Origin of the sequence: Acidithiobacillus albertensis, from assembly GCF_001931655.1 — a bacterium.
GTDB classification, from domain to species: Bacteria; Pseudomonadota; Gammaproteobacteria; order Acidithiobacillales; family Acidithiobacillaceae; genus Acidithiobacillus; species Acidithiobacillus thiooxidans.
This window is the reverse complement of record NZ_MOAD01000001.1, coordinates 1,935,505-1,992,075: the sequence shown is the minus strand read 5'-3', so window position 1 is coordinate 1,992,075 and position 56,571 is coordinate 1,935,505. Positions and strand designations below refer to the sequence as shown.

Sequence of the window (56,571 nt, the reverse complement as noted above, 5' to 3'; positions counted from 1 at the left end):
TAATGGTTTCCTCGTGTGATGGTCAATTACTCTCAATTTGGTTTCCTCATACAACGGTCAATTACTCGGTGTGTGCCTCAGATGTGCCCCCTTTAATAAGGGAACTCACCTGTGTGCTGGCCGGGAAACCATCGCTTGAGCAGCAAAGAATCCGGTGACCAGCCGGGCGGCCAGAGCACATCTGAGGCACCGCCGAGTGGATAATTTTGTATCCACAGGATGGTATAGACTCGCCAATGATGGGATAAACCGTACACCATTCCTATGGGCATATATATAGTCCAATAGTTCCAAGTTATCAACATTATTTCGAAATATTTTTACCAATTTTAATTTGACTTTATAAAGCACAAAATACAATATGTGAATATATTTAGGTTTCCATGAAAAACCACATTTAAAATTCCAGCTTGCGCAATGCGAATCACAAGTGATTCAGGCGACGCTTCAGTTCCTTGATGACCGGCGCGCTGTTCATCCGCAGTTCCAGATTGTCGGGCTGGCCCAGTACCCTCGACACAGCAAGGCATAAATCCCGATGGCCCATCAACGCCACATCAACAGGTAGTAAGGAACCATCCAGCGCACTCTGTGCCATCGTTTTCCGCTTCTGCCGATACCGCCTTGCTTTTTCGGTAGGGGTCAGTACATGGTCAGCATGTAGCCTTGGGCGGCCTGCTTTGCGTTTCTGGGTAGGCGCATCAACTTCAGGCTGGACCAAAGAGGGCTGTTCCATAACCGGTGCAGGCGGGTATGTGGATTCTGGCTGGCGTGCAGGTTCCGGTTGACGTACAGATTCCGGCGGTCTTACTGGATGGTCACGTTCTGGTTGGGTTGGTACCGGCTGTTCCGGCTTGCGCAGGGGTTCCCGCGTTACAGGTTTCAAGTTGAGTTCATCCAAACCCAGTCCTGCCAATAGGGATTTTTTCATGACATCCATCCTCACAAATCTCATCACGGCTTATTCCGTCATGATTGGTATAGCCGAACCATATGGGGTATAGCTTTATTGGGTGATGGCCAACTATTTTGAGGTGACTTGATTGGGTAGCGGCATACTATTTAGGCACGGCCTTATTAGGTGGTGCTCTACTATTCTGGTGAGGCTTAATTGAGTGATGGTTTACTATTCTTGCGCGGCCTTATTAAGTGATGGCCACTATTCAGGTACGGCTTTAATTGGGTGGTGGCCGACTATTTATTAAGGATGGCACAACCAAATGAATTGGTTCCAGTAGATGAAAAATGGTTGGTTAGCGTTACTATATATTTAGTGATTATTGTTTTAATGGGATAAGGTGAACGCCAGATAAAGTAACGCATCAAAAGCTGTAGCTTTTTATTGGTGGGATTGTCCATAAGTACAACGGGAACCACCAAAAGGGTTTATCCCGCGACAGGGCTAGTATCACGTTCCTTGAGTTTCGGGCTAGCCTTAAAAACCACCACCCGTCTGGCCGTAATGACATGGGGTACGCCGTTCTTGGGATTCCGCCCCGGTCGGGCAGCCTTTTCCCGTAACGTGAAATTCCCGAAGCCGGACAACTTCACGTCTTCACCAGAGGCCAGTGTTTCCCGTATCGTATCAAACAAACTATTCACCAGTTCCAAGCTGGTTAGACGGGTCAGCCCCATTTCATCCATCAAAAAATAAGCCATTTCTGCTTTTGTAACGGTCATAGTTCTTTCATCACCTTATTCAATGCGCGTTGTGCCGAGGCCAGTTCTTTCAACAGATAGTCGTGGGCGTTTATGTGTATCTGGCAATCCTGAATCACTTCCCGATAGGCATCCCGAAAATCGAGCATCATCGTCTTGCGCCGGTCCTTCTTGGTCTGAATGAAATTTTCGTCATAGTAGACCAGAAGGTCTTCCGCAAAATAACTGACCACCAGCATGGCAGCATTGGTGGCATATTCCGCCATGAAGTCCGGTCCAAAGCTGTTTGAAGAAAGAATAAATTCATCCGTTGGAAGCATTTTATCCAGCTTGCGCATGACCTTGTGCGTGGTTTTGGTCCGTTGAACCAGCCAATCCACGGCTTCCTGATCTGTCAGTTCAGGGTATCTCTGCGCGTCATAGATCAGCACATTGGCCGCTTCCGTCAGGACATTCATGCCATGAATGGTCTGCAGAAACTGGGCGCAAGGGGCAGCCAAATCATCCGCAGTGGGTTCCTGACCCGTATGTGCAAGGTACAGGCTACCCGCCTGAATAATGGCGTCGAGCACATCTACTGGTTGGCTATCAATGTCTTGCAGCAACAGAGCCGGACCATAGGCGGTCAGGCGTTTACGTTTCTTGCGCGAGGGTCTAGCGGACTTACCGCCTGCGGGGAATGTGTGAACATTACTCATTGCGGGAATCTATCACGATGCGGCTTCCCAGAAAATCCTGATGCTGAAAAACATGTACCATAATCCAATTAAACCCTATTTCTGAGGTGTCTATGTGTGGCCGTTATGCTTTGGAACCCCGCAAGCTGGACCGGATCATCAAGGCTTTGTCTTTGCCTCTACCGGGCTTCGAGGCACACTTTAATATCAGCCCCGGCCAGAATGTGCCGATTATCCGGGATGTCGGTGCTGGCCCTGAATGGATTACAGCGCGATGGGGGCTGATTCCGCATTGGGCCAAAGAAGCCAAGGCCACCTACAGCACTTTCAACGCCAGAGTCGAAACCGCCAGCCAGAAGCCCACTTTTCGGGATTCATGGAAGCATCGGCGCTGCGTCATACCTGCCACGGGGTTCTATGAGTGGCAAACTAGTGTATCCGGCAAAAAACAGCCGTGGTATCTGGATAGAGTAGATGGTCAAGCGCTGGCTTTTGCCGGTTTATGGGACCACTGGACCGATGGGGATTCTACGCTGGATAGTTGCACTATTCTGGTAGGCCCACCAGAACCTGCCGTTTCCGGTATCCATGATCGCAGCCCTGTCCTGATGGGGGATGCGGCATTGTCTTTATGGATCAGTCCGGCCTTGAAGGTGGCTGACATTCCCAAGGTGTTTGCCTTACCACATGCCGAATTAAAAGCGCAGCGGGTGGAAAGGGTGGCGGATGATGGGCTGCATCTGCTGATGAACTGACGATAAGGGATTTCCATGATATAACCACCCAACCAACAACAAGCATCAGATACCTGCTCAACAATATCCTCAATGAGAACGAACAGATGAGAACAAAAGAAAACACTTTGGTTAGTGTCGTGCTTCCAACGTTTAACAGGGGGCACATAATTGAATTATCAATTAGAAGTGTTCTGGCACAAACATACAATAATCTTGAGATAATTGTAATTGATGACGCATCTACAGATGATACAGAAAAGAAAATAGAGGAACTAAACGATTCAAGAATTAAATATATCAAATTGAAAGAAAATGTGGGTGCTTCCGCTGCAAGAAATCTAGGAATCAGCTTGGCAAAAGGAAATTTGGTTGCATTCCAAGATAGCGATGTAATTTGGCTTCCAAGAAAACTTGAATATCAAATAAGTTCATATTTCGATATGCTTAGGCATAACGAGAATGTAGTTGGTTGTTATTGCAGACATATAAAAATATCTAATAAAAAGATAGCTGATGTTATCCCGTCAATTTATACCACGGCAGATCAGAACGGACAATACCACAGTGCACTAATGCACCGTAATTTTATTGATACACCAACATTAATGGTGAAAAAATGTGCACTTCAAAATGTGGGTGGATTTGATATAAGCTTATCAACAGATGAAGACTGGGATTTAGCATTGAAACTTACCAAATTTAATAGATTAGCCTTAACAGATGAGATTTTGGTATATTCTTTAACATCACCAGATGGCGTCAACACCAACCCAAGATCAAAAAACATTTTAAAAATAATCCAAAACAATGCGGATTCTTTTAATAAAAATAAAAAATGTTATTCTCTACAACTAAGAACTGCTGCTATAGATTATTTAATGAGAAACAACATATCAGAAGCCGTAAAACTAGCGAAGAGATCATTAATGATCAGGCCATCGGTGAAATCACTACTGATTTTTCTTGCGCCAAATATTTATATTCAGTTAAAGAAAATTAAATAACAAACATGCTGATGCCATATTTTTTCTTGATAAACACTGCTAACGCAATGTTTACAATAATCATACTAATTCCAGTAGACAAAGCGGCACCAACGTATCCATAATCAGGGATCAGCATCAGATTTAGGAAAACATTAAATACAGATTCTATCATCAACCCTATGAATAAAACTTTACTTTTCTGAGTCATACTTAGAAATGGACCTACTGCACCTACAGAGGCATTGAAGAGCCGAGCCACAACCAGAATAACCATGACTTGGCCCGCTTCTATATATGAAGTACCAAAAGTAATTTGTAGTATAAGGCTTCTCATTGGGATCAATATGATAGAAATAGATAAAGCCAAAACAAATGCAATTCGACTTATAGACTTGCATTTTATTTTTAAATCATCCGTGTTTCCTGAAAAATAAGCTTTCGACAACAATGGCTGATAAACAACGGCGAGAGAACCTAAGCCAATTACAAGCACCGAAGCCATCTTCACGCCAACCTGATAAATGGCGGTATAATCAGACCCTTTAATTATACCCAAGAGTACCATATCAATTTGCGAATTTATTGAAAATGCAAGACCAGCCCCTAACAATGGGAAAGCTTCAGAAAGCCAAAATTTCCAGGGCATTTCCAAAACATTAGCTCTGCATTTCAAATTAATTATAGATCGCAACTGAATCGATTGAATAACAATAGACAATATTGTGGTCACCGTTAAAATAATCAATACAATTGAGGTGTCTAGCTTTATATTGATTATCAAAATAACAAAAATTGATAAAAGAAACAATAAAGAACTAATTAAAACAACTTTTGCAGAGCGTAAAGACTCTGACATGCCGTTTTGGACCGATATCAATAAATTATTTATTTGCACCACAAAAAGAAGAAAAATTGATATTAAAATTAGACCGCTTGAAGCTTTGATCTTAATTATAGAAAAAGAACCATCCATCAGAACAAAGAAAGCACATCCAACTAAAACTGTGCCTATTGTCAGCATAATAAAAGCTGCTATGATAATTTTTTTTATTTCTGAATTTAATTTATTACTGTAAAATCTTGCAACCTCTCTGATTAGCAAAGTAGGCATTCCAAAAGAAGCTATAACGCTCGTTAGGCCAACTAACGATAGAATATATACATACAGACCATATGCAGGGGCGTTTAAATTACGTGCTAAAATTACGAACGAAAAAAGGTTTGTTGCTGTGGTGCCAATGGAAAATAAAAATTGGTATGAAATCTTTTTTGTTTCATCTTTTAAGAGACCTTTTATTGACATAATCCTAGAAACCTATATGCTTCAAAAGCATTCTAAATGAATTTTAACTATAAGGTTTACTTATGAGGCCAAAAGTATTTACTATAATTCTTAACTGGAACGGACATCATGATACCATGACCTGTCTCAATTCAATAAAAAAATCTACATACACTAACAATCAGGTAGTTGTAATTGATAATGGTTCCTCAGATGAGTCCATCAAAGCTATTGAGCATTTTGATGATTTCTATATTTTGATTAAAACTGGGGTTAATCTCGGTTTCTCTGGTGGGTGTAACGTTGGCATTAAATATGCCCTAGAACAACATGCTGAATATATCTGGCTGCTAAACAATGATACGGAAGTAGATTCTAATGCATTGCATGAGATGGTCAGTAAAGCAGAGTCTGATACTAGAATAGGGGTTGTCGGCAGCGTCATTCATGACATGGGCACAATCAATCACATACAGGCTTGGGGTGGTGGTTGGGTGAGCAAACTAACGGGACGAGCTGGACATTATTTTACTGTAAACGATGAACCTCACATTGATTATATTACGGGGACCAGCATGCTTTTAAGGGCCTCTGCAGTGAATGATGTCGGATTATTTGATGAAAAGTCCTTTTTTATGTATTGGGAAGATGTCGATTTATGCTGTCGCCTTCGTAAAGCAGGATGGAAACTGGCTGTTGCGAATAATTCTAAAATATTTCATAAAAAGTCAGCATCTGTAGGCAACAACAGTCCACTTCTGGATTATTATTACAATACATCAGCCATTAGATTTTATCTTAAAAATTATAAAAATCCATTTATTCCGATTTTATTTGGAACTTCAGGAAGGCTGCTCAAACGATTATTGAGTCGAGATAAAAATCGGATTGTAAGTACCTTGAAAGGAAGTTGGGTCGGACTTACCAAGCGTTAATTCTCGTACTCGAAAGAAAGAGCTCATAAGGCGATTGATGATTCACTGCTCATACCATATTGAAGAAAAATCGTTTCTGAAATATCAGGCACTTTCCCAGTCGAGAATCCATCGTAGAAATGATCACGATACTTTCTGTGAGTGGTGTGGAAAATTTTACCAAAAAAGTCCTCAAACTCTACATAAATAACCAGAGAACTAGATCTTACAACATCTGTCGCCCGTAAATTACTGGTATTGCCTAGTAAGGGTAACGGGACAGAGTAACCATACTTGCTAGTAACAAAAAAGCTTCCATGCGCGTCAATAGGTCCGTAATTACAACGAAACTCGTCTTTTTCTGGAAATCGCCTCAGAATCACAGACACATTCTTTGCGGGACCAAGTCCAACATTTTCTAAAGTACCATTTATAGATAATACCGGACCTACTGAGGCATTCAGGTAAGGCTCAAGATCGCCAAAAATATCATCACAAATATGGCCCATCCTAAGACTAGTCGGTTTTATATAACACAAAGGACGTAGATTTTCTTGATGGTGGCGCTCTTCGCTTTCAACAAGCGTTTTATTACTCTCGACTAATTCATGTGTTTCCGCCACGAGTTGCGCGTTTTGTTTAAGTGCATTCTCGGTAGATTTTGCCATCCTATAGGTGAAGTAAGCCAACACGCCAGTGAAAATTGCCAGCAATACCGTCACCCCCGGTAATAACCACGTCTGCAACAAATTTGTATGGTTGCTCACAGCACTTCCACCACCATCACCGTCCCATAGGCCGTGACCTCATTCATGGCCTGCCCCTGTCCGGCATCAAACTCACCAGAATCGAAGCGCATCCCCAGTACCGCATTGGCCCCAAGCGAACGGGCATGTTCAGCCAGTTGTTCCAGAGCATCATCGCGGGTTTGGGCAATCATTTTGAGATAACCACCCTGTTTTCCGCCAAAGACGGCACGGATACCACCCAGAAGATTGCCGACGATATTGCGGGACCGGACACCCGTACCGTAGACCGGCCCGATGACCCGAACCACCCGCATACCGGGGCAGTCGTTGATGGTGAGGATGAGGACATTATTTTCCACCATCATTTCCTTCATCGTTCATCACACGTCCAGCGCCACCCCGACCTTGCGTCAATTTGTTAAAGCGTTCCCTTTTGGCCGCACATCTTACGCAGCGAACAGCCTGTACCGCCTGTATCCGTTCGGGGGGAATGATATCGGCACAATCCAAACAATAGCGATTCCCCTGTGCGTCTTCGTCAGGTTCTTCGTGGGGCACCAAGGCGTCACGCTGTCTCGCCAAGGCGTCCATCAGGTGTTCTTCCGTATTCTTTGCGCCTACATCTGCCTCATCAGCCAAACGTTCCCCCTGAATCATGGTCGACCTTTATCGAATGAGAATGGGCGGTTTTACTGAAAATCGTGTTTACCCAACTTTGGGTCGTCGTCCCCGTCTGGCTTTTCCGTGCTCTTCCAGTAAGGCTTCACCACGCACCGAGAGGTCGGCTGCATCAGCGGAATCCGCCAGCACCTTCTCAATGGCCGCAATGTAGTGCCGATGGTCCCATTCAGGGGCGATGACCTTCACTGCCCGCCCAAAGCGTTTTTCAATCTCAAGGTTGCCTTTCCGCACGGTAGGGGTTTGCATGATCTTTTTCTTGGCGGACTCAATCTTGGCGAGCGCGGCCCTCTGACGTTCAAGAATTTCCGCCTGCTTCTTTTCCAAATCCGCCAGCCGTTGCTCTGCGGTACGACGAATACGTTTTTTCACTTCTGTCATGGCCTATTCCTCTAAATGTTCACTTTGTCTGCAAATTCTTTACCTGCCTTAAACTTTACACTCTTTTTAGCAGGAATATCGATTTCCTGTCCAGTCGCCGGATTGCGGCCTTTACGGGCGGGTTTTTCCACGACCTCAAAAGTACAGAAACCCGTAAAGACAATCTTTCCGGCTGACGGCAATTCCGCTTCCAGCGTATGCCGAAAAGCCTGAAAAAACTTCTCGGCATCTGTTTTGGACATTTCGCCGTGACGTGACAGGGCGGATATAAATTCGGATTTGTTCATGGATACCATCCTTTGGATGTAATGAGTAATGGTAATTTAAGCGATAAAAGCCCAGTCTGCAATTCGTGGTTTTTACACAGGCACAAGACTTTTTCAAGAGGATAAACTACAAACCCCTCACAGCATCCAGTGTTCGGAATGCACAGCTTCCGAACTCGGAATGCCGTCCGTCAGGAACGGACGGCATCCACTAATACTTTGCCCGAAATATGCGTGTAACGCTTCATCATTTGCGTCGATTTATGGCCCGTAATGGCCTGCACGGTCATGATGGTTTATCCATCACCCCAACAGTTTTGCCAAATCTTCCGCTTTCAAATGCGTGTACCGCTTCAGCATTTGCAAGGTTTTATGGCCGGTGATGGCGGCAACCTGCATTTCGCGTAAGCCTTTCTCAAAAAAGCGGCTGGTGGCTTCGTGGCGTAAGTCATGAAAGCGCAAGTCATCGATTTCCGCGCGTTTGCAGGCTCTAGCAAAAGCTTGATGGATGCCTTCATAGGTTGTGCCAAATACCCGCCCATCCATGGATCGTGGCAAGTCCTGCAAAACCTGAATGGCTCTACTGGAAAGTGGAACAGTTCTAGCCTCGCCGTTCTTGGTTTTGGGCAGGTGTGCGGTACGCTTGTTTAGATCAACGTCTGACCATTGCAGGCCATCGCTCACTCTAACTTTAACCTTGTGACCGTCAGTGTCTTTTATATACTTCCAACTTTCTAGTATTTCACCGGCGCGCATCGCGGTTTCAATGGCGAAAATGACGACGGGTTGCAGCCAAGCATTTTGTGCATTGGTGCAAGCATCCAGTAGCCTTTTTTCTTCATCATCCACTAGGCGACGATCTCTTGCAGCAGGTAATGCAGGCTTCTTTACAAGTGCAGTAGGGATGCCACCCGGAAGAGCAATACCCCATTCCATAGCCGCCATTTTCAATGCGCGTTGCAACAAACCTAACTCATGTTTTATGGATTGCGTACCGATCAAGCGCCCCGTCTTTTCGCTGATTGTGGATAGGCGTTTGTCTCTATATTTTGCAATTATGGAAGAATTGATCGCAGCAAGCGAATATTTGCCTAATCCAGCCTGTAATGCCTTGATTCTGGATAGTTCTTTGTGTCCACCCTTGAGATTTGGCAGCACTTCATCTGCATATCTGGACAGTAGATCATGTACGGTAGTCTGTTCGGATTCCGTGCGCTGAACAAAAACCCCTCGCATCATTTCAGATTCTGTAACGGTTGCCCATTCTTTGGCTTCAGCTTTGGTCCTGAATGTTTTGACTTGTAGCGGGAAACCTTTGCGCTTGATCTGGGCTTGCCAGCCTATTGTGATGCCATCCCGATCTTCTCGTGAACGAATGGTTGCCATATTTGCCGCCTCAGTTTTTGACTAAGTATGGCGCTAGGGTGGCATAAATTCATTTTCGCATCAACTTAAAATAGTAACTTACTGTTTTATATGGTGCGCCTGAAGGGACTCGAACCCCTGACCTACGGCTTAGAAGGCCGTTGCTCTATCCAGTTGAGCTACAGGCGCATGAACGAACAACGGATGTTTGTACAAGCCGATATATTGTAAAGTAGGCATCGTGATCAGGGAAGGGCGTAGATCTGCATTGAAGTAAACCAAACGTAACTCGTGGAGTGGCCAATGGACAAAAGCCTTATTCTGGAAAGCCGCTTTTCGCCCCAGGGCGATCAGCCGGAGGCGATTCGTCAGCTGGTCCAGGGGCTGACGGACGGAGAATTTTTCCAGACGCTTCTGGGGGTAACCGGTTCCGGGAAGACCTTTACAGTTGCCAATGTCATTGCCACGACCCAGCGCCCAGCCATTATCATGGCCCCCAACAAGACTCTGGCGGCGCAGCTCTATGCAGAAATGCGCAGTTTTTTTCCGCATAACGCCGTCGAGTATTTTGTCAGTTATTACGATTATTATCAGCCGGAGGCCTATGTCCCGTCTTCGGATACTTTTATTGAAAAAGATGCTTCCATTAATGACCATATTGAGCAGATGCGCCTTTCCGCGACGAAAGCTCTGCTCGAAAGGCCTGACGTCATTATTGTGGCGACGGTCTCCGCCATATACGGACTGGGTGATCCCGCTTCATACCATGGCATGATTTTGCATTTGCGCGAGTCCGATTTCATGGATCAGCGTGCGATTCTTCAGCGGCTGGCAGAAATGCAGTACACCCGTAACCAATTGGAACTGAAACGCGGTAACTTTCGGGTTAACGGTGATGTGATTGATATCTGGCCCGCAGAAAGTGAAGACGAAGCCGTGCGGGTGGAATTATTCGGGGAGGAAATTGAACGGGTTTCGCTTTTTGATCCGCTCACGGGGAAAACCATTGTGCGTTTGCCGCGCTATACCATTTATCCCAAAAGCCATTATGTAACCCCCAGAGAGAAAATTCTGGAAGCGCTGGACAGTATCAAGGATGAATTGCGGCAGCGTCTTGAAGATCTCCGCAAGGCCAACAAACTGGTAGAAGCCCAACGTCTGGAGCAACGCACCCGTTTTGATTTGGAGATGATGGCAGAGTTGGGATATTGCTCGGGTATCGAAAATTATTCCCGTTATTTATCGGGAAGAAGCGCCGGGCAGGCACCGCCTACCTTGATGGATTACCTGCCACCCAATGCTTTACTGTTTATTGATGAATCTCACGTCACCGTGCCCCAGTTCGGGGGGATGTACAAGGGGGATCGCTCCCGCAAGGAAACTCTGGTGGAATATGGCTTTCGTCTGCCTTCTGCGCTGGATAATAGACCCCTGATGTTTCCTGAGTTTGAAGCACTCATGCCCCAGACCATCATGATTTCGGCAACTCCCGGACCCTATGAAATGGAGCACTCCGGGCAGATTGTCGAGCAGGTGGTGCGGCCTACCGGATTAGTGGACCCGCTCGTGGAGGTACGCCCGGCAAAAGGCCAGGTCGATGACTTGATTAGTGAAATCCATGTAGTCATCCGCAGTGGCTGGCGCATTCTGGTTACCACCCTGACCAAGCGTATGGCAGAAGACTTGACCGACTATCTGCACGACTTGGGTATCAAATGCCGCTATTTGCATTCAGATATTGAAACAGTTGAACGGGTGGAAATTATTCGGGATTTACGCGCAGGCGTTTTTGATGTGCTGATTGGCATTAACCTGCTGCGTGAGGGGCTGGATATGCCCGAAGTGGCGTTAGTGGCGATTCTGGATGCAGACAAGGAGGGCTTTCTGCGCTCGGAGCGCTCGTTGATTCAGACCATTGGCCGCGCAGCCCGGAATTTGCACGGTCGAGCGATTTTGTATGCGGATCAGATCACCAAATCCATGACGGCGGCCATGGCAGAGACAGATCGCCGCCGCGAAAAGCAAGTGCATTTTAATGCGGTCCACCAAATTACCCCCAAGGGTATAGTGAAACCCGTGGCGGATATTATTGAGGGCGTGTATCGGCGTAACGCGCAACCTGCAGCGAAGGTGGCAGAGAAAAACAGCGCTTATCGTCTGCTCAATGAGCCGAAAGCCGTTGCCAAAAAAATCAAGGAGCTGGAAGAGGAAATGTTCCGCCATGCGCGCAATCTGGAATTTGAGCAGGCGGCAGCATTGCGGGACGAAATAAAAAAACTGGAAACCCGTCTGTTGGGTACCGATCTGGAAGTGTCTTTGTTAGAAGACTAATACCAGACCGGTTAGATCATTCATCCAAAAAACGGCAGTTGCCGTGGGTGTTTTTTGCTCCGTTGTTCCTCGCCTGTTGTTCTAGGGCTCATCCTGCTGTCAGGAGAGAACTCGCCCTGCGGGCTCAAACAGATCTCCTGACGGGCGCTGGATTTCGCCAAGAACAACGACGGCTCAAAACAAAAGTCGCTGCAAAGCACCCACGGCAACTGCCGTTTTTAGCTTCATGATAAATCAGGCGTTTTCTTTCGGTTCAGTACCCGCTACCAGGAAAAACGGCTCCTGATCAGCGGGCATTTCTGCCAGTTCGGCATCAGTCAGGCGGGCGTACACTTCAATGTTGTAGCCCGTAGGATCCCGCAGCCAAAGTTCATGTAGAGGCGTACCGCGCCAGGTGGTGCGGGGCGGTTTAACAATTTCGGCACCTGCCGCCATGGCGCGATGATAGCTTTCGATGACTGCCGCCCGGTCTTTCACACCCAGTCCCACATGGTAAAGGCTGTAAGTGTCCAGCGCTTCTCCCCGGTCATTCACCAGAATAACGAGATTCAGGCACAAATGCGGGACGATAAAAGTGCTGAAGCGTGCCGTGCTCTGTTTGGGCGCGACCCCCAGAAAGTGCTCGTAAAAACGAGTGCTTTCGGCTAGGTTGCTGACCCGGAAACTGAGATGAAATTCCTGGGCAGCAGGAACCATCACCGGGTTCTGATTGGTTGTATCCATACGCTCAGGGTTCCATGCTGCCAATGCGATTCAGTTCCTGCCTTAACTGAGCGGGATCTTTTTCGAGCCATTCAGCAACAGGCAATTTCAGCAAGGCTTCAATGCGGTGCCGGAGAATACGGTATGCCGTTTGAAAAGCCGCATCAATTTCTGCTTCGCTGCCGGTGGCCTTGGCCGGATCTTCCACCCCCCAATGCGCGCGTATGGCGGGTCCGAGGTAGGCGGGGCAGGCCTCGCCAGCAGCACTGGCACAAACGGTAATGACAATGTCCGGCGTGGTTTTCAGTTCATCCCAGGATTTGCTGCTCAGGCCTTCCGTGGCAAACCCCTCCTGCTGGAGAAGCTGTATCGAACGCGGATGAACATAACCCGCAGGATGGCTTCCGGCACTGGTCGCGTGCAGACGTGAATCGGCCAGTCCGTTCATGGTGACTTCGGCGAGAATGGAACGACAGGAATTTCCGGTGCAAAGAAACAGGATTTCAGGAGTTTTCATTCAGTGCTTCCTCGTCAAGTGGCAGATTTGCAGGTTGGGGTAAAGAACAATTCCGGGTACCACGACAGCAATTTTCTGTCAGATAGGCGACTAATGCCCGAACTACGCTCATGTCAGCCCGATAGCGTTGATAACGACCCTCGCGTTGCACCGTAACCAGACCGGCATGTTGAAGGCTTTTCAGATGAAAGGAGATACCATTGTGGGGTTGGTCCAGATGTTCGGCAATATCACCGGAAACCAGTCCTGTGGGCTCCTGTTCAACGAGCAGGCGAAAAATTTCCAGGCGCACGGGAGAGGCTAGCGACTCCAGTTGCTGAACAATATTTTCCGTTTCTTTTGAAATTTCCATCATTCTATCCACGAACATTTCTTGTAGTATTGACAAGTATCAACGCCTCGTCAAGACTGACGTCACTTTCCAATCGTCTGGAGTATAGCCCCATGCTGGCCGTAGTCATTTTTCTCGTCACCCTGATTTTGGTCATCTGGCAACCCAAAGGCCTGAGCATAGGCTGGAGCGCCATGGGCGGGGCGGTCGTTGCCCTGGCAACGGGCGTCATTACCTGGAGCGATATTCCTATTGTCTGGCATATTGTCTGGGATGCCACCTTTACCTTTGTAGCCCTGATTATCATTTCCCTGATTCTGGACGAGGCCGGATTTTTCCACTGGGCAGCCCTGCATGTAGCGCGTTGGGGCGGGGGACGCGGTCGCTTGCTCTTTGTCCTGATTGTCTTGTTGGGTGCCTGTATTGCTGCGGTTTTTGCCAATGATGGCGCCGCTCTTTTGTTGACGCCCATTGTGATGGCCATTTTGCTCCGTCTGGATTTTTCTCCCACAGCGACTTTTGCTTTTATTATTGCTACTGGCTTTGTCGCCGATACCACCAGTTTGCCGTTGATGATTTCCAATCTGGTGAACATTGTCAGCGCCAACTATTTTAATATTTCCTTTTCACAATATGCGACCGTCATGGTGCCCGTTGATATTGTGGCATTGCTTTCCACTTTGGCGGTTCTCTGGCTGTATTTCCGACGCAGTTTGTCAGGCAGTTATCCTACGGCGCATTTGCCGGATCCGGCGACGGTCATTAAAGATCATCTGGTGTTTCGTGCCAGTTTTCCAGTGCTTATCTTATTGTTGGTAGCCTATTTTGTGACGGCGCACTGGAATGTACCCGTGTCGGTAGTCACCGGAACCGGGGCCTTGATCATGTTGGCTTTGGCTGGTCGCTGGTTGCAGGGTGGTCGCGATGCACAGATTCCGGTGCGCAAGGTGTTGCGCGGCGCTCCCTGGGCCATTGTGGTGTTCAGTCTGGGCATGTATCTGGTGGTTTATGGTTTACGCAATGCCGGACTGATCCATTTTGTGACCATAGCACTCCATGATTTTGCCAGCCATGGTCCGGTAGTGGCGGCGCTGGGCACCGGTTTCATGGCCGCGCTGCTGTCTTCGATCATGAACAATATGCCCGCTGTGCTGGTGGGTGCGCTGGCTATTCATCATCTACCTGCCACGGCGGATCCCATGCTCCGTGAAATCATGATTTATGCCAACATCATCGGTTGCGATCTGGGGCCGAAGTTTACGCCCATCGGCAGTCTGGCCACCTTGCTCTGGTTGCATGTGCTCAGCCGTAAGGGCGTCACCGTGGGATGGGGGCAATATATGAAAACCGGTCTGCTCATCACTCCACCCGTATTGTTTTTGACTCTGTTGATGCTGGCCTGGTGGTTGCCTCTGGTCTAAGGTCCTTGGCGACTTGACGTTTGGGCCGCTATTTCCTAAAATTTATACCAACCAGACGGTATGTAATAACAGGAGATAGTGATGCAGCTCAATACCGATTGGTCCAAAACGGTGGTCATTTACACCCCGGACTTACCCTGGCAGGGTTCTCCGGCAGAGGGCGTTCAGCGTCGTTTGCTGGAGCGGGACGGGGAGGAAGCAGCCCGTGCGACTTCCGTGGTACGTTATGTTCCCGGTGCCCATTTTCCAGAACACCAACACCCTCTGGGTGAAGAAATTTTTGTTCTGACGGGGACGTTTTCCGATGAGACAGGAAGTTATGGTCCCGGGACTTATTTGCGTAATCCTCCTGGTTCTGCCCATGCCCCTTATTCAGATGAGGGCTGCATCCTTTTTGTAAAGTTGCGCCACTTCAATCCTCGGGATCTGCAGCCGGTACGTGTCAACATGGCTCAGGCGCGTTGGTCATCCGGTCTGGTAGATGGCCTTACGGTACTCCCCCTGGCTGACTTTGAGGGAGAGCATACCGCGCTGGTGCGCTGGCAGCCGGAAACTTATTTTCAGGCACACCGTCATTATGGCGGTGAAGAAATACTGGTTTTGGAAGGAACATTTGCCGATGAGCACGGCGAATATCCCGCCGGAACCTGGATGCGGAGTCCCCATTGGAGTGCCCACCAGCCTTTCAGCAAGGAAGGTTGCCTGATTCTGGTCAAGACGGGCCATCTGCCTTTGCCGGCAGATGGCAGTTAAGTACACACGACAAGTGATTTAAGGAGATATTATGACGAAAGCCTATGCAGCCCAATCATCCACCAGCCCTTTAGCCCCGCATGAGATTGAAAGACGTCAGCCTGGTCCGGATGATGTCAAAATTGAGATTCTTTACTGCGGTGTCTGCCATTCTGATTTGCACACAGCCCGTAATGAGTGGAAAAACACCATTTATCCCTCAGTGCCTGGTCATGAAATTGTCGGCAGGGTGGTGGCTGTCGGTGATCAGGTCAAAAATTTCAAAGTAGGTGATTTTGCAGGCGTGGGTTGTATGGTGGACAGTTGCGGACATTGCAGCTCCTGTGACGAGGGTGAAGAACAATATTGCGAGAATGGTTTTACCGGTACGTACAATGGCCCGGTGTTTGGCGGGGAGAATACGTTTGGGGGTTATTCTCAAAGTGTGGTCGTCAAGGAGTCTTTTGTATTAAAAGTCCGCCATGACGAGAAAAGTCTGGCCAGTGTGGCTCCGTTGCTTTGTGCGGGCATCACCACTTACTCGCCGTTACGCCATTGGCAGGTTGGGCCGGGTAAAAAAGTGGGTATTGTCGGTTTGGGTGGATTGGGTCATATGGGCGTCAAGCTGGCCCATGCGATGGGGGCTCATGTCGTTTTATTTACGACCTCGCCCGGTAAAATCGAAGATGGTAAACGTCTGGGCGCGGATGAGGTCTGCATTTCCACGGATCCCAAGCAGATGGCTGAGCAGGCCAACAGTTTTGATTTTATCCTCAATACGGTGGCCGCTTCCCACAATCTGGATGCCTTCCTGAGCCTGTTGAAGCGGGATGGCACCATGACGCTGGTGGGTGTTCCCGCCGAGCCACATCCTTCTCCGGAAGTTTTTAACCTGATATTCAAACGTCGTCAGCTGGCGGGCTCGCTCATCGGTGGTATTCGGGAAACCCAGGAAATGCTCGATTTCTGTGCAGAACACGGAATTGGTTCGGACATTGAAATAATTCCCATGGACTACATCAACACGGCCTATGAACGGATGCTGAAAAGCGACGTTAAATACCGTTTTGTCATTGATATGGCTACCCTGTAACAAGGGGTCCGAAAAATGTATCTACCGGGTCTGCTATAGCGGGCCCGGTTGCCAGGCCCTCCTGTTTTTCCCTTCCTGTTTATTGTTCGCGTTGTGCCTTAGGTCCGAATTGGCTACCATGCACAGCATCAAGCGCGTGCACGTCGAGACCTATGAGCAAATACATTTTCGTTACTGGTGGTGTGGTTTCTTCGTTGGGCAAGGGCGCCGCCGGCGCGGCTCTTGCCGCGTTGTTGGAGGCGCGCGGACTTAAAGTAACCATGATGAAGCTGGACCCGTATATTAACGTAGATCCGGGTACCATGAGTCCTTTTCAGCATGGCGAAGTGTTTGTCACCGCAGACGGTGCGGAAACGGATCTGGATCTCGGTCACTACGAGCGTTTCATTTCGACCCGCATGACCAAGCGCAATAATTTCACGACCGGGCTGGTCTATCAGACAGTGATTGAAAAAGAACGTCGTGGTGATTATCTGGGCCGCACCGTGCAGGTGATTCCCCATGTGACCGACGAAATTAAACGCCGGATTCGTATTGGTGCCAGTGATGCGGATGTGGCTTTGGTAGAAATCGGTGGAACAGTGGGTGACATTGAATCTCAACCGTTCCTGGAAGCCATCCGCCAAATGGCCGTGGAAGAGGGGCGCGGCAATACCCTGTTCATGCATCTGACCCTGGTACCCTATCTGCCCTCGGCTGGTGAAATGAAAACCAAGCCGACCCAGCATTCAGTGCGCGAGCTGCGCGCTATTGGTATTCAACCCGATGTTCTGTTGTGTCGGGCAGACCGCCCGATCCCGGAAGACCATCGTGCCAAAATCGCCCTGTTTTCCAATCTCACTGAAAAAGCCGTTATTTCAGCCATTGATACAGACAGTATTTACCGTCTGCCGCTACTTTTCCATGACCAGGGCCTGGATGATCTGGTATTGCAGGACCTCGGCCTGCAGGCTCCGGCGCCGGATCTCGGCGCATGGCAGGGGATTATCCATGCCCTGGAAAATCCCGAAGGGGATATCGTCATTGCCCTGGTCGGTAAATATGTAGGGCTGACCGAGTCTTACAAGTCGCTGGCGGAAGCCCTGTTACATGCGGGATTGCGGGCCCGACGCAAGGTGCATTTTCTCTATGTAGATGCCGAAGATATTGAATCCCGGGGTGCGGGCATGCTGGCTGAAGCTGATGCAGTCCTGGTACCTGGTGGATTTGGCGGGCGTGGTACAGAGGGGAAAATTACCGCAATTCGTTATGCCCGAGAAAATAAAGTGCCCTATCTGGGAATTTGTCTGGGTATGCAGTTGGCCGTAGTGGAATTTGCCCGCCATTGTGCCGGGCTGGTCAATGCCAACAGTTCCGAGCTGGACCCGGAAACGCCGGATCCGGTAATTACCCTGATGACCGAATGGTCTGATCCTGAAGGTAATACGGCTTATCGGGAAGAGGGCGGTAATCTGGGGGGAACCATGCGTCTCGGTGAGCAGGAATGTACCTTGCAGCCGGACAGTCTGGTCGCTAAAGCCTATGCCCAAACCGCCATTTATGAGCGCCACCGCCACCGTTTTGAATTCAATAACCGCTATCGGGCACCTTTGGCAGCGGCCGGTTTGCAGTATACCGGCTTTTCGGCGGATAGTGCTTTGGTCGAGGTGGTGGAATTGCGGGATCATCCCTGGTTTCTGGGCTGTCAGTTTCACCCTGAATTTACCAGTAACCCGCGTCAGGGCCATCCGCTTTTTGATGCCTTCATGGCGGCGGCGGTTACCCAGCGGGAGAAACAGGCATGAATCTCTGCGGTTTTGAGGTCGGGCTGGATCGTCCTTTCTTTCTGATTGCGGGCCCTTGTGCCATAGAAAGTGAAAAGCTGGCCTTGCAGACAGCGGAAACGCTCCGGGACATCTGTCATCGCCTGAATATTCCCTTTATTTACAAAAGCTCTTATGACAAGGCGAATCGTTCTTCGGGCACCAGTTTTCGCGGTCCCGGCATGGATGAAGGGCTGCGGATTCTCGAAAAAGTGCGCCGGGAGTTGGGCGTGCCGGTCATTACCGATGTCCACGAAAAAGAGCATGTAAAGGCGGTTGCCGAGGTCGTAGATGTCCTCCAGACTCCCGCTTTTTTATGTCGTCAGACCGATTTTATTCAGGCCGTGGCTGCAGCCGGAAAGCCGGTCAATATTAAAAAAGGCCAGTTTCTGGCACCCTGGGACATGCTTCATGTTGCCGCAAAAGCCAAGGCGACGGGTAATGCCCAGATTATGGTCTGCGAACGGGGCGCTTCTTTCGGATACAATAACCTGGTTTCGGATATGCGCTCCCTGGCCGTGATGCGCCAGACTGACTGCCCGGTTGTTTTTGATGCCACGCATTCCGTGCAACTGCCGGGAGGGCAGGGGGATCGTTCCGGCGGGCAGCGCGAGTTTGTGCCAGTACTGGCCAGATCCGCCGTCGCTGCGGGGGTTTCCGGTCTGTTTATGGAAACCCATCCGCGTCCTGCCGAAGCCCTGTCCGATGGTCCCAATGCCTGGCCACTGGGTCGGCTGGAAAGCCTGCTGCGCACCCTTCAACACATCGACCAGTTGGTCAAAGCCCAAGATTTTCCTGAAAATCATCCTGAGGATTTAATATGAACGCCATTGTCCGCATTCAAGGTCGTGAAGTACTGGATTCACGTGGTAATCCTACTGTAGAAGCCGAAGTTCATCTGGAAAATGGGGCCATGGGGCGCGCCATTGTCCCCAGTGGCGCATCGACGGGTGAGCGGGAGGCCATGGAATTGCGGGACGGTGGCTCACGTTATGGTGGCAAGGGCGTACGCAAGGCGGTAGAGCATGTTAATGGTGAAATTCAGGATGCCCTGTTGGGGATGGAAGCGGAAGACCAGGAGCATCTGGATGCTGCCATGTGCGCCCTGGATGGTACTGAAAACAAGTCCCGTCTGGGTGCCAACGCCATTTTGAGCGTTTCCCTGGCCGCTGCCCATGCCGCCGCTCACGCCGCCGGACAGCCGCTTTATCGGTATATTGGTGGCCTGGGTCCGGTGCAGTTGCCGGTACCCATGATGAATGTCATTAACGGTGGTGCCCATGCCGATAATGATGTGGATATGCAGGAATTCATGCTGATTCCTGCGGGTGCGGAATCGTTTTCGGAAGCCTTGCAGATGGGTGTGGAAGTGTTTCACAGCCTGAAAGGGGTCTTGCAGAAGAAAGGATTGGCGACAACGGTAGGCGATGAAGGGGGTTTCGCCCCGAATCTGCCATCCAATGAAGCGGCTCTGGAACTGCTGATGGATGCCATTGCCCAGGCCGGTTATCAACCGGGTAAGGACATCTGGCTGGGTATGGATGTGGCCTCCAGCGAATTTTATCGGGATGGCCGTTATCATCTGGCCAGCGAAAAACGTGATTTAAGCAGTGCGGAATTTGTGGATTATCTGGCTGCGCTGGCTGATCGTTATCCCTTGATCAGCATTGAAGATGGTATAGACCAGAATGACTGGGAAGGCTGGATTACCCTGACAGATCGTTTGGGCGACCGTCTGCAACTGGTGGGCGATGATATTTTTGTGACAAACACCGCCATCTTGCGTGAAGGGATTGAGCGCGGTGTGGGTAATAGTATTTTAATTAAACTCAATCAGATCGGGACCTTATCAGAAACTCTGGCGGCCATTGAAATGGCCAAAACCCATTGTTATACCGCCATTGTGTCGCATCGTTCGGGTGAAACGGAGGACACAACCCTGGCAGATGTGGCGGTGGCTACGGGTTGTGGACAAATTAAAACCGGTTCTTTGTCACGCACCGATCGGGTGGCCAAATATAATCGTCTTTTGCGTATTGAAGAAGAATTGGGTGAGGTTGCGCGTTATCCAGGACTTGCAACTTTTTATAATCTCGACTAAAAGGTAGATATTATAGAGCGTTTGCAAAGGCGCTTGCATTTCCCGGAGATTATTTCGATATGTTTGATTGGGCGCAGTTCAAAGCCAAAGTGAATACGGCAAAATCAGAAATGCGCCTGGTTGATTTCATGTTGCTCGCCGCTTTGTGTGCTTTGCAATACCCGCTGTGGTTTGGAACGGGCAGCTGGTTAAATGTGGGTGAATTACATCACAAGCTGGAGAGCAAAGAAGTAGTTTTGAAAAAGCTGGAAGCGCGCAATGATCATCTGGAAGCCAAGGTGGTCAGCCTGCAAAGCGGAGATCGCGCCGTAGAAGAGTTGGCGCGCCGCCATTTGGGGATGGTCAGTAAAGGCGAAATTTTTGTCTGGGTGATTCCGGCAACGGAAAAATCCTGAACAAGCCGCCTAACCTGTTTTGCTCAGGCGGCTTTTTCATTCAGGCCCGGTCTATATACGTCCCATCAGTAGTATTTACCCGGATTTTCTCCCCGGAATTCACAAACTGGGGCACCATCACCGTAATGCCCGTTTCCATGCGCGCTGATTTGTAGGAGCCGGTTGCTGTCTGTCCTTTGATGGCCGGATCGGCTTCGGTCACTTCAAGAACGACCACCGAAGGTAATTCCACCCCAATGGGGCGATCATTATGCAGATTGACCTGAATTTCCGTATTGGGCAATAAATACCCAGTCTGACCTTCCAGCAGATCTTCGCTGAGAATGGATTGTTCAAAGCTTTCGTTATCCATGAATACATAACCAGTGCTGTCGGCATACAAATATTGCATGGTTCGGGCTTCCACAACGGCTTTTTCCATGGTTTCACCCGAGCGGAAACGGGTATTGGATTTGGTTCCTGTTTCGATGTTTTTCATTTCGACCTGAACGAAGGCCCCGCCTTTGCCAGGCTTTACAAAATCCGTTTTGAGTACACGCCAAAGCCCTTTTTCATGTTCCAGAATATTGCCGGGGCGAATATCAAAGGCCGAAATCTTCATACCATCATCCTTGTGGGCATTCCCTTTAGAGGGCGTGAATTGTACCCTAGAGGCTTATTGCTGACCAGTCCGCTCCTTTACGAGGTTTCTCATGTCCGACACGCACACCCAGCCCCTGGAAATTCGCCCCTTGATGATCAGTCGGAAGATGGAAATTGACTGGGCAGATGGTCATACCAGTGTTCTCAGTTTTGAACATTTGCGGGTGGAGTGCCCCTGCGCGGAATGCAAGGGTCACACCCCGGATGAAGCCCGGGTGATCACCGGCAAGGAAGACGTGAGTATTGTCGATGTGCTGCCGGTTGGAAACTATGCCATTCAAATTCATTTCAGCGATGGCCACAGCACCGGGATTTTTACCTGGGAATATCTGCGTCGTCTGGACGCGCAGCAGGCCGGGACAGCATAAACCCCCGTTGACGTGATGACGCAAGAATCCTCTGAAAATTCTGCCAATCAGGTGCTGGAATCTGATGCGCCTTTCGATCTTCGGGAGTTTTTGCGTACGCTGACCAGTCAGCCCGGCATTTATCAGATGTACGGCGTCGGCCGACGCCTGCTTTATGTCGGTAAGGCGCGCAATCTGAAACGCCGCGTGAGTTCGTACTTTCAGAAACAGCGGCATAGTCCCAAAACCCTCGCTATGCTTGCGCAGGTGCAACAGGTCGAAGTGCTCGTCACCCATACGGAAACAGAGGCCCTGGTACTTGAGGCGAATCTCATCAAGCGCCACCATCCTCCCTATAATATATTGCTGCGCGATGACAAAAGTTATCCGTATTTATTGATTGAGACCGGCGTGTCTTTCCCGCAAATGAGTCTGCACCGTGGCGCACAAAAGAAAAAGGGACATTATTTTGGTCCATACCCGGCGGTGACGGCCTTACGTGAAAGTATGGTGCTGCTGCAAAAGGCCTTCCGTTTGCGGACTTGTGAAGAACCTACGTTTCGCAATCGCAGTCGCGCCTGCCTGCAATACCAGATTCAGCGTTGCAGTGGCCCCTGTGTGGGGCATATTCTCCCTGAAGACTACGCCCGGGATGTGAATGATGCCGTTCGTTTTCTGGAGGGCAGGAGTGACGAGGCCATTCGCAATCTGGGCGAAAGGATGCAACAGGCATCAGAACAGTTGAATTTTGAAGAAGCGGCCCGGCGTCGCGATCAGATTGCCGCCCTGTCCAAAATTCAGGAGCGCCAATATGTGGCGCAAGCGGGTGGTGGCGATTTTGATGTGATAGCCCTGGTCCAGGAAAATGGACAATGGGTCATTTTTGTCAGCTTTATCCGCAATGGTCGCCAACTGGGTGGCAGGGCCTTGTTTCCTCAGCATACTGAAGACCTGCGCGGGCCGGATGTCATGGCAGGTTTTCTCATGCAGTTCTATAATAACAAAGATGTGCCGGGGAATCTTTTAATCAATATATTGCCTCGCAACGGCGCTGCAGTGACAGAAGCCTTGATAACCCAGTCCGGGCATAAAGTGGTTATGGATGCGCCGCAGCGGGGGCCCCGTAAACGCTGGATGGCTATGGCACATACCAATGCTGTGGGGGCATTGCGTCAGCGTACCCATAACGCTCGTGCGGGGCGGCGGAGAATGTTGTTGCTGCAGGAGTTTTTTGAGCTTCCTGAGTTGCCGCAGAGAGTGGAATGTTTTGATATCAGTCATACCCGGGGTGAGGCGGCAGTGGCTTCCTGCGTGGTTTTCGGTGAAGATGGGGCGATGAAGGAAGCCTATCGCCGTTTCAACATCCGTGATGTGACCGGTGGCGATGATTACGCGGCGATTGAGCAGGCGGTCTATCGGCGCTATGGTCGTCTGCAAAAAGAAGGAATGGCGTTGCCTGAGATTGTTCTGATAGATGGCGGACCAGGGCAATTGGCACGTGCCGAGGCGGCACTGGCGATGCTGGAAATTGATGAGATTCAGCTTTGCGGCGTATCCAAGGGGACAACCCGCCGACCCGGAATGGAACTGCTGTATGTACCCGGTTGGCCGATGGCCCGGCAGTTGCCGCCCGATGATCCTGCCTTGTTGGTCATTCAGGAAATCAGGGATGAAGCGCATCGTTTTGCGATTACCGGTCATCGTGCGCGACGGAGCAAAAACCGTCAGGAGTCAGATCTGGATAGCATTCCTGGCATTGGTTCCAAACGTCGCATGGCGTTGCTGCGCGCTTTTGGCGGGCTGAAGGGCGTTCGCGATGCGGGTCTGGACGACTTGCAACGAGTGGAGGGAATTCATCAGGAATTGGCCCAACGCATTTATGATCATTTTCATTAAGGAAGTTAGCGGACTGTGATAAAGCGTTTACCCAATTATCTGACCATTCTCCGCATTCTGCTGGTGCCTATATTTGTTGCCCTGTTTTATTGGGGGGGCGAAGCAAGAACCTATGCAGCAACGGCTGTTTTTGCCATTGCCGCCATTACCGACTGGGCAGATGGTTATCTGGCGCGACGCTACCAGGGCGTTTCACCGTTTGGAACCTTTCTGGACCCGGTGGCCGACAAGATCATGGTAGTGACCGCCCTGATACTTATTGCCTCCTCGCAAGAAATGCCGCCAGTGCTGGCCGGGATCCTCATCAGTGTGATCGTGGGCCGGGAAATTACCGTGTCCGCCCTGCGGGAATGGATGGCGGAACTCGGTGAGCGCAAAAAGGTGGCGGTGTCCTGGCTGGGGAAGGCCAAGGCGACCACCCAGATGCTCGCCATTTTATTTCTGGTTTATCGCGAAGCGTTGTGGGGGGTGTCCGCCCGCATTGTCGGAATCGGACTTTTGGTTATTGCCGCCATCATGACTTTGTGGAGTATGCTCGGTTACCTGCAAGCTGCCTGGCCCAGTTTGATGGCCTCTGGCGCTGATCTTGACAAGGATGGGTGATACCTTTATCTTTGCGCCCATGCGGGAATAGCTCAGTGGTAGAGCACAACCTTGCCAAGGTTGGGGTCGCGAGTTCGAGCCTCGTTTCCCGCTCCAATATCAAGGGAAAGTTTTACGCTTTCCCTTTTCTTTTAAGGCTGGGTGGCAGAGTGGTCATGCAGCGGCCTGCAAAGCCGCGTACCTCGGTTCGATTCCGGGCCCAGCCTCCAAATAAACTAAAAAAATTCTCCTGCACCTGTCAAATAAACACTGCATTTATGCGGCTCTTTGCTGAGTTAAGCTTGGTAAGCCAACTGGAACGCTGGTAGATCCACAAGAAACCACCACCACTTGTTCGAGAATGGCTCTAATCCAACGGAAGTCGCCGCCACTAAGGCCACAAGACATTTCAGAAGTTGAGGCGGTACAATCAGTTGAGGGCAGAAAATATGGCGAAGAGGTTTGATTGAAAATAATTGGACCCATCCAGTATATTGAGGCCATCGTTGATGGTTCAGGCATTCGGGAGTTGGCGGGTCTCAGGGCGCGGTATGGCGACGGAAACTGGAAAAGAAAAAAGGCATTGCCGTGATAGGCTTGAGCGATGGTAGACAGGCTCTGGCAAGAATGACTGCATAATGAGTATGATGTACCTACTCTCGAAGGTTCCAATAGTGTTAAGCAATGATTATGCATCAACGCGTCAGCGTAGTTATGTTTGCGGTGATTTTATTCTGTCTATCCCATTGAATCAATCTAAGCACTGAAATTCACTCATAACTAGCCAATTTTTAATGCAGTTTTAAAATTCATGCGTAAGGCGTTTTATGCGTTATATCTGTTGTAATAAGATGTGTTTTGATCTCTATTTTATTTATTTTATCCATCATATCCCATCTCCTGTTGATGTCTGAGTTTATGATATGAATAATAAATTATAAAGTTTACCATGTTGTCGTTTTAATAAAAATTGACATTTTTATATAAATATGAGATATATATGGAAACATTCAATATTTGTTTATTATAAAAATAAATATTATTTGTCCAGCTTTAACGTTTTTTTCATATTTTATTAATCAGGAGGTTCGCACATGCCTGTGTCCAGGAAATCCGACACTTCTCAAAAAAATGCTCTAAAACGTGAAGGCGGACTCGTTGGTCTGATATTGGCCTGTGTAGGAGCATCCATAGGTTCTGGCTGGTTATTCGGGCCGTTGTTCACGGCAAAAATGGCTGGCCCGTTGGCCATCGGGTCCTGGATTCTGGGAGCGGCGGCCATTCTTTTGCTGGCCCTGGTGTTTGCCGAGTTGGCACCCATGATTCCGCGTGCCGGAGCAGTCGTCCATCTGGCGCATGTCGGCAATGGACCTATTGTCGGACATATGTGGAGCTGGATTTTATTTCTTTCCTACGCCTCCATCGCCCCGCTGGAAGTGACGGCCGTATTGACCTATGCCAATAACTATTATCCGGGTCTGTTGCAGCCACATACGGATTTGCTGAGTAGTTTCGGGTTTTTGATCGCCGTGATCATGCTCGGTTTGTTTGTAATCACCAATTTCATGGTGATTGGCTGGGTACTCAGGATCAATAATGCGGCGACCTGGTGGAAAATTGGCATTCCTTTATTAACGGCGGTGATGTTGATTGCGGTGGCCTGGCATCCCGGAAACTTTCACATGCGCGCCGACAATACCCTGAGTGATGTGCATGGCATGTTCATCGCCATTGCCAGCGGTGGGGTCATATTCAGTTTGCTGGGTTTTCGTCATGCCATAGATTTGGCCGGAGAAAGTAAAAATCCCAGGCGGGATGTGCCTATTGCCGTTATCGGTTCGGTGCTGATTGCTTCGGCAGTCTATATCGCCGTTCAGGTTGCTTTTCTCGGTGCGGTGAATCCTGCAGATATTGCCAAAGATGGATGGGTACATTTGCATTTCCAGGGGGTAAATGGCCCCTTTGCGGCCTTGGCAGCGGCGGTGGGCATCGGCTGGTTGGCGACCTTACTGTATGTGGATGCTTTTATTTCGCCCGCAGGCACCGGGCTGATTTACACGACCACTGCGGCGCGGGTTACCTTGGCTACGGCTGAAACTGGTGCAGCACCCATGTGGCTGAACAAGATCAATCGCCATGGTGTTCCCTGGGTGACACTTATTCTCTTGTTCCTGGTTGGCATTATATTTTTTCTGCCTTTCCCATCCTGGCAGAAAATGGTCGGATATATTGCCTCCATGACGGTGCTTTCGTATTCTATTGGACCCATTGCCCTGATACAAATTCGTAAGGCTATGCCGAATCTGGAGCGTCCATTTCGGTTGTGGGGGGCACCGGTGCTGGCCCCTATCGCTTTTGTGGTATCCACCTGGATTGTTTACTGGTCAGGTTTGCGCACGCTGAACTTTATTTTTATTACGCTATTTGTGTTATTGGCTATTTATGCGCTTACTGGAGTTTTTCGAAAAGGTCGCTGGGCAGAAATGGGCTGGCAATACATGTGGTGGATATTCCCATACTTTATGGGGATGTGGGTTATCAGTTGGATTGGCCCTAAAGATCTGGGTGGTCTGGGTTATTTGGCATTTTTCCCGAGTATGGGGGCCTTGGCGGTTTTGGCTCTCAGCGTATTTTATCTGGCTATTCGTGAATCAGTAGCGGATAAAACCATGCGCATATATATGCGTCAGTTTGGCAACAAGGTGCCTCCAGCCGCTCCTTAGATAAGAATGGAATCATGACTATAATCCAAAGGCTCGCCGGATAATATGCTTCTGCTAAAACACCTGCCCACGGTGCGCGAGCCCAGGCTTTACCTGAGCATGGAAAGAACTTACCTGTCTTACTTGAAATTTATGTTTATAGCTTTTGGTACAGGTATTCTTTCTAAAAAAATGATCTTGTTACTGGCTGCTTTGCATTTTTATGGGCTGATTCCTTTTTTTCAGGACTTGTATAAGCTTTTGACCTGGCCAGTGCTGATTTTGTTATTTATGGTTTTTTATTTTTTTGTGCGTGATCTGCGCTATATCAATCGTGGTGCCCCGGTCACTGCCAAAGAAATTCAGGATCCACGTATTTATTTTTCGGCGGAGCGCACTTTTCTTTCATGGATCAGAACCGGGATCAGCATTGTAATTTTTGGTTTTGTGATGGAAAAGTTCGATTTTTTTCTGACCAAGCTGGCGCTGATGATGCACCGGGTGATTACGTTGCATGCGAGCTTCTCAGGAATGAGCATTATTTTCCTGGTATTGGGGATTATCAATATTGCTGTTGGACTCGGTGGATTTATGCTCACCGTTTATCAGGTAGAGCATGGTGCGTATCATCCCCACCACAAATTATATGGGTTTTATGGCTTGTCTTTGTTGGTCTGTTTGTCATTGCTGAGTTATTTGCTGATCAAACTTTCGATTTGAGTCAATCTGGCCGCTGGACATCAAAGCGCTATACAGTACGGGCGCCAACCATAAAGACATGAATATCGAGAGCAGCAACCCACCCATGACCGCAATGGCCAAAGGCTTCAGTAAATCCGTGCCATGGCCAATGCCAATGGCCAGAGGTAAAAACCCGAAAACATCCGCGAGCATGGTCATGAGGATGGGGCGCAGGCGCTGTCGCGCAGCAAAGGCCACCAAAGCCGGGCGGGGATGGGTACCCCCAATTTGGCGCGCACGTGCAAAAATCAGAATGACATTGTTGACGGCAATGGCAAAAACCAGCAACACGCCCAGAAAAGCCGTACTGTCGAGTTCCAATCCACAAATCCATAACAAAAGCAGGGAGCCCGGTGCGGCCAAGGCGATGGAAAGAAGCGCCGCCACGGCGGCGCGTTGACTGCTGAACTGAAATCCCAGCAGGATCAACAGTAAACCCAGTGCACCAGCCAGAATCAACGCCATCTGCTGAAAGCTTTGCCGCTGTTGTCGATAGTAACCACCCAGTACCGGGGTGATGTTGCCGGGCAAGTGCATTTGGGTGATGATTTTTTTGGTCTGACGGGCAGCCTGGGCCAGGCCTTCTCCCGGCTTTGGTTGTAACCACATGTAAGCATCAGGCACCAGATTCTGATGAGTCACAAAAGGAATGGCACCTTGAATGTGCAGGGAAGCAATGCTGGAAAGAGAGGTCATGGCCCCGTCGGGCAGTTGGATAGGCAGCGCGGACAAGGTCTGCGGGGTCTGTGGCTGCCCCACCAGTTTAACGCGAATAGGCAGTATTTGTTCGCCATGCAGCAAAAAACCCGCTTGTCTTCCCCAGAAACGGGCCTTGAGCTGCTCAGCAATGCCCGGCGGGGTAATGCCATAAAGTGCGGCCATGGGCGTGGGGGTGATTTCCAACTCAGGCCCAGCCGATGGGGACTTGAAGTTGACTGATGCAAAATCATGACTGTTTTTCAGGGCGGCAGCCAGCCGTGCGCCTTCACCACGCAAAACGCTGGAATCGGAGCCGAACAGATAAACTACCAGGGGGGCATGTGCGCCCGAGAGGTTTCCCAGACGGACAATCATGGTCTGATGCAAAGACAGTCCGATCAGATTGGGGGCCATGCTGCGGTATTGTTTGCGCAGTTCTGCCATCACGGTTTCGGTGCTGTCGTGATGATCCGGTTTGAGGACGATGGTGATGGCACCTTTGTTGGCGGGTGCATGACGGAACTCGAAACCACGACCGACCATAAGGGACGCCCGCTGCACATTGGGATTGTGCAGTGCCGCCTGCATGAAAGCGCGGCCGATCCGGGTGGTTTCGGCAACGCTGCTGCCCACCTGGGTGCGATAGGGTACAGAAATAATGCCTTCATCCCAGTGCGGGAGAAAAGCGGTCGGCAGGATCGTGAGTGCCAGTCCGGCGGCCCCTGCCAGTATAGCGACGGGTAAAATGGCCCAATAAGGGCGGCGCATCCCGGCGATGAGCCATTGACTGTAGTGCCGGCGCACCCAGCGCTCTGCATGATGCAAACGGCGGGAAGATGAGGTCACACGACCGGCGAGCCATGCTGTCAGAATCGGTGTGACCAGCAAGGCCACCATTTGTGATGCCAGCAGGGCAATGACGATGGCCAATGCCATATGGCGGAACAGCAGCCCCAGGGTGCCCGATAAGAAGAGCAGGGGCAGAAACACCAGGCAGGAGGTGAGGGTGGCAAGACTCATCAATGGTAGGATGTCGGCGCTGCGGCGCAACGCCAACTGGCGACGCTGCGAAGCTTTACCCTGCAGGCCATGGAGACCGCGTTCGACCACGACGATGGCATGGTCCACCAAAGCACCGATGGCTGCGGTTATGCCCCCCAGGGTCATGATATTCAGGCCATATCCGAGCATATGCAGAACCAGAAAAGTGGCAGCCAGGGCCAGAGGGACCACGGCCAGCGTTGCCAGCGCTCCGTCCAAACGTCCCAGAAAGGCCAATACGACCAGCCAGGCAATCAGGCTGCCGAGTCCCAGGGCAATCCAGACATCACGCAGGCTATGGCTGATCAGGTGGCTGAGATCATAAATGGGTACCAGATGGACGCCCGGGGGGAGATGTTTGCGCAGATTGTTCAGACGTGTTTGCACGGCGTGGGCGACGCTGACGTCATTGGCGCCCGACTGTGCAAGTACGTCAATGATCAGGGCGTGTTGATAACCGGGTATGGCTGCTTCACTCAGCAGCGGGGGCGGCCCGGTATGCACCTGACCCAGGGCGCCCAAGGCCAGCGGAGTGCGGGCACCGGAAGCATCGGGTGGCCCCAGTGGCAGGGTCAAGGCAGCCAAGGTCTGATCGTTTTCAGGCCGCGCTGTTGTCGCCAGAATCAACTGCTGATGATAGGCGTGCAGAACCCCAGAAAAAAATGGACCTTGGGCGGATTGCAAGGCGTTGATGACCTGCCGGGCACTGAGGTGATGCTGCGCTAACCGTGCCGGATCCAGATCCACATGCACCTGTGGCCAGCCGCGACCGGTGCCCTGCACCTGATAGATCCCGGGAATGGACAGTAGAGCCGGTCGTATCTTAAAGGCAAAAGTAGGCATCATTGCCGAACTACTCTTTTGATTGGACACCAGCGCATATTCAGCAAATGGATAGGTATAGGGTGCCATGCGGATCACCCGCAATTGCGCACCGGCGGGCAGGCGGTATTGCGCCAGGCGTGCCTGGAGCATCAGATATGCGGTTTGCGGGTTGGTCCCTGGTTCAAAATAAATATTGAGCTTGCTCAGGCCGGTACCGGTTTGCGAGCGAACCAGACGCACCCCTGGCTGACCTTTTGCGAGCGCTTCCAGGGGCTTGGTTACCTCCACTTCCATGAACTTGACGGGCAGACTGCCGTCATTGACGAGGACCGCCACTCTTGGAAAATTGACATTCGGAAAGACGCTTTCCGGAAGATTCTGCAGGGCAAACCAGCCTGCACCGAGTAATAATAAGGCGCTGAGTAAGATGCTGAAGCGATTGCTCCAGAGAAAATGCAGATACACTCTCATGGTTGTTGCTCTTGTACCGGGGTGCCACTGAGCAAGCGATCATTGGCGCTGACGATGACCTGCTCGCCGGTTCGCAGAGCGCCCTGTACCCAACTTTGCCCGGCCTGACTGGCAATAATATGTACGGGAACAGCCATGGCCTTGCCCTTGCGGATAACAAACACTTCGATCTGTGCGGCATGCATTACCACAGCGGCAGTAGGAATCTGGAAGGCTCGGCCTTGAACTTGTTGTACTTCTGCCTGCAGCCATTCGCCGGGCAGCGCCCGGCTTTGTACTGGCAGATCAATATAGACGGACACCAGTCCCAGATGGCGGGCGCTTTGTCCTACGGAACGGACCTGTCCCAGGCCGTGCCAGTCTGCACCGTGCAGAACGACGGTACTTCCGGGGCGTAAGTTTCGGGCGAGGGAGGGGGTGACATAGGCCTGTGCCCAGGGTTTTCCGCGACCATCCAGGGTCGCAATGGCTGTTCCAAAATTGACTACGGCCCCAGCCGGAACCAGATAATGTAAGCTGCCTGCAAAGGGCGCAATGAGGGTTTGTTGAGCGGCCTGCGCCTGTAAAATGCGCAGATGAGATTGCGCCTCTGCCAGCGTCAAACGACTGGTTGCGACATTTTGCTGGGCAATGACGCCATCCTGATACAATTTCTGGTCGCGCAAATACTGTCCTTGAGAAAAGGCAATCTGTTTTTGTGCGGTCTGGATGCTGCTCTGCAACCCGGGTGACGCGATTCTGGCGATGATCGTTCCGGCAGTTACGGGTCCATCGGGGAGCAGCGGACCGAGGACGCGTCCGGTAACGGGGGCTGTCAAAGTGGCGGCACCATTACTTTCAACCTGGGCCAGCAGGGCGCTTTGCTGAATGGCAGCACTTACCCTGACTGGAGCCGTCCGCACGGGTATGCCAGCCCCCCAGGCGTTATGAACGCTCAAGAGGAGCAGAATGCCTGAAAAAATGCTGAAGCAGTAAGGTAGCGATGCCCGGTAAAAATATGGTAAAAATTTCATGCGGTTAAGCTTCCATGAGTGGATTATCATGAGGATGCACGCTGTCCCGGCAGGAAGCCGCTGTCCAGGATCAGTTGCGTGCGACTTAAACGGGCGCGAATCATCGCGTTGGTAGCCTGCAGCTGAGCCTGAACCCAGGCATCTTCAGCTTGTTGCAAGGATAATGCGCTCTCGGCACCGGCCAGATAGCCCTTGCGGGTCATGTCGTACACCGCCTGAGCACTGTGCTCGATTTCCCCGGCATCTTTCAGGGCAATGCTGGCCGCCCGGGCGGTCCCGGCGTCCTGTGCCAGACGGCTGCGTATCTGCATTTGCAGAGCCGATTTAGCTGACTGCAATGCCGCAACCTGTTCCCGGGCTGCTGCAATCTGATCGCGGTTGCGACCAAAGCCAAAAATGGGCATCTGCAGGCTGAGGCTGGCCTGCCAACCTAACTGCGCACTATGCGGTATGGTCGCAGTATCAACTCCGTAAGCGGCGTTGGCACTGAATACCGGTAAGCGGACACTTTGATGGAATTGCAATTGGGCGTGTGCCGCCTGAATTTGCGCATCAGCCGTCCGGAGTAAGGGCTGCGCCTGCATGGCTCGACTCTGGATTTTGGATAAATCCGGTAACGGCTTGAGTGGGGTGCTGATTTTTGCCAGCGTTGGTAAATGGCTTCCAAGGCCGGTTTGCAAGGCCAGAACCTGGCGTATGGCCACACTTTGGGCCAGGGTTTGTTTCAGTTTGCTCTGGATGCGCAACAGGTTCAGTTGTGCCTGCTTCAGCGCTAGGCGGGAACGGGTACCAGCAGCATAACTATCCCGGGTGGCTTGAAATACTTGCCTGGCAGTAACGAGGGCGCGTCGCCAGATGGCGATCATATTATTACTCAGAGCCAGCCGGTAATAGGTCATACTCACTTGTGCGGCCACTGACAGGCGGGTTTGCAGCAGATGAAAGCGCTCAATAGTGACCCGATCTTCGCTCAGTTTGCTGAGTGCCCGGGTTTGCGGCGCATAAATGGGAACATGCAAACGGATTTGTCCCAGCATTTCCCGTGCGCCATTGGCACTGACAAAAACGGGCTGACCGGAGCGGGATTGGGTCCAGATAGTGGCCGCATTCAGGGAAAGAGCGGGTAGCAGTCGGGCTTCGGCACTGCGACTGAGATCTTGTTGCGCTTCCAGTTGGTGCTGGCTTGCCTGAACGAGGGCCTGATTATGCAGGGCGCTGTTAATAGCCTGGTTGAGCGTCAGAGGGGCCGCATGGGCGCCAATCGATATGCAGCCCAAGCTTAAAACCAGTAGCCAATTTTTGGCAGCAGACTGACGATTATTCGGTATAAATTGAAAAAGCATTTTTCTCGACTATCTGTAAAATGTGTTTATGAATGGGGACGGTTTTTTTATTATGACATTGCTGCATGTCCAGAAGATGACCGCAAGATGACCAAATCGTCATCTTATGTTGTCATCATTGTTATCCTTAGAAATTATCGGGAAAGATAAAATGGCCGTCGTCCCTTTTCCGGCAACGCTTTTTAAGCGGATCTTACCCCCATGTAGATGCACGATGGATTGTACAATGGCCAGTCCCAGCCCGGTTCCCTGTCCACGCCGCATGCGTGCGGCATCTGCGCTGTAAAAACGGTCAAATACCCGGTCAAGATCCGCATCGGCGATGCCCGATCCGGTATCGCTAACAATCAGTTGGACCTGCTCGCGGGACTGTTCACAATAAATCCGGATGCTGCCACCGGCTGGCGTATGACGCAGGGCATTACTCAGTAGATTACTGACAGCGCGGCGCAGGAGATCAGAGTTTGCAGTGATGGATCCCTGAGCATCATTGTTCAGGGTAACATCCTGTTCATCCGCCATTGCCTGATAAAAACTGCAAAGAGAGGCCATTTCCTGATGAATGTCCAGCTGTTGCTTATCCAGCGCGTTATGATCCTGTTCTGCCCGGGCCAGAAACAAAAGGGCATCGACCATACGCGACAAGCGTTCATATTCATCCATGGCGGAGGCGATACAGGTCTGGTATTCCGGGATGCTACGGGTCCTGGAGAGTGCCAGCTCGCCCTCACCGCGTAAAATATGGATGGGCGTGCGCAACTCATGGGCAATGTCTGCCGAGAAGCGGGAAATCCTGGCAAAGGAGTCTTCCAGCCTTTCCAGCAGCCGGTCAAAATTTTCGGCCAGTGTGGCGAGTTCGCTGGGCCAGTTATCTCCAGCAATGCGCCGATGCAACTGGCTGGCGCTCAGTTCGTCCACCAGGCTGGCCAACTGATGGACGGGTCGCAAGCCACGCCGGGCAATCAAATACCCTGCCAGTATCGCGATGAATAACGCCAAAACAATCGATAGCGCGAGCGCGTAGCGATAGAAAGCCAGAAAGTGTTCACTTTCGCTGGTGCGGATAGCCACGTAAATGATACTGGCTGGCTGACCTGCAAAGCGTTGCGCCATCACTTGAAAATGTTCATGCTTTTTAACTTTCCAGTGCCATTGTTGGGGCTCGAAAGCCTTGGGTTTGCGGTCAAAGGGCTTGTTGCTGTCGAGGAGAGGATTATCACTGCGACCCCGGGCAATAATGCCCTCCTGTGACCGGCTTACCCAGATGTATACCCCGCGAATAGTATTGGACTCCATCTGTATTTCATGAAGCAGTTCGGAAAAGTGATCGGTGCTGTTGCGCATGGCCGTATGTATGGCATGGATTTTACTGATAAGAATCTGGCTGTCGGCCGCACGCAGTTGTTCAGCCAGAATCCAGTACAGGGCAGCGCCCGCTACCGCAATCAGGATGGTGCTCAACAGGGCGTACCAGAGGGTGAGCCGGACCGCCATGGAGCGCCCCGGACGCTTTAAGATTTTAATGACGTAGTTCAAGAACATAGCCAACCCCTCGTAAAGTATGGATCAATTTGTCCGGAAAGGGATCGTCCACTTTTCGGCGCAGGCGGCGGATGGCAACGTCCACAACATTACTATCACTATCAAAATGCATATCCCAGACCTGCTCGGCAATGCGGGTGCGGGTCAGCACTTCGCCGGGAAAGCGCATGAGGTAGGCCAGCAGGCGGAATTCCTGAGGGGCCAGGTTTATGGGCGTGGCGGCACGCCAGATTTTGTGGCGGAGCAGATCCATTTCCAGATCGGCGTAATAAATGGTCTCTTCCGTACGCAGATTACTGCGTCTCAGAATACTGTGAATTCTGGCTAGTAATTCTGAAAAAGCAAAGGGTTTCACCAGATAGTCGTCTGCGCCCCGGCGCAAACCTTCCACGCGCTGGGCTACGGCATCCAGGGCGGTCAGCAGAATGACCGGCTGATCGGGATGCCTTTTACGGATTTCCTGAAGAACCCACCAGCCATCCCTCTGCGGCAACATCAGGTCGAGCACAATCACTTCATATTCGCCGATTTCGGCGAGGTGCTGGCCGTCCACGCCATTGTCGGCAACATCCACCACATAGCCTAGCTCGTTGAATCCTTTTTTGAGAAAGGCAGCCGTTTTAGATTCATCTTCAATAACCAGAATTTTCATGGGAAAAAGCCAAAATGAGTCAAGAATAATGTTGGAAAAATACGCTGTATTAATCCTCTTAACAACTTTTCTGCGGATAAGAGCGGAAAGGAGGATATTTCATAATAAGTCATTTTTTGACCTTTTGGAGAATATGTATACAATAAACTCTCTCTTAATGGTCCTATTCCGAGATACTATGAAATCCTCAATGTCCATGGAACATAAACGCCGCTTGGCTTTCGGCGTTGTTCGTATCGTTTTTGGCCTGGTCTGGCTGATCAACACTTGGTTACAGTTTAATCCAGCCTATGCAGCCCACTTTCTGGGGAGTTTTAATGCGGACTGGGTGAGTGGACAGCCTGACTGGATCATCCAGTATGGACATTGGATGGCGAATCTGGTGCAGCACATAGGGCCACAGTCTGTGGCTTATGGAACGGTAGGGCTGGATGCCATTCTGGCGGTTGCCCTGATCACCGGGCTGGGCTTGCCATTTCTGGCCGGGGTAGGGGTGCTGTATAACCTCTGGCTCTGGAGTACGGTGGGTGGATTTGGCGGACCCTATACCCAAGGGGCCACAGATCCGGGCACGGCGATTATCTATGCCCTGTGCTTTGTTTATGTGATCTGGTCCCGAAGCTGGGAAGGTCTGAGTTTGAGCAAGGTGCCGCATAAGCCTTTGTATGCCCCGGCCATGCACACTGCCCGGATTCTTTTCGGTCTGCTTTGGGCTTTTGATGCATTCTGGAAGTGGCAGCCCTATTTTCTGCACAATGCCGTGACTTATTTGCAGCAGGCACTTCCAGGAGAGCCCGTCTGGATTGCTGCTTACATTTCCTTCGTGATTGCCGTGATCAACCTGGCAGGACCGGTACTTTTCGGCTACGTCGCCGCCATCATGGAAAGTATCATCGCTTTTTTTCTGCTCATCGGACGGGGTATGCGCTGGATTATTCCTGTGGGTATTGCCTACAGTTTCGGGGTGTGGACAACAGCCGAGGGATGGGGAGCGCCTTATCTGCCCGGCAGCACGGCCAATAAAGGCGATGTGCTGGGCACCACCAACATTTATATCATTGCCTTCCTGTTCCTGGCGGCCTGGGTTTATTTCACTCCCCGTGCCCAGCGCAGGGGCGACGGCGATGCCTGAAGCCGCCTGATCAGCTCACGGTAAACTGCCCCATCATGCCATTGTCCTCGTGCTCCAGCATGTGGCAATGGTACATATAGGGGAAGTCGTCGGGAGCGGGCTGCCCATAGTGGGCAATAAAACGTATGGTTTCAGCACGCCGGATCAGCAAGGTGTCTTTCCAGCCATTTTCATAAGCAGGAGGTGCCTTGCCATTGCGGGACAGTATCTGAAACGAAGTGCCATGAACATGAAAAGTGTGGGCCATCTTCGCATCGTTGTAGACCTCCCAGATTTCCGTGCTTCCCAGGCGCAGACGCTGATTGATGACCTGCATATTCATGTACTGATTATTGATGGAAAACAGCGGTTGGCGACCGATCCCCATGGACATTTGCGCCGGACCGTTGTGCAGAGCGTTCTCCAGAGCCCTTTGGGCGAGAGACATTTTGTCCATAGGCATGCCCCTGAGCTCGAAACGGCGCGACGGCGCATCCGCCTGCAGGGTGGGGATGCTTACCAGGTGATCGGGCAAGCGTCCAGCTGGGCCTGTGGCAGAACCGACATGAATTTCCAGTAGATCAAAATTGCTGCGATCAAAATGATCACTGTCCATGGGATGCAGGCTGAGTCCGGGAACCACCGCCGCAGAATCACTGCGTAACGCCAATGTATTGCCTGCAAGTGAGCGCAAATCAAGGAGGATTTCGGCGCGTTCAGCCGGTGCCAGAAGCAATCTCTGCACCTTCACCGGCGCGTCAAGATAGCCGGCATCACTGGCAATGACATAAAACGCCCGATCTCCACTCAGGGCAAAATTGTAAAGGCGGGCATTGGAGGCATTGAGCAGGCGTAATCTGACCCACTGTGCCGGAACATGCAGGACGGGAGATTCGCGACCATTGATGAGAAAGCGGTTACCCTTCATCCCCATGACGTCCATGGCCTGAGGCATATAAACCAGTTTGCCCTGCGCATCGAGCAGGCGGTCCTGGACGATAACCGGAATGTCATCTATCCCCCAATGGTGGGGGAGACCCAGTCGCCGATCGGTGCCGTCCTCCACCAGATACAGACCCGCCAGCCCCCCGTATACATGCGGTCCGGTTCTGCCGGCAGGGTGAGGATGATACCAGAGGGTGGCTTCGGGCTGATCAATCGTATAGCCGTAGGTCCATGTTTTTCCCGGCAGGATGAGGCTTTGTGGACCACCATCCATGGTTCCGGGGACATGGGCGCCATGCCAGTGTGTGGTTGTGCTCTGATCAAGATGGTTGTGCACATATAGCCGCAGCTGCTGTCCTCTGGGGATGCGCAGGGCGGGTCCTAAAACAGCGCCGTTATAACCCCAGGTGGCCGTTTTGAGACCATCACTCAAAACGGAATGACCATCTGCCATGTGCAAGTGAAATTCCCGAACCTTGTCGCGCCCCATGACTCCCGTATATACCGGCGGAATGGGTAGTGCGCCGGAAAACACCGGCTTGGGTAATGGCGAGGATTTGCCATGCACTCCGGCCATATTCATGCCACTCATATTCATGGCCACGGCAGACGGCAGAGAAAGGAGCGCTGCAGTGCCGGCACCATAAGTCAGAAACTGACGCCGGGAAATGTGAAGCGCAGAGGATGGTTCGGCGCTGGCGGGTTTGCTCATGGCAGGCGTTCCCTGGTGGGTATAATTGACCGTGGAACCATAACATTGGAGTTGGCTTGAGGGTCAATACTCTGCCGAACTTGCTAATCCATGATGTGTATTTTGGGGCCGCTATAGCGATACCCGAATCCCGGAACGGTTTCCATCCAGTGATGTAAACCGGTATGTTCAAACAGGCGTCTGAGCCGATATACCTTTACGACCAGCGTGTTAGGGGCAATAAATACTTTTCTGCCATTTTTCAGCGCTTGTGTAAGTTGCTGATAAGACAATGCTTCGCCGGGATTCTGGACCATGCAGCAGAAGAGGACGTACAAATTGCTGGGGAGATATATTTTCTGATCATCGATATTGACTATCCGCGCCTTATGATTGATCGATATGTGCGTAGATTTGATCCGCTCTGCTGCGCTGCAGTCTGATGATGGAACCGGTTCCAGCAACCTGTGCAGATAGGCCAAGAGAGGCGCCGTACCCAGGCTCCAGGGAATAAAAGTCTGGGCTCCGGAGTGAATGGCATCTTCGGCAAGGCTGCCCAGAAGCGCATTGTTCGCCTCGGCCATGACCAAAAATGGCAGATCGGATCCATAGTTTTTTTGCAAGACCAGCAGTAACTCCCTGATTTCATCATTCCAGCCATTGGTGATGAGGACGGGTCTGTTTGAATGATTCAGCAGTTTTTCGCAATCCAGAGCGGATGTTACCGTCTGAACTATATAAGCGGTATGAAGATTTATGCTTTGCAACAGTCTGGATTCATGGTGATCACTTTGCGGGGATAACACGACAATATCCGGATCACTTTTGAACATGCTTTTTGCTGTGGGCATATGTAGCCAGGCCAGTCCTTCCACCACAATCCAGTGCAGATGAACGGAAATGAAGGGGATTATAGAATGAAAAAACATGTGTATTTTCCTGCAATGTTCAGATAAACCAGTCGGTGAGTGCACACTTTTTGAATCCATACATGGTAGCTTGGTAATGTGACATTATTATGACAATCTGCTCTCCCCGGCTTGCTTCTGAAAAGATGCGGGAACCATCTGCCATGATAAGGACATTTTTTAAGGTGTTCTTCCGGGTGTGCATGATGAAAATGGTCATAATATCGTCATCAAATTGTCATCTTTTTGACATATTCCCCTGATAAATTGTGCGGCTGCAAAACCAAGGGCTGACTCAGTCCTTAACGCCTACATAAAACAGGGAGAAACAAAATCATGAGTAAATCCGTATCATTACGTCCTTTGGTGTTGGCCCTCGTGACTGGTGGTGTGTTGTTGACGGCTACCAGTGTCATGGCAGATACCATCACTGCTGCCACGGTAAGCAGTCAGGACAACGCAGCGGTGAATGTGGGAGAGGTCAATGCGGCCGCTGCTTCTCAATCCTTTCTGGGTAGCAGAGGAGTACATTCGCTCACCCAGAAACACCGTTTTGACTCCGGTCAGTCCATAAAGGTATTGGGTAAACAACAAATTGCAGCTGCAGGACCGGTGGGCGGCAGTGCTCAGGCATTAGCCTATGCACCGGGCGTAAATGTGACGGGATATGGAAATACCGGCTCCACCAAAACATCCATCAGTGTCAATGGAATCAGTCAGGGCTGGGGTGGTTTTGGCGGGAGTGTCATAGATGCCGGTAACCTCTCGGTGACTTTTGATGGCGTTCCCATGGTCAATCCATCCACTGGTCTTTGGGAAAGTCCGCAAGTCCCACAAACGGGAATTTTACAGGGAATTGGTATCACCTACGGGCCGGGTAATCCGGTGAATCGCTGGTATAACAATATTGGCGGCCAAATCGCCTTTGTCCCTTTGCAGCCAACGGCACAGCCGGGCGCCAGCATCAAGATGACCTATGGAAGCTATAATTCCAAGAATATTGTGTTCAATGTCCGTACCGGCAGCATAGACGGATGGTCAACCATTATGGCGGGTGGCGCAGGATCCAGTAACAGTTACCGGCAAAGCCCCGATGGATTCGCGAATCCGAGTTACAATTATGCCTGGTTTCTGAAAACCAAAAAAACCTATACGGATGGGAATTTTTCATTGGGGGCCTATCTGGCCAAGGGGTCCGGATACCGTCCGGTTCCGGTTCCGGTCAACCCTATTGCCGGTGTTACTTATACCGGTGCCGCAACGGGACCATTATATAGCCAGAAAACTACCGGCTTTTATTCGTCCATTCCCTTTGATATCTGGAACAAGGATGACAGCAACACGACCTGGTTGATTTACAGCAAGCTGAATCAGAAGCTGGACAAAACCTTAGGTTTGCACAATATGATCTGGTATCGCTACGGCCATCGCTTGCATCAGCATTATAATAATTACGGCTTGAGTAATCCCGGCAATCTCTATGAATACAACAATCCTCATGACAGTGTATACGGAGACAAGTTGTGGATTTCCGCCAAGCTTCCCTATAATGATGTCAGCTTCGGCGGCTTCTTTCTGAACAGCCAATATAATACCAAAAACGCTTTTTATAATCCGGCGGATGGTGGTTCTCTTGCGCTTCCCAATCATTCCTATCGGAATGATATTTTTAGCCAGACGGACCTGGCGGCATTTGTGCAGGATCGCATCAGCCCCATGCATAATCTGCATATTACTCCGGGGGTGCGCTTTATCAATTATCAGACCCAATATACGCAGGGGGCAGATATACCCGGAGCAACAGGCACCAATCAGGGCAAGCTGCCTGCTTCCAATAAAAGCTTTACCAAGGTGGAACCCTCGGTGGATTTCAACTGGAAGCCGCTGCAATGGTTGGCGGTATTTGCAAGTTATGCCCAGGCCTACAAAGAACCGCAGGTTGGCGGTGGTGGTGGTCTCTACCAGAGTATCCGGCCGGTGTATAACCTTGAACATAGTGCGGATTATAATGCCGGCATAAAATTGCATTTTAATGATGCGGATTATCTGCACCATTTCTTTGCCATGTTCAGTTTTTATCATCTGCATTTCAGCAACCAGTTTGTTGCCGCCTATGATGCTAATGGAAATTATCTCGGGGACGCCGATGGTGACTCCATTTACCAGGGTGTGAACATCGCTCTGGAAGATGATCCCCTCTATAATGTGCATGTTTTTGCCAACCTGAATTTCGAGAAAGCCACTTTTGCACACTATACGACGGGTGGCGTCAGTTATCAGGGCTTGCCGGTATCTAATGTTCCCGAAAGCACGTTTAACATTGGTGCCAAATATCGCTATTTTCTGGATGGTATCCTGATGTCGCCCAGCATCTGGTACACCTATACCGGTGCCCAGAATATGTGGAATAACAATACGGTTATGCCCAGCAGTCAGAAAATTCCCGCCTATGACACGCTGAACCTCGGGCTGGAAAGCGTAATTCCCACCCATGGATCGGTACCTCTGCTGAAAGACGTGAAGCTCAACCTGGATATGCTGAATGTGACCAACAATCATTATAATCCGTTTGAGTACGTTACTTCCGGTGGTTTGCTCGGTGGAAATTCGCAAGGACAGGTGCTGGCTCTCCCCGGAGCCCCGTTTACTGTCTATGGAAGTATTTCTGCTGACTTCTAAAAATCGCTATACAGCGTGGATGGAAATTTCTTCATCCTCGCTTAATGATCTTGTTCGGACGTAATTTGAGGGAAATTATTCACATGAAAAAAACCGCACTAGCCAGATATGTGCTTTCGATAATGACCATTTTTTTGCTATTTTTGGGCGTTGCCAATGCCGGAACAAGCACATTTAAGCTGATCAAAGTTATTCCATTGCCGACCGCGGATCAAGGTGGTGATGCAGTCAGTTATGATCCTTCCAATCATTGTGTTTATGTATCCATGGGAAAGACCGATGCCGGTGGCGTGGTCATCAATGCGGATACGAACGCACTCGTCAAGGTGGTTCGTGACGGTCTTGTCCGTCCATATGGTATGGCTTTTGACCATCAATACGTTTATTGGACATCCAATAAACTGGAGCATTCGGCGGGCGCGGACAATAATACTGTACCTGAAAAAAAGTCCAGAATTTTTGTTGTCAATAAGGCTGACTGGAAGGTGGTTAATGTCTTTGATACGGTAGGTTCTGGTGCTGATGGCACCTGGGTGGACCAGAAATTGGGACGCCTTTATGTGGCCATGGATGACAGTAACTGGATTGATGTGTATACCCTGGGAAAAGCACCCAAATTTGTCGGGAAAATTTCCTTGTATCCGGAAACTGGTCATGGTCCTGATCTGGGTGTATTGCTCAGTGCCCGGCATTTGTTGTACATGCCGGATGATTCCTGGGAAGAAAAAATCAATTTGCTGAACGGGCAAATTGAAGACAAGACCAATGTTGCTCCTTACTTTCCGGTCTCAGCGACAAAAGCTCATCCTTATACCAAAGGACAGATTATTGATCCGGAAAACCATACACTTTGGGTGGGCACTACGGGTTCCCGGATTTTTGTCTTTAATGCGGGCAATTTGAAAGTGCTCAAGCAGTTGCCTGCGCGAGCCGGTATTGATCAGGTTGCCTATGATCCAGCCTATCATTTGGTTTATGCCTTTGAAAGTAATGCCAAAGGCTTCAATGTCTATAATGCCCGAACCATGAAGCCGGTTACTTTTGTCTCTACCGGTTATGGCAAGACCCATACTGGAGCGGTAGACCCCGGTAATCACAAGATTTTTGTTTATGTGGGTGAGGCGCATGCGGTTTATGTATATCAGCCTGTCCATGATTGAGGGATAGACTTCCGGTTGCTAGTCATAGCTATAATTCACGACTTGCCATAAGCAGGTCGTTTTTTAAGCGAGCAACCGGATATTTTATAAAAAGGGTTTCATCGATGCACGGATCAGATAGCTTACCCTGGCCACGCAGTGTCAAGTGGCTGCATATTTTTTTGGCGCTGTTCATCACCTTTCAGTTGATGAGCGAGCTGGACATGAAAGCCATCTGGAAACATGTAGGTATTTCAGCGTTTCGGCACTTTCTGTTTGTATCCCATATGTGGGTGGGGATGGCCAGTACCCTGGTGATCATCCTGTTCTGGCTGGTTGTTGCCGGGAACGCTCAATTACGTGCCCATCTGTTTCCCTATCATGGGGTTTATCTGCAGCGTATTGGTAAAGATATTCAGGGTGCGACACGCGGTATTTTCCCCCCGGCGGGTATGCGTGGCGGATTACCGGGCCTGGTCCATGGTTTGGGTCTTCTGGCCATTTCCACCATGGGGGCTTCGGGGGTGGTGATGTTTGTGATGATTTATGCGGCTGGCGGCGTCAAGCCCGGCGATGCTTATGGCATTCCCCATGCCATCCATTCCCTGATTGCCAATCTGGTATGGGCTTACTGGTGGGGTCATATTGCTATGGCTCTGCTGCATGCATTGCGTACCCCACGGATTTTGCGAATATTTATTCCCTAATTTTGGGCTAATACCGGAGCGGTATAGTGCGTAAACGGAAGGGGTCAATGGGATCCATCCATCATTTAACGCAGGTAACAGGAGCAAAATCATGAAAATATCTATACGGTTGGTGGGCGGTATTGTGGGCGGGGTGTTATTGCTGTCTGCTTTTGGCGCTTATGCTTTTACCGGCCAGGAATTGGCTGGAAAAGCGAAGATCAGTATTGCCCAGGCACGCGCAACGGCTTTACGGACATATCCGGGTAGCATCACCGATCAGGAGCTGGAGAAAGAGAAAGGCGGCAGCGGATTGCGATATTCTTTCGTGATCAAAAAAGGGCATGTCAGTCATGAAGTCGGTGTTGATGCCATGACTGGTGCCATTCTGGAGAACTCCGTTGAGGGTGACCATGCGGATTAAGGCCTTATAGTTTTTAATCGGTGCTGACCCGCTCTTTGGAGCGGGTTTTGTCTGTGTTTGTGGGGGATGACACTCAAAATGCGTATTCTTCTGGTCGAAGACGACCGAATGATAGGTGAAGCCATCTCTGTTGCGCTGCGGGATGCCGCTTATGCTGTGGATTGGACGCGTGATGGTGAAACGGCCCTGCAAGCCATTGCCAATCAGGAATATCAGGCCATTCTTCTGGATTTGGGCTTGCCCAAACTGAATGGTTGTACGGTGCTGCAGCGAGTGCGGGCAATGGGTAGTGATCTGCCGATCATTATTATTTCTGCCCGGGATGCCCTATCAGACCGGATAGAGGGTTTGGACCTGGGGGCGGATGATTATCTGGTCAAACCTTTTGCCATGGATGAATTGTTGGCGCGCTTGCGTGCCATTATCCGTCGTCAGGGTGGACAGGGGTCGCCTGTACTTAGCAGCGGATCCTTGCAGCTTGATTTAAGTACCCATATCGCGCAACTTGGCGAGGTCAGTGTGCTGCTGAGCCGTCGGGAGTTCGCCTTGCTGCAGGCTTTATTATTACGCCCCGGTGCGATACTGAGCAGAGCACAACTGGAAGAACGGCTCTATGGGTGGGGCGAAGAAATAGAAAGTAACAGCATTGATTTCCTGATTCATGCTTTGCGCAAGAAACTCGGTGCGGAGGTCATCAAAAACGTGCGTGGTGCGGGCTGGATGGTTTCGCGTCCATTATGAAAAAATCCTTGCAGCGGCAATTGTCCATTGGCTTGGGTATTGCCATTATCTGTATGGGCTTGCTGGCCGGTTTGGCGGCTTTCTTTTTATCCCTGAATGAAGCCCAGGAATATCAGGATGCTTCCTTGCAGCAGATTGCTGCACTGGTCCCTCCCCAGGTCTGGCAGAATGCTTACCGCTATGATCAACGACATGTGGATATTGATCCGGACGCGCGTATTGTCGTTGAACCGTTATGTTTATCAAATTGTGGGAAGCTGGATACTCCTTTGCAACTGCCCCCGCAATTATCACAGGGATTTCATACGGTTGTTGTCAAAGATCAGGATTGGCGGGTTTTTGTACGGCGTCTGGGACCAGATAAGGCGCTGGCCGTGGCACAATCTACCGATCTGCGCAGTGATGCAGCTTTTGCCAGCGCGCGTTTGACCCTGTTGCCCTTGTTGATTCTGATTCCGTTGTTGGTGATATTCGCACGGATTATTGTTCGTCGCAGTCTGGCTCCAATCCATGCTTTGGCCGAGGCCGTGGATCAGCAGAATTCCGACCGACCCACGCCGCTTCCTGTGGAGCAGGTACCCGAGGAGATTGTCCCGTTTATACAATCCCTGAATCGCCTGCTCGAAAGGATTCGGCAGTTGTTGGCTAAGGAGCGGCGTTTTATTGCCGATGCCGCCCATGAATTACGCACGCCTCTAACGGCCTTGTCGCTCCAGGTGCAAAATTTGCAGCGAGCGGATTCTCTTGAGGAAAGTCGAAAACGTTTGCTGCCTCTACAGGATGGTTTGGAACGGACCCGTCATTTGTTGGATCAGTTGCTGGGTTTTGCCAGGCAGCAGAGTGGCGTTTCCACGATAGAACCGGTTGATCTGACCGCCGTCGCCCGTCAGGTTGTGGAAGATCTTTATCCGCTGGCGGAGCTGAAAAAAATAGATTTTGGCATGGATGCCGAAAAACCTTTGCGCGTGCAGGGTAGTTCCGCTGCCTTTTACAGCCTGTTGCGCAATGCCGTGGATAATGCCCTGCGCTACAGCCCGGACCATTCCGAAGTGACCGTGCGGGTGCGCAGCGAGGAAAATGAAGTGCTGCTGGAAGTGCTGGACAGTGGTCCGGGGATTCCGCCCGAGGCCTCAGAACGCGTATTTGATCCTTTTTACCGGCTTCCCGGTTCAGCAGGAGACGGCAGTGGTTTGGGCCTGAGCATCGTGCGCAGTATTGCAGAACAAATGGGCGGGCAAATTATCCTGCAAGCACGGACAGATCACGCCGGGTTGCATTTCATCTACCGTCAAAAAGCTGGCTAAGTTTCGCTATGACGCAGCAGCATTCTATACTGAGCATCCATATTTTTATGAAGAACACGAATCACTTGAATCTCCTCTTCGGAGCGGCAGTTGTAAAAAACGACGTGACTCTGAAAAGGATGTTTACGCAGGTCAGGTTCGATATAATCACAGGGATTCCCAAGTCTTGGCGAATCGGCCAGTATTTTGAAAGTTTCATCCAAGCCTTTCAGGTAATGCAGGCGTTGTGCCCTTCCCCAGCGTTTCTCTGTGAATCGAGCAATTCCACGCAAATCGTTTTTAGCCGCAAGGGTAAGGGCAAATACGCCCATTAGCTCAATTCATTATCGAGTTCAGCCATAAAAGTTTCGTAGCTGTATGCAGCCGTTCCGCTGGCTCGACCTTCTGCAATCAACTGGCGCAGCGCTTCCAGTTTCTGTTCTTCATTCTCAAGCAGACGCAAACCGGCTCGCACCACCTCTGTCGCAGAGCCATAACGGCCCCTAGAAAGTTGGGCAGCAATAAACTGATCGAAATGGTTTCCCAAGCTAACACTGGTGTTTTTAGCCATTGTGGTAATCTCCAGAAAATACCAATAATTGGTAAATATTGCAGTAGGCGCTTAACAAGTCAATCCCGCCGCCTCACAACTCCGCACAGCTCGTACATCGAAGCCAAAAGCCAATCCAATAGGTGTAAGCACTACGGGCAGATGCTGCGAAGGCTTGGCATTGGTAATGTTTTCCAACCTGGGCAGATCTATATTCAGCACCTGCTTGTACAAAAAAAGCAGAGCTGCCTTGGCCTGATTTTGAGTGGATGACGAAACGTGACGCTCATTGGCGAGGTAACTCAGAAAAGCCTCCACCTCAGCGACCCCCATATTTTGGGGATGGCGCTTCCGATGGAACAAAATAAAACGCCGCACCCAATCGGTATAAACTTCTTCAGTGCGGATACTGTAATGCATCGTCCGGATGCGGGCGCGCAGCTGATCCAGAAGCTTGGGCGGGTTGCTGGGATCTGGTCGGGTGTTTTTCATCTGGAAAATTTTAGGCTGTTAAATTATTGCGCAATGGGAAATATCATGAATATACAGCATGTTGATTACTACTAATATTGTATTAGACAATTCTTTGGTGGTAGTATTTCAGAATCTAAATTACGTTGGGCAGCTAATTCATAGGAACTCACCATGGATAAGAAAACGGTTGAACGTGCGATTGATGCGCAGCTCACGAGCAGGAAAAAACATGTTCTAAACCGTAATGCGATTGCGGCGCTTTTCGGCGCGTTTGCCGACCCGGTGGGTGCGCTTGGAAAAATATTCGTGGGCCATGACGACGCCATAGACGCAGAGAAACAGAAAATAACCCAAGATGTCATCTTAGAAATGTTGTGCAAAATTGATGAAGCCATTTCTCAAGCAGCGAAAGATTCAAATACACGCGGTGTCCAGCTACAAGGCTTAATCGAAACTACCGCCCATGGCGCAGAATCAGTAGTGGGAGTTCACATAACAGAAAACAGTGGTTCAGTTACGATGCAACCTGGCACACACATTCGAACAACAGCCACCGCATCAAAGAGTGTCACCGGGTTAAAGGTTTGCGGGAAAATAGAAAAGGAGTAACACACCAGTGGAAACGAATGTGTTCTTTGGCCACCATTGTCCGCGTTGCAAAACAACAATTGGCACCTATGCATCGGTTGGCGGAAAGCCAGTCTGCCCTGGTTGTGGCGGCCCATTGGTCGCCGCGCCCGGCGGCCCAAAGACTACAGCTATCGCAAATGCTAGTTGTAAAAAATGTGGCGCACAATTCGGGCTCGTGAGTATTGTCGGAGGGGAAGCAAAATGTCCAAATTGTGGCGGCCAACTTTCATAGTGTTGAAAAACAGTTGAATGTGCTGCCCAACATGGCGTTCGAGAGGGACGCGCCAAAAGCGGCGCGCCCCTCAACTTTGCGTTATGCATTAAAGAAGGAGGCTGCATGAAATACGATGGGCCCATTGAAGATCTTCAAACTGTAGTCACCAGCATGGGTAGAAATGTCACTAGCTGCGTTGACAAAGGGAACATGCACCAGATAAAGACCAAAGAGGGCGAGACGTTGAATCTCTTCCCAAACGGCACGTTGCAAGTTCAGGGAAGCCCAGCAATCAAACAGAAATTTGAAACAGATTTCGATCAATACAACGGAACGCCACAGGCTTCAGCGGTGCCTGTGGCGGTTGACGGCGCACCCAATGCAGCGGCCGTTTTGCCTAAACAGGTATTTATCGTTCACGGCCACGATGATTCTGCACGTGAGCAACTGGAACTAGTACTTCACAAGCTGGGCCTAGACCCATATGTCTTAGCCAATACAGGGGGGCATGGTCTAACGATCATAGAAGCCCTTGAGGCAAAAATCGGCAAGAACGCTTCGACAGCATTTGGCATTGTGCTCATGACCCCAGATGACATGGGATATGCCCTTGCTAAAGGGCAAGATTCTGTGCAACCCAGAGCGCGACAGAATGTTGTTCTTGAAATGGGAATGCTCATTTCATCAATCGGCAGAAAGAACATGGCGATTCTCGTGAAGGGGCATCTCGAAAAGCCATCTGATGCCGATGGAGTTCTTTACATCGCCTTCAACAATCATGTTAAAGAAACTGTGCCTCGGCTCGCGAATCGCCTCAAGGAATCTGGATTTATCCTTAGCCCTGACAAGATCACCCATGCGTCCAGTTAATGCATAACCCGGCGCTCAACCTCGCTCCCTTCGGTCGCTGGACGCTGCGCGATAAGGCTGCGCAGCGCCGGTTAGCTCTACGTTAGCTGTCAGGAGATCGCATGTCACTGTCGGAATTGAAGAACTGGTTTTCACTTATCCAGCAAGCGCCGGAGAGTCTCCGCCAGTACTTGGAAACAACGTTTTGGGTTTTAGTGTTTCTGCTTCTGCTGTGGGCAATCCTGAAAATTCTCTTCAACAAGCAGTTCAAAGAGCTTTATCGAATCATTGGTGTGGCCGCCAAGAAGACCGGAGAGGTTGGAAAAATCATTGCAAAGGAGGCTGCAAAAAATCTAGAACTTCCGGAGCCATATCCGAGACTGACGAAGTTCTTTGCCATCGTGTTCATGATTAACGGCTATCTGGTTGCATTCTTCTTTACGTGCTTTGCTCTCGCTGTCGCTGCATTGCTAATTCTCGCCGACACACCAAGTTTCTGGGCACGAACCGGTGTCATGCTGTTCTTGGTAGTCATTGGTTATTTTGCGTGGTTCTTTTTCGCCCAATCTGAGAAAGATCGTATAAGGCTTTTCAAGAAAAATGACCGCCAGGACAGCTAACCCGGCAGTCGAGCGGGACAGCCAAAAAGCTGCGCTTTTTGGTTCCCTCCGCGCTTCGCGCTCCGGCCGAGATTGAGGAAGCGTGGGCCGCCGAAACCGAGCGCAGAATTGCTGACATCGAAAGTGGGGTGTTGCAAGTCATTCCGATTGCTGACGCTCTGGCGCAGGTTCGTGCAGCACTGAAGTGAAGCTCGTTGTGACTCCACCGGCACTAAGCGCTAACAGCGGCGCATCCCTCAAGCTGCACGTTATATGTAAATTGCATTACGTAGGCCGAGGTGTTCTACAAAAGATTTGAAATCTTTATCTGAAAACAGCAGGGGGAGGTGATGTTCAATGCAAAACGATGCAATTATTACATCGGCAGTCTTTCTGATGGTAATTCCCTTTTTGCGTAGCTTGTGAAAATTATCCGCGCTCTGCACTACCAATTTTGTACCAAGCAATTCGAATATTTTTAGCGCGCTGGAGACCATCTCGACGCCAAAGATGGTCTGTATCTGCAACATGGTGACTACGACTCACGGCGCACTGGAAATCCTCATCCTAAGTTTCGCCTAATTCCGTCATGACATACTGATGGACAGACGCCGGGTGGTTGATAGACACCTCGATTAAGCGTTCTCAACCTTCAGGGAGCATTGGATTTATGGCATTACGATTATGGTTCGCCTGCACGGCGAGCCTGTTGTTACTGCTGACAGGATGCGCGCATTATCAGGCAGCGCCTTTGCCTGAGCATCTGTCCTCCAGGCAGGATCTGCATCAGAAAATGGCAGCGGCATTGGCGCGGATGTACTCCCATGTCCAGTCAATGGATTTGCAGGGACCATTTTCCGGGAAGGATCTTGGAACCATTGCGGTGTTGCTCAACCCGCAGTTGCGAGCCATGCGGGCCAATCTGGGGGTCGCCCAGGCCCAGGTTTTCGCGGCCGGTCTGCTTCCCGATCCCCAATTGTCACTCAGTGCGGACTTGCCCAGTAATGTTGCAGCCGGTTATTACAATGCCTATAGCATGGGTTTGAGTTGGAGCCTCGCCAGTCTGTTTACCCGCTCAGCTAATCTGGATATTGCCCGCGCCCAGCAGAAATCCGTGCAATATCAGGTTGCCTGGCAGGAGTGGATGCAAGCCGGTAATACGCGCGTACTTGCCCGTCAGCTTTATTATTTGCAGGCGCAGGAAGCGGTCGCGGCAGCAGCGGCCAGGACTTCCGGGAAATTGTATCAAGCCGCTGCTAAAAATTTACGTCTGGGTGATACCACCATCACTACCGCTTCACTGCGGCAAATTGCCTGGCTGGATAGTCAGGATCGGGCTTTGGCCTTAGGTCGACAAGTCACGGATACGCGCCAGAAACTCAACCAATCCATTGGTCTTCCGCCCCAAATGCGACTCCGTATGCGGTCTCCGCAACTCTGGGCCAAGTTGCCCGATGCGGCGTCATTAGTGAAATTGGCCGACCAGCGCCGCTTGGACCTGGTGGCCCTGCGGGCCGGTTATCAGGCACAGGAAGCCCGGGTACGGCGGGCTATTCTGGGTCAATATCCGGGTTTCACCATCGGTTTTGGAAAGGCTGCTGATACTTCCAATATACAAAGCTACAGCCCGAGTTTGACCCTGGATATTCCCCTCTGGAACCGGAATCGCGGGGCCATTGCCGAAAGCGAGGCTACCCGTACTCAACTGCGGGCAGCCTATGCCGCCCGTTTGTTTCAGACCCGCGCTGACATTTACCGTCTGGTGACGGACCTCCACCGTCTGGCCCAGGAAATCCTGCCTCTGCAGCAACAGGTTCCGGAACTGGAGAAAGCCGAAAACCGCTTACGCAAGGCGGCTGCCGAACATGACGTGACCTTGCTGGATTATGAAACCATACGTAGCCAGTCCCTGGCGAAGCGTCTGCAATTACTGGCGCTGCAGGAGTCCTATGCCGCCCAGCAGGCCGCTCTGGAAATGGCGGTTGGAGTACCTTATGCAGATTGGGAGAGTCAGAAATGAGAACACGGTTTTCGGGCGGAAAAATTCTGGCCTGGGGATGCTGCCTGTGCTTGCTGTTTGCGGGATCTGCCGGGGCAGAGGTTTCCGCTCTGGTAAAAGTTACGCCAGCGCGCATGATGTACATGGCCGATCAGCTGCGGGTCTACGGTACCGTAGAGTTTGCGCCGGAAGATGGCAGGACCATCGTGCTGCCAGCTGAAACCCTGGTCAATCAGGTGTTGGTGGCTGCCGGGCAGAGGGTCAGGCAAGGACAACCTTTGCTGCAGATACAGGCTTCGGTCAGCGATCAACTGCAACGGAAACAGGCGGAAATTGCCCTGAAATTCGCCATTGCCGACCAGCAACGGGTGGCAAGCCTGCGCCAGCGCCAACTGGCGACCAATAGCCAACTGCAGGCGGCCGATCAATCGCTGGCCCGGGCGCGGGCCGCCTTGCAGGATATCCAGTTGCGGCTGCAGCAACTGCAAAAAGGACAAGTCTCTGCGCCCATCAACGGGGTGGTGACTATCGTACATGTCCATCAGGGCGACCTCGTCCCCGCTGGTCAGCCTTTGCTCAGTTTGAGTACGGCTAATGCCCTGCGGGTGTTGTTGGGGGTAGAGCCGGCAGATTTGGCGCGCATACAGGTGGGAGATTCCGTGCAGCTGCTCCCGGTATATGGAGGGCAGGCAGCGGTGCAGGGGAAAATCCGGCAGATTTATAGTCAGATCGATCCACAAACCCGACTGGCCCAGGTGGTGGTCCCTTTGCCTGCAAGTCCCGATTTAATGCCGGGTGCCATGCTGCAGGCGGAAATTATTCTACATCGACAAAAGGCTGTGGCGGTTCCGGACAGTGCGGTTCTTCAGCAGGGCGGTAGATCCTATTGTTTCGTAGACGTGGCGGGTAAAGCTCAAAAACGCTGGGTGAAAACCGGTTGGCAGCAGGGTGGCTGGATTGCGGTCAACCAAGGGCTGAGCGCGGGGGATTCGGTGGTCAGTCTCGGCAACTATGAGCTGAAAAACGGCATGGCCTTGCGGATAGAAGGGAAATCCTGATGGGTGCCTGGTTGCTGCAGCATCGGCGTTCCATGCTTTTCCTGTTGCTGGTGTTGGTCCTGGCGGGTCTGATGGCCGCCATGAAAATGCCGGTGGCCCTGTTTCCCAATGTGGTTTTCCCACGGATCGAAGTCTCGGTAAATTCCGGGAACATGCCCATTCAACAGACGGAAATTGCGGTCACCCGGCCGTTGGAACAGGCCTTGCGGGCGGTTCCCGGTGTCGAGCGCATTCGTTCTACCACGGCGCGTGGTGCCGCCGATGTATCCGTACAGTTCGCCTGGGGCAGCAATATGACCGAAGCGCTGTTGCAGGCGGAATCGGCGGTCAACAAGGTATTGCCCGCTTTGCCGCCAGACACCCGGTTTACGGCGCGGCGCATGGATCCGACGGTGTTTCCGGTGCTGGGTCTGTCGCTGACCTCGGATCGTCTGGATCCGGTCGCCCTGCGTCGCTATGCCGAATATGACCTGCGGCCGCTGCTGTTGGCTATCCACGGTGTGGCACAGGTCGAAGTGCAGGGCGGGGCGCGTGAGGAATATCAGGTGGTGGTGGATCCCATGCGTCTGCAGAGTTATGGGCTGCGTTTGACAGAAGTGGAGCAGGCACTGAGTAACGGCAATGTCATTACCGCCGTGGGTCGATTGCAACGACATTACCGCCTCTATCAGATTCTGAGTGAAAGCCCCCTGAAAAATGTGCAGGATATCCGTCATATCGTACTGAAGACCGGCACGGCCGGGGTCGTGGACCTGGCCGATGTTGCCGAGGTCCGGGTAGGAACCGCACCTCAGTGGACCACAGTAACGGCCAATGGCAAAAACGCTGTGCTGGTCAATATCAAGCAACAGATGGGTGCCAATACGGTGGCCATTGATCAGGATATCCGGACTCTGCTGCGCAAGGATGCCAAGAGTATTCCGGCAGGGATAAAGCTGAGTACCTGGTACGATCAGAGTCAGTTGATTACCGCTGCAGCATCCAGTGTGCGGGATGCCATTTTTATCGGCGCAGCTTTGGCCGCTCTGGTGCTGCTGGTGTTTTTACGAAATTTGCGGCTGACCTTCATTGTGGCCATCGTGCTGCCCAGTGTGCTCCTTGCCAGCGTGCTGATCCTTTATGTGTTGCACCAGAGCTTTAACATCATGACGCTGGGGGGCATGGCGGCAGCTGTGGGCCTGGTAGTAGATGATGCTGTGGTCATGCTCGAACACATCATGCGCCGCATTACCGATAACCCCAGTGAAGGTAAGCCGGTGTCCGTGCTGCATTCTGCCCTGGAAATGAGTAAACCCCTGGCGGGCTCATCGGCAGCAACCATTATCATTTTTATACCCCTGGCCTTTTTATCCGGGGTTACCGGTGCTTTTTTTCAGGCATTGGCCATTTCCATTGCAGCGGCCCTGCTGGTGTCCTTTCTGGTGGCTTATCTGGCGGTGCCCCTCCTCGCCGATCTACTCCTGAGACCCCGGGATGCCGAGCAGGCCGAACATCAGGGCCGTTTTTTGGCCTGGTTCAGCCGCATGTATGGGCATTATCTGGAAAAACTGTTGCGGCGGCCATTGTTTTTATCTTTGATTGTGCTGGCTTTTTTGCTGTTGGGAGGATGGTCCTATACCCAGGTGGGCAGTGGTTTCATGCCCGCGATGGACGAGGGGGGCTTCGTGCTGGATTATACCGCTGCTCCCGGCACTTCTCTGGCGGAAACGGATCGACTGCTGGATCAGGTACAGCAGATTCTCGCCCAGAATCGGGATGTGGCCAGTTATTCACGGCGCACGGGTCTGCAGTTGGGCGGCGGCATCACCGAAGCCAACACCGGAGACTTTTTCATCCGCCTCAAGGCGCAGCGACAGCACAGCATATGGCAGGTGATGCAGGGCGTTCGTGCGCAGATTCATAATCAGGTTCCGGGGTTGCGGGTGCAAACGGGGCAACTGATGGAAGATCTTATCGGAGATTTAACCGCCGTCCCTCAGCCTGTCGAAATCAAGCTCTTCGGTGCGGATCCCCAAACGCTGCAAAAAATGGCCCGGCAAGTGGCTGGACAAATCCGGCAGGTGCCGGGTGTTGTGGAGGTTTTTGATGGGATTATCATTGCCGGTGACGCCGTTGATATTCATGTGGATCCAGTGAAGGCCGCCCTGGCGGGAATGACTCCCAGTCAGGTTAGCAGCCAGTTGCAAACCTTGATGGCGGGCCGCGTGGTCAGCCGAATACCCCAAGGCCAGGAAATGATCGGGGTCCGCGTTCGTGCGCCCCATGCACTCTGGAGTGAAATCCATCGCCTGCGACAACTCCCCATAATTGCCCCCGATGGGCATTATCTGACCCTGGGGCAGGTGGCCGAAATTCGGATGCAATCCGGGCAGGCGGAACTGAACTCCGAAAACCTCAAACCCATGGTGGCAGTGACAGCCCGTATTGAGGGGCGGGCGATGAGTACGGTGATGGGCGAGGTGAAGGTCCGTCTGGCCCACCTGCAGTTACCCCGAGGGGTCTACCTGCAATATGGCGGATTGTATCGCGAACAACAACAGTCCATGCGCGAACTGGCGCTGGTGCTGCTGGCGGCCATTCTGCTGGTGACGGTATTGCTGCTGTTTCTCTACGAGCGTTTTACCGTGGTCCTGAGTATTCTCGCTACGGCTCTTCTGGCTTTGGGCAGTGTGTTTATCGGCCTGTGGCTGACCGGCACTGAGCGTAATATTACCGCCATGATCGGGATGACCATGATTGTTGGCATTGTCACGGAAACGGCGATTTTCTTTTTTGCGGAAGCGCAGTCTGCGGAGTCCCATGAACTGGTTCGGGCTGGTAAGGCGCGGCTACGGCCGGTGCTGATGACGGCCATTATCGCCATTTTGGCCCTCATGCCGCTGGCCTTGGGGATGGGTGCCGGGGCACAAATGCAGGCACCTTTGGCCATCGCCATTATTTCCGGATTGCTGGCTGAAATTCCTCTGGTACTGCTGGTGATGCCTGGAATTTACGCGTGGCTGGAAAGACTTTCTAAAAAGGGATCAGTGCGCGTTATACACTGATCCATTGGTTCAGGGAAAGGCCCGTCCTTGTGAAAGGGAGTCATGATGCTACTACCATGCGCGGGTCGCTAAACAATATTTTAGTCCCTCAGGTATGTCTTGGTTCTTTGTTGCTTTTGACAACATACCGGACAGTTGGTACCTTATGTTTTCATTATCTAACAGAGGAGAATGGTCATGACCACACTTACCCTTACCCCACCTTCGGAAGCCACCGGCGAGCTGGCAGAACTCTATGCGGCCATTGAGAAATCTTTCGGAGGCGTCCCGGAAGGCCTGCAATTATTTGGTGTCAGCCCCAAATTGCTGGCCATTCAAATGCAGTTATTGGGGTATTTCGGACAGCATCCACGCCTTTCGGCTAACTTTCTGGCATTGCTGCGTTATATCCTCTCAGAAGATGGACACTGCCAGTTTTGCATTGGTTTCAATCAGTCGCTGCTGGTCAATGCCGGAATCTCGCCCGAGGCTATCCAGAAAGCCCTCGAAAATCCCCGTAATGGTCCCTTGGCCGAGCGCGAAAATCTGTTGCTGGATTATGTGGTCCGTGCGGTGAGAAATCCTCATGCTGTCAAAGATGCTGAGGTTGACCAACTGCGCCAGGAAGGCTGGACGGATCAGGACATTTTCGACGCTGTTGCCCACGGTGCCCAGCATACTGCCGTAGATATTCTCTTTGAAACGTTTCGGGTGGCACCTTTGTAGCCTCCTGAAAATCTATGGCTAGCGCGATTTAGTGCTTGTGTAAATGATGCATGTCCGGCACGTGAGGGTGGCTGTGGGTGAGGGGCTCGTGATGATGCGGATGCGCATGGCGGGTTCCTGGAGCAACCGGAAAGGCATGGGCGTGTTGGTGATGGACGTCATGGATATGCATGTGGGCATGATCCATGGCCTCATGGGAATGGACATGATCGTGGCGTTCATCCAGA

Annotated in this window: 56 protein-coding genes, 3 tRNA genes and 1 pseudogene (1 of these 60 only partly in view); 33 read left to right on the top strand and 27 right to left on the bottom strand. The window is 51.0% G+C overall.

The window, feature by feature from the left end; genetic code table 11:
* The 4 genes from BLW97_RS10385 to BLW97_RS10370 form a co-directional block, all read right to left on the bottom strand.
* Window position 1: a 1-nt sliver of a hypothetical protein gene (locus BLW97_RS10385; protein WP_075323105.1), read on the bottom strand. Its footprint begins 698 nt before the window's first position; just 1 of its 699 coding nucleotides falls inside the window; its start codon straddles the left edge of the window (only 1 of its three bases is visible, at window position 1); the stop codon falls past the left edge of the window.
* A 423-nt stretch (window positions 2-424) separates the two neighbouring features.
* Entirely contained in the window at window positions 425-931 is a 507-nt protein-coding gene (locus tag BLW97_RS10380) for a hypothetical protein (protein WP_075323104.1), read from the bottom strand.
* A 455-nt stretch (window positions 932-1,386) separates the two neighbouring features.
* Window positions 1,387-1,680 carry an integration host factor subunit alpha gene (locus BLW97_RS10375; RefSeq protein WP_075323103.1) on the bottom strand — a complete coding sequence of 98 codons (294 nt, stop codon included), beginning with the start codon at window positions 1,678-1,680 and terminating at the stop codon, window positions 1,387-1,389.
* On the bottom strand, window positions 1,677-2,357 hold the full coding sequence (locus tag BLW97_RS10370; protein ID WP_075323102.1) for a hypothetical protein: 681 nt from the start codon (window positions 2,355-2,357) through the stop codon (window positions 1,677-1,679). The genes BLW97_RS10375 and BLW97_RS10370 overlap by 4 nt, the downstream gene beginning before the upstream one ends.
* A gap of 92 nt (window positions 2,358-2,449) precedes the next feature.
* Here BLW97_RS10370 and BLW97_RS10365 point away from each other — a divergent pair, with 92 nt between their 5' ends.
* Both BLW97_RS10365 and BLW97_RS10360 read left to right on the top strand, forming a co-directional pair.
* The gene (locus BLW97_RS10365; protein ID WP_075323101.1) at window positions 2,450-3,091 is read left to right on the top strand and encodes an SOS response-associated peptidase; all 642 of its coding nucleotides are present in this window, start codon (window positions 2,450-2,452) and stop codon (window positions 3,089-3,091) included.
* Window positions 3,092-3,177: 86 nt separating this feature from the next.
* The gene (locus BLW97_RS10360) at window positions 3,178-4,077 is read left to right on the top strand and encodes a glycosyltransferase family 2 protein (RefSeq protein WP_075323100.1); all 900 of its coding nucleotides are present in this window, start codon (window positions 3,178-3,180) and stop codon (window positions 4,075-4,077) included.
* Here the strand turns inward: BLW97_RS10360 and BLW97_RS10355 are convergent.
* A complete protein-coding gene (locus BLW97_RS10355; protein WP_075323099.1) occupies window positions 4,070-5,362 on the bottom strand; it encodes a flippase in 1,293 nt (430 codons plus the stop codon). The two genes, BLW97_RS10360 and BLW97_RS10355, sit on opposite strands and share 8 nt — an antisense overlap.
* Before the next feature lie 62 nt (window positions 5,363-5,424).
* On the opposite strand from BLW97_RS10355, the gene BLW97_RS10350 reads away from it, so the two are divergent.
* Window positions 5,425-6,276: a glycosyltransferase family 2 protein gene (locus BLW97_RS10350; RefSeq protein ID WP_075323098.1), complete on the top strand. Its 852-nt coding sequence runs from the start codon at window positions 5,425-5,427 to the stop codon at window positions 6,274-6,276.
* Window positions 6,277-6,299: 23 nt separating this feature from the next.
* Here BLW97_RS10350 and BLW97_RS10345 read toward each other — a convergent pair whose 3' ends face one another.
* From BLW97_RS10345 to BLW97_RS10315, 7 genes are all read right to left on the bottom strand, one after another.
* The gene (locus BLW97_RS10345) at window positions 6,300-7,022 is read right to left on the bottom strand and encodes a hypothetical protein (RefSeq protein ID WP_075323097.1); all 723 of its coding nucleotides are present in this window, start codon (window positions 7,020-7,022) and stop codon (window positions 6,300-6,302) included.
* Window positions 7,019-7,369 (bottom strand): YbjQ family protein, encoded by a 351-nt coding sequence (locus tag BLW97_RS10340; protein ID WP_075323096.1) that lies wholly within the window; start codon window positions 7,367-7,369, stop codon window positions 7,019-7,021. Before BLW97_RS10340 ends, BLW97_RS10345 begins: the two co-directional genes overlap by 4 nt.
* Window positions 7,353-7,643 (bottom strand): TraR/DksA C4-type zinc finger protein, encoded by a 291-nt coding sequence (locus BLW97_RS10335; protein ID WP_142087086.1) that lies wholly within the window; start codon window positions 7,641-7,643, stop codon window positions 7,353-7,355. The genes BLW97_RS10340 and BLW97_RS10335 overlap by 17 nt, the downstream gene beginning before the upstream one ends.
* A gap of 66 nt (window positions 7,644-7,709) precedes the next feature.
* Window positions 7,710-8,063, bottom strand: a complete 354-nt coding sequence (locus BLW97_RS10330; RefSeq protein WP_075323094.1) for a hypothetical protein — start codon at window positions 8,061-8,063, stop codon at window positions 7,710-7,712.
* Between the two features lie 11 nt (window positions 8,064-8,074).
* On the bottom strand, window positions 8,075-8,350 hold the full coding sequence (locus BLW97_RS10325) for an HU family DNA-binding protein (RefSeq protein ID WP_075323093.1): 276 nt from the start codon (window positions 8,348-8,350) through the stop codon (window positions 8,075-8,077).
* Between the two features lie 282 nt (window positions 8,351-8,632).
* Window positions 8,633-9,715: a site-specific integrase gene (locus tag BLW97_RS10320; protein WP_065973676.1), complete on the bottom strand. Its 1,083-nt coding sequence runs from the start codon at window positions 9,713-9,715 to the stop codon at window positions 8,633-8,635.
* Between the two features lie 91 nt (window positions 9,716-9,806).
* Window positions 9,807-9,883 (bottom strand) — tRNA-Arg (locus tag BLW97_RS10315).
* A 114-nt stretch (window positions 9,884-9,997) separates the two neighbouring features.
* Between BLW97_RS10315 and uvrB the strand changes: the two genes are divergently transcribed.
* Entirely contained in the window at window positions 9,998-12,025 is a 2,028-nt protein-coding gene (gene uvrB, locus BLW97_RS10310; RefSeq protein ID WP_075323092.1) for an excinuclease ABC subunit UvrB, read from the top strand.
* A gap of 234 nt (window positions 12,026-12,259) precedes the next feature.
* Here the strand turns inward: uvrB and BLW97_RS10305 are convergent, their stop codons facing one another.
* Genes BLW97_RS10305 through BLW97_RS10295 form a run of 3 tightly spaced genes read right to left on the bottom strand, consistent with a single transcriptional unit; the run spans window position 12,260 to window position 13,599 of the window.
* Window positions 12,260-12,748, bottom strand: a complete 489-nt coding sequence (locus tag BLW97_RS10305; protein WP_010640436.1) for a VOC family protein — start codon at window positions 12,746-12,748, stop codon at window positions 12,260-12,262.
* 4 nt (window positions 12,749-12,752) lie between these two features.
* The gene (locus BLW97_RS10300; protein WP_010640437.1) at window positions 12,753-13,244 is read right to left on the bottom strand and encodes an arsenate reductase ArsC; all 492 of its coding nucleotides are present in this window, start codon (window positions 13,242-13,244) and stop codon (window positions 12,753-12,755) included.
* Window positions 13,231-13,599: an ArsR/SmtB family transcription factor gene (locus tag BLW97_RS10295; RefSeq protein WP_242947790.1), complete on the bottom strand. Its 369-nt coding sequence runs from the start codon at window positions 13,597-13,599 to the stop codon at window positions 13,231-13,233. Before BLW97_RS10295 ends, BLW97_RS10300 begins: the two co-directional genes overlap by 14 nt.
* Window positions 13,600-13,688: 89 nt before the next feature.
* On the opposite strand from BLW97_RS10295, the gene BLW97_RS10290 reads away from it, so the two are divergent.
* From BLW97_RS10290 to BLW97_RS10260, 7 genes are all read left to right on the top strand, one after another.
* Complete coding sequence (locus BLW97_RS10290; protein WP_075323090.1) at window positions 13,689-14,996, top strand: arsenic transporter; 1,308 nt, start codon at window positions 13,689-13,691, stop codon at window positions 14,994-14,996.
* Between the two features lie 81 nt (window positions 14,997-15,077).
* Window positions 15,078-15,749, top strand: a complete 672-nt coding sequence (locus BLW97_RS10285) for a cupin domain-containing protein (RefSeq protein ID WP_075323089.1) — start codon at window positions 15,078-15,080, stop codon at window positions 15,747-15,749.
* A gap of 31 nt (window positions 15,750-15,780) precedes the next feature.
* Entirely contained in the window at window positions 15,781-16,821 is a 1,041-nt protein-coding gene (locus BLW97_RS10280) for an NAD(P)-dependent alcohol dehydrogenase (protein ID WP_010642205.1), read from the top strand.
* Between the two features lie 152 nt (window positions 16,822-16,973).
* Window positions 16,974-18,605, top strand: coding sequence for a CTP synthase (locus BLW97_RS10275; protein WP_075323088.1), 1,632 nt, complete (start codon window positions 16,974-16,976; stop codon window positions 18,603-18,605).
* On the top strand, window positions 18,602-19,447 hold the full coding sequence (gene kdsA, locus BLW97_RS10270; protein ID WP_075323087.1) for a 3-deoxy-8-phosphooctulonate synthase: 846 nt from the start codon (window positions 18,602-18,604) through the stop codon (window positions 19,445-19,447). The genes BLW97_RS10275 and kdsA overlap by 4 nt, the downstream gene beginning before the upstream one ends.
* Window positions 19,444-20,724, top strand: a complete 1,281-nt coding sequence (gene eno / locus BLW97_RS10265) for a phosphopyruvate hydratase (RefSeq protein ID WP_075323086.1) — start codon at window positions 19,444-19,446, stop codon at window positions 20,722-20,724. The genes kdsA and eno overlap by 4 nt, the downstream gene beginning before the upstream one ends.
* Before the next feature lie 59 nt (window positions 20,725-20,783).
* Complete coding sequence (locus tag BLW97_RS10260) at window positions 20,784-21,119, top strand: FtsB family cell division protein (RefSeq protein WP_010642198.1); 336 nt, start codon at window positions 20,784-20,786, stop codon at window positions 21,117-21,119.
* A gap of 40 nt (window positions 21,120-21,159) precedes the next feature.
* Here BLW97_RS10260 and efp read toward each other — a convergent pair whose 3' ends face one another.
* Entirely contained in the window at window positions 21,160-21,720 is a 561-nt protein-coding gene (gene efp, locus BLW97_RS10255; RefSeq protein WP_010642195.1) for an elongation factor P, read from the bottom strand.
* Window positions 21,721-21,811: 91 nt separating this feature from the next.
* On the opposite strand from efp, the gene BLW97_RS10250 reads away from it, so the two are divergent.
* The 7 genes from BLW97_RS10250 to BLW97_RS10220 all read left to right on the top strand — a co-directional run bounded on the left by BLW97_RS10250 (window position 21,812) and on the right by BLW97_RS10220 (window position 28,008).
* Window positions 21,812-22,129, top strand: a complete 318-nt coding sequence (locus BLW97_RS10250) for a gamma-butyrobetaine hydroxylase family protein (RefSeq protein ID WP_010642194.1) — start codon at window positions 21,812-21,814, stop codon at window positions 22,127-22,129.
* Between the two features lie 15 nt (window positions 22,130-22,144).
* Entirely contained in the window at window positions 22,145-24,004 is a 1,860-nt protein-coding gene (gene uvrC / locus BLW97_RS10245; RefSeq protein WP_075323085.1) for an excinuclease ABC subunit UvrC, read from the top strand.
* Window positions 24,005-24,019: 15 nt separating this feature from the next.
* The gene (pgsA, locus tag BLW97_RS10240; protein ID WP_075323084.1) at window positions 24,020-24,607 is read left to right on the top strand and encodes a CDP-diacylglycerol--glycerol-3-phosphate 3-phosphatidyltransferase; all 588 of its coding nucleotides are present in this window, start codon (window positions 24,020-24,022) and stop codon (window positions 24,605-24,607) included.
* Window positions 24,608-24,628: 21 nt separating this feature from the next.
* Window positions 24,629-24,703 (top strand) — tRNA-Gly (locus BLW97_RS10235).
* A gap of 39 nt (window positions 24,704-24,742) precedes the next feature.
* Window positions 24,743-24,816 (top strand) — tRNA-Cys (locus tag BLW97_RS10230).
* A gap of 864 nt (window positions 24,817-25,680) precedes the next feature.
* The gene (locus BLW97_RS10225) at window positions 25,681-27,309 is read left to right on the top strand and encodes an APC family permease (RefSeq protein ID WP_075323083.1); all 1,629 of its coding nucleotides are present in this window, start codon (window positions 25,681-25,683) and stop codon (window positions 27,307-27,309) included.
* 45 nt (window positions 27,310-27,354) lie between these two features.
* Window positions 27,355-28,008, top strand: a complete 654-nt coding sequence (locus BLW97_RS10220; protein WP_075323082.1) for a YidH family protein — start codon at window positions 27,355-27,357, stop codon at window positions 28,006-28,008.
* Here BLW97_RS10220 and BLW97_RS10215 read toward each other — a convergent pair.
* From BLW97_RS10215 to BLW97_RS10195, 5 genes are all read right to left on the bottom strand, one after another.
* Entirely contained in the window at window positions 27,970-31,065 is a 3,096-nt protein-coding gene (locus BLW97_RS10215) for an efflux RND transporter permease subunit (RefSeq protein WP_075323081.1), read from the bottom strand. The two genes, BLW97_RS10220 and BLW97_RS10215, sit on opposite strands and share 39 nt — an antisense overlap.
* Window positions 31,062-32,078: an efflux RND transporter periplasmic adaptor subunit gene (locus BLW97_RS10210; protein WP_075323080.1), complete on the bottom strand. Its 1,017-nt coding sequence runs from the start codon at window positions 32,076-32,078 to the stop codon at window positions 31,062-31,064. Before BLW97_RS10210 ends, BLW97_RS10215 begins: the two co-directional genes overlap by 4 nt.
* Window positions 32,079-32,104: 26 nt before the next feature.
* Window positions 32,105-33,421: a TolC family protein gene (locus tag BLW97_RS10205; protein WP_075323079.1), complete on the bottom strand. Its 1,317-nt coding sequence runs from the start codon at window positions 33,419-33,421 to the stop codon at window positions 32,105-32,107.
* A 99-nt stretch (window positions 33,422-33,520) separates the two neighbouring features.
* On the bottom strand, window positions 33,521-34,963 hold the full coding sequence (locus tag BLW97_RS10200; RefSeq protein WP_075323078.1) for a heavy metal sensor histidine kinase: 1,443 nt from the start codon (window positions 34,961-34,963) through the stop codon (window positions 33,521-33,523).
* A complete protein-coding gene (locus tag BLW97_RS10195) occupies window positions 34,941-35,615 on the bottom strand; it encodes a heavy metal response regulator transcription factor (RefSeq protein ID WP_075323077.1) in 675 nt (224 codons plus the stop codon). The genes BLW97_RS10200 and BLW97_RS10195 overlap by 23 nt, the downstream gene beginning before the upstream one ends.
* Before the next feature lie 190 nt (window positions 35,616-35,805).
* Between BLW97_RS10195 and BLW97_RS10190 the strand changes: the two genes are divergently transcribed.
* Window positions 35,806-36,747: a hypothetical protein gene (locus BLW97_RS10190; RefSeq protein WP_226860365.1), complete on the top strand. Its 942-nt coding sequence runs from the start codon at window positions 35,806-35,808 to the stop codon at window positions 36,745-36,747.
* Window positions 36,748-36,757: 10 nt separating this feature from the next.
* Here BLW97_RS10190 and BLW97_RS10185 read toward each other — a convergent pair whose 3' ends face one another.
* Together BLW97_RS10185 and BLW97_RS10180 are read right to left on the bottom strand one after the other, a co-directional pair.
* On the bottom strand, window positions 36,758-38,383 hold the full coding sequence (locus BLW97_RS10185; RefSeq protein WP_242947789.1) for a multicopper oxidase family protein: 1,626 nt from the start codon (window positions 38,381-38,383) through the stop codon (window positions 36,758-36,760).
* Window positions 38,384-38,466: 83 nt separating this feature from the next.
* Entirely contained in the window at window positions 38,467-39,291 is an 825-nt protein-coding gene (locus BLW97_RS10180) for a winged helix-turn-helix domain-containing protein (RefSeq protein ID WP_031574190.1), read from the bottom strand.
* A 315-nt stretch (window positions 39,292-39,606) separates the two neighbouring features.
* Here BLW97_RS10180 and BLW97_RS10170 point away from each other — a divergent pair, with 315 nt between their 5' ends.
* The 6 genes from BLW97_RS10170 to BLW97_RS10145 all read left to right on the top strand — a co-directional run bounded on the left by BLW97_RS10170 (window position 39,607) and on the right by BLW97_RS10145 (window position 46,243).
* Window positions 39,607-41,949: a TonB-dependent receptor gene (locus tag BLW97_RS10170; RefSeq protein WP_065958091.1), complete on the top strand. Its 2,343-nt coding sequence runs from the start codon at window positions 39,607-39,609 to the stop codon at window positions 41,947-41,949.
* 83 nt (window positions 41,950-42,032) lie between these two features.
* Window positions 42,033-43,109, top strand: coding sequence for a YncE family protein (locus tag BLW97_RS10165; RefSeq protein ID WP_143214869.1), 1,077 nt, complete (start codon window positions 42,033-42,035; stop codon window positions 43,107-43,109).
* A 104-nt stretch (window positions 43,110-43,213) separates the two neighbouring features.
* A complete protein-coding gene (locus BLW97_RS10160; protein ID WP_075323074.1) occupies window positions 43,214-43,795 on the top strand; it encodes a cytochrome b/b6 domain-containing protein in 582 nt (193 codons plus the stop codon).
* A gap of 91 nt (window positions 43,796-43,886) precedes the next feature.
* Complete coding sequence (locus BLW97_RS10155; RefSeq protein WP_010642165.1) at window positions 43,887-44,198, top strand: PepSY domain-containing protein; 312 nt, start codon at window positions 43,887-43,889, stop codon at window positions 44,196-44,198.
* 78 nt (window positions 44,199-44,276) lie between these two features.
* Window positions 44,277-44,939, top strand: a complete 663-nt coding sequence (locus tag BLW97_RS10150; RefSeq protein WP_031574181.1) for a response regulator transcription factor — start codon at window positions 44,277-44,279, stop codon at window positions 44,937-44,939.
* Window positions 44,936-46,243, top strand: coding sequence for an ATP-binding protein (locus BLW97_RS10145; protein ID WP_075323073.1), 1,308 nt, complete (start codon window positions 44,936-44,938; stop codon window positions 46,241-46,243). The genes BLW97_RS10150 and BLW97_RS10145 overlap by 4 nt, the downstream gene beginning before the upstream one ends.
* On the opposite strand, the gene BLW97_RS10140 is transcribed toward BLW97_RS10145, so the two are convergent.
* The 3 genes from BLW97_RS10140 to BLW97_RS10130 are packed head-to-tail and all read right to left on the bottom strand — an operon-like array spanning window position 46,240 to window position 47,264.
* Complete coding sequence (locus BLW97_RS10140; RefSeq protein WP_075323072.1) at window positions 46,240-46,554, bottom strand: type II toxin-antitoxin system RelE/ParE family toxin; 315 nt, start codon at window positions 46,552-46,554, stop codon at window positions 46,240-46,242. The two genes, BLW97_RS10145 and BLW97_RS10140, sit on opposite strands and share 4 nt — an antisense overlap.
* A complete protein-coding gene (locus BLW97_RS10135) occupies window positions 46,554-46,793 on the bottom strand; it encodes a type II toxin-antitoxin system ParD family antitoxin (RefSeq protein ID WP_075323071.1) in 240 nt (79 codons plus the stop codon). Before BLW97_RS10135 ends, BLW97_RS10140 begins: the two co-directional genes overlap by 1 nt.
* A gap of 51 nt (window positions 46,794-46,844) precedes the next feature.
* Window positions 46,845-47,264, bottom strand: coding sequence for a phage integrase N-terminal SAM-like domain-containing protein (locus BLW97_RS10130; protein ID WP_075323070.1), 420 nt, complete (start codon window positions 47,262-47,264; stop codon window positions 46,845-46,847).
* 153 nt (window positions 47,265-47,417) lie between these two features.
* On the opposite strand from BLW97_RS10130, the gene BLW97_RS10125 reads away from it, so the two are divergent.
* The 8 genes from BLW97_RS10125 to BLW97_RS10080 all read left to right on the top strand — a co-directional run bounded on the left by BLW97_RS10125 (window position 47,418) and on the right by BLW97_RS10080 (window position 56,344).
* Window positions 47,418-47,855: a hypothetical protein gene (locus BLW97_RS10125; protein ID WP_075323069.1), complete on the top strand. Its 438-nt coding sequence runs from the start codon at window positions 47,418-47,420 to the stop codon at window positions 47,853-47,855.
* Window positions 47,856-48,213: 358 nt separating this feature from the next.
* On the top strand, window positions 48,214-48,960 hold the full coding sequence (locus BLW97_RS10115) for a TIR domain-containing protein (protein ID WP_075323067.1): 747 nt from the start codon (window positions 48,214-48,216) through the stop codon (window positions 48,958-48,960).
* A gap of 101 nt (window positions 48,961-49,061) precedes the next feature.
* Complete coding sequence (locus BLW97_RS10110) at window positions 49,062-49,559, top strand: hypothetical protein (protein ID WP_075323066.1); 498 nt, start codon at window positions 49,062-49,064, stop codon at window positions 49,557-49,559.
* A 38-nt stretch (window positions 49,560-49,597) separates the two neighbouring features.
* Window positions 49,598-49,747: an addiction module protein gene (locus BLW97_RS18730; protein ID WP_158025158.1), complete on the top strand. Its 150-nt coding sequence runs from the start codon at window positions 49,598-49,600 to the stop codon at window positions 49,745-49,747.
* 461 nt (window positions 49,748-50,208) lie between these two features.
* Window positions 50,209-51,558, top strand: coding sequence for a TolC family protein (locus BLW97_RS10095; protein ID WP_075323064.1), 1,350 nt, complete (start codon window positions 50,209-50,211; stop codon window positions 51,556-51,558).
* Window positions 51,555-52,595, top strand: a complete 1,041-nt coding sequence (locus BLW97_RS10090; protein ID WP_031574163.1) for an efflux RND transporter periplasmic adaptor subunit — start codon at window positions 51,555-51,557, stop codon at window positions 52,593-52,595. The genes BLW97_RS10095 and BLW97_RS10090 overlap by 4 nt, the downstream gene beginning before the upstream one ends.
* The gene (locus BLW97_RS10085; RefSeq protein ID WP_075323063.1) at window positions 52,595-55,639 is read left to right on the top strand and encodes an efflux RND transporter permease subunit; all 3,045 of its coding nucleotides are present in this window, start codon (window positions 52,595-52,597) and stop codon (window positions 55,637-55,639) included. The genes BLW97_RS10090 and BLW97_RS10085 overlap by 1 nt, the downstream gene beginning before the upstream one ends.
* Window positions 55,640-55,816: 177 nt before the next feature.
* Window positions 55,817-56,344, top strand: coding sequence for a carboxymuconolactone decarboxylase family protein (locus BLW97_RS10080; RefSeq protein ID WP_024895191.1), 528 nt, complete (start codon window positions 55,817-55,819; stop codon window positions 56,342-56,344).
* Between the two features lie 28 nt (window positions 56,345-56,372).
* On the opposite strand, the pseudogene BLW97_RS10075 reads toward BLW97_RS10080, so the two are convergent.
* Window positions 56,373-56,571 (bottom strand): annotated as a pseudogene (locus tag BLW97_RS10075) (EamA family transporter); the annotation flags it as partial.

Bases quoted from the DNA above. Each gene is read 5' to 3' on its own strand.
- BLW97_RS10200 (WP_075323078.1), bottom strand. From the start codon at position 34,963: ATGTTCTTGAACTACGTCATTAAAATCTTAAAGCGTCCGGGGCGCTCC.
- BLW97_RS10370 (WP_075323102.1), bottom strand. From the start codon at position 2,357: ATGAGTAATGTTCACACATTCCCCGCAGGCGGTAAGTCCGCTAGACCC.
- BLW97_RS10095 (WP_075323064.1), top strand. From the start codon at position 50,209: ATGGCATTACGATTATGGTTCGCCTGCACGGCGAGCCTGTTGTTACTG.
- BLW97_RS10350 (WP_075323098.1), top strand. From the start codon at position 5,425: ATGAGGCCAAAAGTATTTACTATAATTCTTAACTGGAACGGACATCAT.
- BLW97_RS10355 (WP_075323099.1), bottom strand. From the start codon at position 5,362: ATGTCAATAAAAGGTCTCTTAAAAGATGAAACAAAAAAGATTTCATAC.
- BLW97_RS10165 (WP_143214869.1), top strand. From the start codon at position 42,033: ATGAAAAAAACCGCACTAGCCAGATATGTGCTTTCGATAATGACCATT.
- BLW97_RS10300 (WP_010640437.1), bottom strand. From the start codon at position 13,244: ATGAAAACTCCTGAAATCCTGTTTCTTTGCACCGGAAATTCCTGTCGT.
- BLW97_RS10150 (WP_031574181.1), top strand. From the start codon at position 44,277: ATGCGTATTCTTCTGGTCGAAGACGACCGAATGATAGGTGAAGCCATC.
- efp (WP_010642195.1), bottom strand. From the start codon at position 21,720: ATGAAGATTTCGGCCTTTGATATTCGCCCCGGCAATATTCTGGAACAT.
- BLW97_RS10260 (WP_010642198.1), top strand. From the start codon at position 20,784: ATGTTTGATTGGGCGCAGTTCAAAGCCAAAGTGAATACGGCAAAATCA.
- BLW97_RS10330 (WP_075323094.1), bottom strand. From the start codon at position 8,063: ATGACAGAAGTGAAAAAACGTATTCGTCGTACCGCAGAGCAACGGCTG.
- BLW97_RS10215 (WP_075323081.1), bottom strand. From the start codon at position 31,065: ATGAGAGTGTATCTGCATTTTCTCTGGAGCAATCGCTTCAGCATCTTA.
- BLW97_RS10220 (WP_075323082.1), top strand. From the start codon at position 27,355: ATGCTTCTGCTAAAACACCTGCCCACGGTGCGCGAGCCCAGGCTTTAC.
- BLW97_RS10090 (WP_031574163.1), top strand. From the start codon at position 51,555: ATGAGAACACGGTTTTCGGGCGGAAAAATTCTGGCCTGGGGATGCTGC.
- BLW97_RS10210 (WP_075323080.1), bottom strand. From the start codon at position 32,078: ATGAAATTTTTACCATATTTTTACCGGGCATCGCTACCTTACTGCTTC.
- BLW97_RS10180 (WP_031574190.1), bottom strand. From the start codon at position 39,291: ATGTTTTTTCATTCTATAATCCCCTTCATTTCCGTTCATCTGCACTGG.
- BLW97_RS10380 (WP_075323104.1), bottom strand. From the start codon at position 931: ATGAAAAAATCCCTATTGGCAGGACTGGGTTTGGATGAACTCAACTTG.
- eno (WP_075323086.1), top strand. From the start codon at position 19,444: ATGAACGCCATTGTCCGCATTCAAGGTCGTGAAGTACTGGATTCACGT.
- BLW97_RS10305 (WP_010640436.1), bottom strand. From the start codon at position 12,748: ATGGATACAACCAATCAGAACCCGGTGATGGTTCCTGCTGCCCAGGAA.
- uvrC (WP_075323085.1), top strand. From the start codon at position 22,145: ATGACGCAAGAATCCTCTGAAAATTCTGCCAATCAGGTGCTGGAATCT.
- BLW97_RS10080 (WP_024895191.1), top strand. From the start codon at position 55,817: ATGACCACACTTACCCTTACCCCACCTTCGGAAGCCACCGGCGAGCTG.
- BLW97_RS10295 (WP_242947790.1), bottom strand. From the start codon at position 13,599: ATGATGGAAATTTCAAAAGAAACGGAAAATATTGTTCAGCAACTGGAG.
- BLW97_RS10320 (WP_065973676.1), bottom strand. From the start codon at position 9,715: ATGGCAACCATTCGTTCACGAGAAGATCGGGATGGCATCACAATAGGC.
- BLW97_RS10185 (WP_242947789.1), bottom strand. From the start codon at position 38,383: ATGAGCAAACCCGCCAGCGCCGAACCATCCTCTGCGCTTCACATTTCC.
- kdsA (WP_075323087.1), top strand. From the start codon at position 18,602: ATGAATCTCTGCGGTTTTGAGGTCGGGCTGGATCGTCCTTTCTTTCTG.
- BLW97_RS10280 (WP_010642205.1), top strand. From the start codon at position 15,781: ATGACGAAAGCCTATGCAGCCCAATCATCCACCAGCCCTTTAGCCCCG.
- BLW97_RS10145 (WP_075323073.1), top strand. From the start codon at position 44,936: ATGAAAAAATCCTTGCAGCGGCAATTGTCCATTGGCTTGGGTATTGCC.
- BLW97_RS10190 (WP_226860365.1), top strand. From the start codon at position 35,806: ATGTCCATGGAACATAAACGCCGCTTGGCTTTCGGCGTTGTTCGTATC.
- BLW97_RS10130 (WP_075323070.1), bottom strand. From the start codon at position 47,264: ATGAAAAACACCCGACCAGATCCCAGCAACCCGCCCAAGCTTCTGGAT.
- BLW97_RS10250 (WP_010642194.1), top strand. From the start codon at position 21,812: ATGTCCGACACGCACACCCAGCCCCTGGAAATTCGCCCCTTGATGATC.
- BLW97_RS10125 (WP_075323069.1), top strand. From the start codon at position 47,418: ATGGATAAGAAAACGGTTGAACGTGCGATTGATGCGCAGCTCACGAGC.
- BLW97_RS10170 (WP_065958091.1), top strand. From the start codon at position 39,607: ATGAGTAAATCCGTATCATTACGTCCTTTGGTGTTGGCCCTCGTGACT.
- BLW97_RS10115 (WP_075323067.1), top strand. From the start codon at position 48,214: ATGAAATACGATGGGCCCATTGAAGATCTTCAAACTGTAGTCACCAGC.
- BLW97_RS10110 (WP_075323066.1), top strand. From the start codon at position 49,062: ATGTCACTGTCGGAATTGAAGAACTGGTTTTCACTTATCCAGCAAGCG.
- BLW97_RS10195 (WP_075323077.1), bottom strand. From the start codon at position 35,615: ATGAAAATTCTGGTTATTGAAGATGAATCTAAAACGGCTGCCTTTCTC.
- BLW97_RS10085 (WP_075323063.1), top strand. From the start codon at position 52,595: ATGGGTGCCTGGTTGCTGCAGCATCGGCGTTCCATGCTTTTCCTGTTG.
- BLW97_RS10360 (WP_075323100.1), top strand. From the start codon at position 3,178: ATGAGAACAAAAGAAAACACTTTGGTTAGTGTCGTGCTTCCAACGTTT.
- BLW97_RS10275 (WP_075323088.1), top strand. From the start codon at position 16,974: ATGAGCAAATACATTTTCGTTACTGGTGGTGTGGTTTCTTCGTTGGGC.
- BLW97_RS10375 (WP_075323103.1), bottom strand. From the start codon at position 1,680: ATGACCGTTACAAAAGCAGAAATGGCTTATTTTTTGATGGATGAAATG.
- BLW97_RS10325 (WP_075323093.1), bottom strand. From the start codon at position 8,350: ATGAACAAATCCGAATTTATATCCGCCCTGTCACGTCACGGCGAAATG.
- BLW97_RS10290 (WP_075323090.1), top strand. From the start codon at position 13,689: ATGCTGGCCGTAGTCATTTTTCTCGTCACCCTGATTTTGGTCATCTGG.
- BLW97_RS10160 (WP_075323074.1), top strand. From the start codon at position 43,214: ATGCACGGATCAGATAGCTTACCCTGGCCACGCAGTGTCAAGTGGCTG.
- BLW97_RS10285 (WP_075323089.1), top strand. From the start codon at position 15,078: ATGCAGCTCAATACCGATTGGTCCAAAACGGTGGTCATTTACACCCCG.
- BLW97_RS10140 (WP_075323072.1), bottom strand. From the start codon at position 46,554: ATGGGCGTATTTGCCCTTACCCTTGCGGCTAAAAACGATTTGCGTGGA.
- BLW97_RS10225 (WP_075323083.1), top strand. From the start codon at position 25,681: ATGCCTGTGTCCAGGAAATCCGACACTTCTCAAAAAAATGCTCTAAAA.
- BLW97_RS10365 (WP_075323101.1), top strand. From the start codon at position 2,450: ATGTGTGGCCGTTATGCTTTGGAACCCCGCAAGCTGGACCGGATCATC.
- BLW97_RS10205 (WP_075323079.1), bottom strand. From the start codon at position 33,421: ATGCTTTTTCAATTTATACCGAATAATCGTCAGTCTGCTGCCAAAAAT.
- BLW97_RS10340 (WP_075323096.1), bottom strand. From the start codon at position 7,369: ATGATGGTGGAAAATAATGTCCTCATCCTCACCATCAACGACTGCCCC.
- BLW97_RS10155 (WP_010642165.1), top strand. From the start codon at position 43,887: ATGAAAATATCTATACGGTTGGTGGGCGGTATTGTGGGCGGGGTGTTA.
- BLW97_RS10135 (WP_075323071.1), bottom strand. From the start codon at position 46,793: ATGGCTAAAAACACCAGTGTTAGCTTGGGAAACCATTTCGATCAGTTT.
- uvrB (WP_075323092.1), top strand. From the start codon at position 9,998: ATGGACAAAAGCCTTATTCTGGAAAGCCGCTTTTCGCCCCAGGGCGAT.